We start from the raw sequence: 57,671 nt of genomic DNA, 5'->3' as shown, positions 1-57,671 counted from the left end.
CGGAGCCTTCGGGTTTGTCGGACTGACCGACGGTCACGACCGGAGTTTCAGGATGCGCGGCATCGATAGAGGCTTCACTGCCGGATAATGCCTTATTATCGATATCGACAATCAACAGGTCGGCTCGATCAGTCAGTTCTGCAATAGAGTAAGTGCGCTCCCGGTTTCCTGTCGCTTGAAAAATTTTCTCGATTTTTTCGGCATTTTTTTCAGAAAACCCCCGCAACCCCACTTTCAAGTTTTTTGTCATTATTTGTCTTGCCCCAGCATGGTTAGTCCTGAACAACCCCGCTCCATGGGAGCCGAAACTCTATCAGCGCTATATGACGATTTTGTTACAGAAGAGAATCAGCTACAGTTAAATCTGAAAAATGTGAGACAGTCGCGATTTTTCACAAGTTGGCTTTGAATCAGATAGGTTTTTTTATGGCTTAATCCTGTAAGCCTTTACAAAGCATGTTCAATAAAGGCCAAACCGGCCTTGCGATGTACGAGTTGGAGGTCAACTTGCCGCATGATGGTAAACTTACGCGTTCCTGTGCCTGCGCTTGCGGCACGTGCTTTTGAATACAGCTTTATTAAGGTCACCCTCATGTCAAAATCCCTGAACGGATTCGGCGCGCTGCGTCATCGTAACTTCGCTCTGTATCTGAGCGCAAAACTGCTCGCCACAATCGCCGTGCAAATGCAGCTCGTCGCCGTGGGCTGGCAGATTTATGCGCTCAGCGGCGATGTCATGGATCTGGGCCTGGTCGGTCTGTCGCAATTCGCGCCTTTCGCCGTGCTGATCCTGATTGCGGGACAGGCCGCGGATCACTGGAACCGGCACCGGATCATCACGTTGTGCTTTGTTGTGGAAATGCTCTGCGGCCTGCTGTTGCTGGGCTTTTCTCTGGCAGGGCTGAAAGAAGTCTGGCCGGTGTTTGCGGTCATGGCGCTGTACGGTTCGGCGCGCGCGTTCATGATGCCGGCCAGTCAGGCCATCGTGATCAATCTGGTGCCGCCCGAGCGTTTCGGCAACGCCGTGGCGCTGAACTCCTCGCTGTATCATGTCGCCGTTATCGTCGGCCCTTCACTGGGCGGATTGCTGTATCTGGCCGGGCCCGAAACGGTCTACGCTGTCGTTGCCGGCCTCCTGGCGCTGTCGGCGCTGCTGATGCTGTTTATCCGCACTGACAGGAATGCGGCTGCAAGCCGGCAGCCGGTTTCCTGGCATACACTGCTGGAAGGCATGCGTTTCGTGCGTGCCAAGCCGATCATACTGGGCGCGATTTCGCTGGATCTGTTTGCCGTGCTGTTCGGCGGCGCAGTCGCATTGCTGCCGGTCTATGCCCGCGACATCCTGCATATCGGCCCGCACGGCCTGGGCCTGCTGCGCACGGCGCCGGCCGTCGGCGCGGCGGCGACGGCCGTGCTGCTGGCCTGGCTGCCGATCACGCGCCGGGTCGGGCGCTGGATGTTCGGCGGCGTGGCGCTGTTCGGCTTGGCGACGGTGGTGTTCGGCCTGTCCAGAGACTTTTACCTATCGCTGCTGATGCTGTTCCTAATGGGCGCCGGCGACATGGTCAGCGTCTACATCCGTCATCTGCTCGTGCAGCTTGAAACGCCGGATGCGATCCGGGGCCGCGTCAGCGCCGTCAATTCGGTGTTTATCGGCGCCTCCAATGAGCTGGGCGAATTCGAATCCGGCATTACCGCCGCCTGGTTCGGGCTGGTGCCGGCCGTGGTCATCGGCGGCGGCGCCACGCTGCTCATCACGCTGTTGTGGATCGGCCTGTTTCCCTCGCTGCGCCGTATCGACCGCTTTCCTCAGCCGCAGCACTGATTAGCCTGGCCTGATCACGAACCATAACCGGCCCAGCTCCGATACGATCACCACGACCCAGATCAGAATGCTGATGCCGGCCGCGGCCGCCGCAATGTCTTTGATGACTTTGATTTTCTGGTTCTCCCGGTTTTCGACGAAATCGCACAGGGTCTCGATGGTCGTGTTGAACATTTCAGCGATGAGCATGAGGCCGGTCGCCGAAAATACCGACAGGAAATCGATCCACTGGCGAAAATAGAAGCATACGGCCAGAACAGCGATCGACAGCAGGACTTTGTAAGCGACGCTGAAATCATACAGGATGGCGTAGCGCAGCCCTGAAAGGATGATCTTGAATTTTTGCAGGGGATGATAACCGCTCTGCCCCGTGCCCAGGAATTTGTGGCGCATGCTCAAGTGACTCTGATGCCGATCGTATTCAGAAGATGTGCGACGCCCATAATCCACAGCAGCGCCAGCACCAGGCCTGCCAGGACATCCGAGGGGTAGTGCACCTGCAGATAAAGGCGCGACAATGCGACCATGACGGCGACCGGCGCCGCAATGACGAGAAACCAGAATGCCCTTTGGATATCGAGCCGCCTTAGGATCAGGTAAACCGTGATTACGAAAGCCATGACCTGTGCGGTATGGGCGCTCGGAAACGAGGCATTGAGAGGCATCGTGCCAATAAACGGAAACTCATCCGGCCGCACACGCTGAAACAGATATTTGGCCAAGTGCGCAATCAGGCTTGCTCCTCCCAGACTTAAGGCCAGGAACCATGCGTCGCCCGAATGACCGCTCCTGATCAGAAACCATATAATGAACGCCGTTACCGGCATCAGAAAATAAAGCGATCCGAAATGGGTGAAGAACAGGAACAGCCGATCCAGCCAGAGGCTGCGAAGCTGCGAAATATGGGTAAGAACGATCTTGTCCCATAGAAAAGGCGGCGAGCTGAAGTGTTCGATAATGAGCAGCAACACGACCATCATCAGCCACAGAACCAGGGTTGTCGTCAGTTTGGATAAAGTCATAGAGCCGCCTTGAAAGCCGGTCGCGCTGCGCGACAGCGTTGATTGTCAGGTGGAGCAGGACTCTCTGCATTGTTTTGATACCGGTGTGCGGCAATCGTTCCGATGCCTGCCGGTGTTCCCGACTGCTCGTAAAGCGGCTGTTTATGTACGCAATCGCACAGACTGCGTTTAGTCAGGCAGATATTTTTATTGGCAATATAGCGCGGTTTAAAAGCAGACAATCGCAGCCCAGGAGACATGAGTCAATGGATCAATTGAACTGCAGCCGGACGGGGCATGTTGCCCCGTCCGAAATGTTTAGCACCGGTTAAGCACATTTCCTTAACCCAGGCACCGCAGAGACGTCATGGGCGGGGTAACAAACCCCGCCCCACTTGCGAGGCAATTAAATGGACCAATTGAAGAAACTGGAGCAGCTGGCCAGGCTGCTGGACAACTCATTCCGTATTCCAGGCACATCGTTCGGGATGGGGCTCGACAGCCTGATCGGCCTGATCCCCGGCATAGGCGATTCAGCGGGCGGGATTTTATCCACTTACATTATCTGGCAGGCTGCCAGAATGGGCGTCCCCCGCGTTGTGCTTATGCGCATGGGCGTCAACGCCATCTTTGACGCGATTCTGGGAGCGATCCCTTTTTTCGGCGACATCTTCGACATCGCGTTTAAAGCCAACCAGAAAAACGTCCAGTTGTTGAACAAATACTATCAGTCCCCGCAAGCTACGGTTGAGAGAAATACCGTTTCAATCGCGCTTATAGCGCTGTCCATTATCGTCGTAGTCGGACTCGTCGCCTGGCTGACGATCAAGCTGCTTGCCTGGCTGATCCACGCTATCGGTTAAGCAGGCTGCCGACATGTCCTGAGCCTCCAGGCTAGAGCCAATAGAAGCGATTTAACGATTTGCCGGATTTCAGTTTTATTTGCTACGATCCGTCCTATACTTATCTTGATAATCCGTTAAGCGCCAGAAGCATCGGCTGCTTTATGAGCCTGTATTTTTAATCCAACCCGGCCGGCAACAGTCATGTCACACTCCAGTTCAACCACCGCCGTTTTGTATGCATTGGCTGCCAATCTCGGTATCACGATCGCCAAGGCGGGAGCCGCTTTCTGGACAGGCTCGGGCTCGCTGCTGGCCGAGGCGATCCATTCCCTGGCCGATTCCGGCAATCAGATATTGCTATTGATCGGCATGCGGCGCTCGAAAAAACAGGCAACTCCACTTCACCCCATGGGGTTCGGGCGCGAGGCCTATATCTGGTCCATGATGGTCGCGATTACCTTATTCTCGGTCGGCGGCGTGTTTTCGGTTTACGAAGGCTGGCTGCGCTATATGAATCCGCATGAGGTTGAAAATGCTGAGGTTGCGTTTCTTATCCTGGTGATAGCGGTCGCGCTGGAATCGTTCTCGCTGAATGGCGCGCTGGCGGCCCTAAAAGAAGAAAAAGGCGAGCGCACACTGTGGCAATGGTTTAAAGAGACGCATTCCAGCGAGCTGATGGTGATTACCGGCGAGGATGTAGCCGCCTTGGCAGGACTCCTCATCGCGATGGTCATGCTGGGCCTGACGATGCTTACCGGCAATACCGCGTTCGATGCCGCCGGCTCCATGCTGATCGGCCTGTTATTGATCTGTGTTGCAATAATCGTCGGCCGGGAAGTGCATTCATTGATTCTGGGCGAGAGCGCCGAGGGCATCCACGACAGCATCAAACAGTATCTGGAAAACCAGCCCTGCGTGCGGCAGGTCCTGAATCTGTGGGCGATCCACCACGGCAACAGCGTCATGGTTATGATCAAAGCTGAGCTGACTCCCGACCTGGTCGTCATCGATGCAGTCGATAAAATCAATGCCATGGAAAGACAAATCAAAGAGGCGCATCCAAGCGTGAAGTGGATATTCTTCGAGATCGATAACGAGGATTAAACGCTGGATCGCCCCGGCATGGATTTCAGAAAGACGTCAATGATATTGCATCAAACGTCTATCAGCGCCTTCGGTACGCACATCACGGCATGCCTGCAGCGTCACAACCGTCATTTCGGTGATGGCGTTGCTTAAAATGACAAACGCCACCTGACCTAATCCAATGAACAGGCGTTATTGAACCAGAGGCTGAGTTGCAACTTTTGCCGACGGCATTGCTCGAATTGGAATACAGAAAATTCGCGCATTCGTTGAAATGATGAAGGGGATGGCATGATTCCTCATAAAAAACGCATAGCCGTCATCATGGGCACCCGACCTGAAGCCATCAAAATGTCGCCGGTCGTCCATGCCTTGAAGAAGCGCTCCGGCGCACTGGAAACCCTGGTGATTTCCACGGGACAGCACCGGCAAATGCTGGATCAGGTCCTGTCGCTTTTTCATATCACGCCTGACGTGGACATGCATATCATGCAGCCCGACCAGACGCTGGCCGACCTGACCGCCCGCGTGCTGGTCGAGAGCCGCAAGGTGTTTGCCGAGATAAAACCGGAACTCCTGCTGGTGCAGGGCGATACGACCACGGTGTTCGCGGCGGCGTTGGCGGCCTTTTACTTCAGGATCCGCGTCGGCCATGTGGAAGCCGGCCTGCGCAGCCATGATCTCTACAATCCTTTTCCCGAGGAGCTGAACAGGCGGCTGACCAGCCTAGTGACCGACTTGTACTTTCCGCCGACGCTGCTGGCGCGCAACAATCTCCTGCAGGAAGGCGTGCGCCCGGAACAGGTCGTCGTCACCGGCAATACCGTCATCGATGCGCTCTACTCGCTGCTCAACCGCCCCTACTCATTGGCCGACTCGCCGCTGAAGGACATTCCCTTCGAAGGCCACCGCGTGCTGCTGGTTACTTCGCACCGGCGCGAGTCGCTGGGCGAGGACCTGGTCCATACCTGCGAGGCGATCAAGGATCTGGTGAATCGTTTTCCCGATCTGCTGGTGGTTTACCCGGTGCATCTGAATCCGAACGTGCGCGGCACGGTCTTTAAGCTGCTGGCGAGTGTGCCGCGCGTGCATCTGCTGGACCCGCTGGATTATCTGAATTTCATTAACCTGATGCAGCGGTCCTATGTCATTTTGACCGACTCCGGCGGCGTACAGGAAGAAGCGCCCAGCCTCCATAAACCGCTGCTGGTGATCCGCCGCGTCACCGAGCGACCCGAAGCCTTCGAAGCGGGGCTGTCCAGGGTCATCGGCAACGCCCGGGAAAACATTGTTTCCGAAGTCAGCCGGCTGCTGACGGATAAAGAGGCCTATCAGGCTATGAGCACCGGCGCCAATCCATACGGCGACGGCCATGCTTCCGAGCGCATTGCGAAAGCGGTCGTGAACTGGGCCCGGAAAAAACCGGCGCTGCTCTCCGAGGACACGCAATTCAAGCCCCGCTATATACCCAAGAGATTACATGCAGGCAGACCTTTGATCTGAAAAAACAGGGAGGAAGCCGAATATGACCCCGCTGGACTTGAACGAATGGGTTGCGTACCTGCTGGTGCTGATGAAGGGCTTGCTGGCTTTTGCCAGTACCGTCTTTTTAATCAGCGGCCTGGACGATCTGTTTATCGATCTCTGGTACGTGATCAGGGGCCTGTATCGCCGTTTTTTCATACCCTCGTATAATCCGTTGACCACGGAGCAGTTGCTGTCGATCCCCGAGCAGCCTATCGCGATCATGCTGCCGGCCTGGGACGAATCGGCGGTAATCAGGCCGATGCTGATGAATACCTTGCGGACGCTGAATTACCAAAACTACCATATCTTCGTCGGCGTTTACCCCAATGACCCCGCGACGCGCCGGGAAGTCGAGCGCGTCATGGAACAATACGCCAACGTGCACATTGCGACCTGCGGCAGCGACGGCCCCACCAACAAGGCCGACTGCCTGAACTGGATATGCCAGGAGATCCGCCGGCTCGAAAAAAAAGAGGACATTCGGTTTGTGGCGTTCATCATGCAGGATTCGGAGGATGTCATTCACCCGCTCTGCTACAAGCTGGTCAACTACATGTTTCCCCAATTCGACATGGTCCAGCTGCCCGTGCTTTCGCTGCCGAGAAAACCGTGGCAATTGACCGGCGGCCACTATCTGGATGAGTTTGCGCAGCTGCATCAAAAGGATCTTGTCGTCCGCGAATCGATCAGCCATTCGCTGCCTGCCGCGGGCGTGGGCTGCGCGTTCAGTCATCGGGCGCTGGAAACGGTTGCCCGATACAATAACAATGAAATCTTCAGCGTCAATTCATTAACGGAAGACTACGACTTCGGGCTGCGGCTGAGAAAATACGGGCTGAAACAAATATTCGTCAAATTTTTCACGACGCGCACGGAGGTGCGGCGCAGTTTCTGGACGCGCCGTCCCAAGGAAGTCCAGGTGCCGGAGCTGGTCTGCATCCGCGAATATTTCCCCGACCGTTTCTGGGCTTCCGCCCGGCAAAAATCCCGCTGGGTGCTGGGCATCTGCCTGCAGGGATGGAAGAATCTCGGCTGGGAAGGCGACCTGGCGACCAAGTACATGCTCTACCGGGATCGAAAAGCCCTGCTGACCAATCTGGTCAACATGCTTGGCTATGTGATCGTGCTGGTAGTCGTGCCTATCTGGATCAACAGCCTGATCGATCCGGAAGCCTATCGTTATCCGCCGCTGGTCGTTCCCGGCTCCTGGGTATGGTATGTGCTGCTGGTCAATGCCGTTCTGTTTGTGATACGGATCGTGGTACGGGCTTACTTTACGGGTCGACTTTATGGATTCGGTCAGGCGATGCTGTCCTTCCCTCGCATGATCTGGGGAAATTTCATTAATTTTCTCGCCACCATGCGGGCGATTTCTCAATATCTGAAGTATTTGCGTACCGGCAAAACCATAGCCTGGGATAAAACGGCGCACGTTTATCCTGAAATTGATGACATTTCTCACTGATTAAGGTTTCGGTTAAAAATAACTTTCCGGTTTGTCGATGAAATCATGTGGAGACGAATTCACTTGTGCCCTTTGGGTATTCCGCCCTGGGCGACTACCAACAGTAGGCGCTCCAGGCGAAGTCGCCCCCACAGGTGCTAAATACAGCCGATGGCATCGAAACCGGCATCTGCCGGGAAATTTGGAGCGCCATCTTTTGCAAACTTGCAAAAAACGGTTGATAGCATTACCGTACTAGCTTCGCAATATAACACTAACTCACTGGTCAACCCGTAAGACCTGATAGTCAAAAAACCTCAGAAACAAGGCGCACAACAATTGGCGGCTGATGATTTGTTGTAGAGTCTTTTGCCGCATTTCGCGAAGGAGCTAACCGGCAAAGCACTTCATCAGAAGGCGGCATGTCCCGTGCATTTTTATAACAATAAGAAGAGATAAACCGACCATGGCAGACAAGGATTCGAGCAGTTTATTTCATCTGTACCGGCGAGGGCTTTTAGGCCTGGGATATTGCCTTTTTTCCGGCATGACCTTTGCCGCAAAACCGCCTCCCGAAGCCGATGTCAACCGTTACCTCGACAAAATCCGGATAGAGCGGAATGAGAATTTTATCCAGAGGGAAATGCGGGAGTTCAGCGGGTTTCCGCATCTGGATAAAGCGGAAAGGCTGGCCGCGGCCGGCAAAACCGAAGAAGCCGTTGCCGAATTCGAACGCTATCTCAGCATCGACCCCCTCGATGTCAAGGCGCGCATGGCCTATGGCATGTTCTTGTACAAGAACCGAAAATTTCCGCAAGTCATCGAACAGATGGACATCATTATCAAGAGCCACCCGGAGCTCATTCCGGCCTGGTCATACCGGGGCCTTGCCAAACAGGCGCTGGGCGATTACCAGGGCGCCAACAGGGACTTCGACGCCGTACTGGCCAATCCCGATGCCCAGACAAGCGACTGGCGCTTCGCGCTCAATTCCAGAATCGATATCAGCATTCAGCACAAGCAATATCAACAGGCGCATGACCTGCTGGAAAAGCTGTCAGGGGTGGCCCCCAGCTTTGCCGCCTATTACCGGAAAGGCGTGGTGCTGGAAGAGCTTTCCCGCACGGCCGATGCCATCTCAGCCTATCAATCCGCCGTCAAGCTGGCGCGCCTCGATGCCGACCGGCTCAGAGGACTTCGTGCGCTGGCCGAAGCGCACGCCAAACTGAAAAACTGGGCGGAAGTCAAACGCACCAATGAGCAGATTCTGCAACTGGCCCCGGATGACCTGAAGGCGATGCGCAGTCTGGCTTATGCGGCCTACAATCTAAAAGACCGGAACAACGCCATCAACTGGATTAAAAGTGCACTGGCCAGAGAAGATAACAGCCGGGACAGGGAATTTCTGGCCAACCTGTTCAATGAAACCCGCCAATTTGACGAAGCCTGCGCCGAATATGCCAGGCTGTCCGAAACCTTCAAGGAACCCGATGACCGGCGCCGGACACTGATGTCGCTGGGTTATTGTTATCAGCAGTTGAACCGCCAAAAAGAGGCCGTAGATGCTTTCCGGCAGGCTGCCGCCATCGGTGAGGACCGGCGCAGCCTGGAGGCGCTGGCGGCGCTGCAGGAAGCGGAAAAGGACACGGCCGCCGCCATTGAAACTTACCGGCGCCTGCTGAAAATCAGCCCGACGGCGCAAGTTCACCTCAAACTGGCCAATCTTTATCGGGCCGGCCATGACAACCGGCAGGCGCTGGCGCACTACGAGAGCGCTTTAAAGCTCGGGCTGGATGAGCCGCAAAAAGCGTCGGTACTGGCGCAGATGGGCATGATCCATTATGAGCAGGGCCAATACCCAGAAGCCCGCTCGGCCCTGGAGCGCGCCGCCGCGATCACGCCGAATGATCCGGCCTTGCTGTACACATTAGGCGAAACGGCCATCAAGACCGGCGAACCCGAAAAGGCGCTGGACTGCTTTCAGAAAGCCGTCGCGATCAACCCCACGGCGCGCGGCTTGAAAACCCTGGCCAATCTGAATGTAAAGCTCGGCCGTTGGCAGGCGGCGGAACAAAACTACCGGCAACTGCTCGCCGGCCATAAACTCGCTGCGCGCGATAAGGCTAAAATTTATGAGAGCCTGTCCTTTGTTTACGCTCAGTTAGGGCAGAACGATGCCGCGGCCGACTATTTGGACAAAGCCATTGCGGCCGGCAGGGATTATGAAGATGCGCATGTGAATCTGGGCTATATATTATTCAGGCAGCAGCGCTGGCAGGAAGCGCTTGAACAATTTTCCGAAGCGCTGGAACACAACCGGGACCCTGCCACGCTGCTGATCATGGGCCAGATTTACCGCAAGCTAAACAAACACGAGGAAGCGATAGCGCACCTTGAGGAAGCCCGGCTGTTCCAACAGCAGCTCGACAAGGCTGAAAGAAAAGCGCTGCTGGATGAACTGGGCTATCTCTACGCCGACCGGAACAATTACGATAAGGCGGTCAAAGTCTGGCGGGAGTCGCTGTCGGTATCGCCCGACCCTTTGATTTCAGTCAGCTATGCGCACGGGCTCAGGCTGCTGAACCGCAATGCGGAAGCCAAAGCCGTGCTGCAGGGCATCGATGAAAAATCGTTGCCCGATGACGCGGTCAAAGCGCAGCGCTGGGACGATCTGGCCTTGCTGTATGAAGCGGACCAAGCCGTTAATGACGCTATCGAGGCGCAAAAGCGCGCCTTGGGCTTTGAAAAAACGCCGGGCCGTCATTATCAGCTGGGATTGCTTTACCAGAAAGCCAATCAGCCGGATGCGGCGCTGGCAGAACTCCGGCAAGCCGCAACGCTGGAGCCGTCGAATCCGGCCTTCAAGGAAACGCTGGCTTACGCGTATGCCAATGCCGACAAACCGGCCGAGGCGAGCCGGCTGCTTGAACAGGTCGCCGCCAGGGAGCCTACGCGGGTCGATCTGCTCAAGAATCTGGGCTACTTCAATTCACGCATACCCGACAATGAAAAAGCCGCGCAATGGTTCAGGCAGGCTATCGATACGGCGGAGCAATATCCGGACCCGGATACCCCCCCCTACCGAACAGAATATAGAAAATTACCGCTTGCGCCGCGAAGTGGAAAAGCTGACCCATTATTTCGATGTTTCGGCCTATCAGTCCCTGCGTATCCCGGACAGCAAAGGCGATTTCCGCAACACGACGCAGGGCGGCATTCTGGGCGGCGTCATTCCTTCGCAGGGCGGCGTGGAACTGGCCTTTCAGCCGCCGGTCATTGGTTTGAGGAATGAACGGATTTTCCAGGTGTTCACCCGCTTTTTGTGGAATGCGCCGCCCGGAGGCTTGAATGTGGATGCCGACTCGGTTCAGGGCGGCATCGGCCTGCGCTACAAACCGTTCCGCAAGCTGGACTTTTATGTCTCCGCCGAGCACCTGTTCAAAGTGGGAGGCGATGCGATCAATGACTGGCTGCTGCGCGCTTCCTACGGATGGAACGATGGCGATGAGATGAAGCCGGGGCAGTCGTCATGGAATTATTCAACGGTCTATGCCGATCTCGGTTATTTCATCAACGATCCCGGTATAGTGGCTTTTTACGGCGAAATGCGCCAGGGTTACAGCTTTAATTTTTACGATGCGTTCCTGGTCACGCCGCATCTGGTGCTGGACGGGAGAACTCAGGATCATGATGAATCCAATATTTCTTATCTTGAAGGCGGCGGCGGATTTTCTTTCCGTTATTTCTTCAACGAGTCGCGTTATACGTCGGCCCGCTCAAGCATTGAATTGCTGGCCCAGTATAAGGCGGGACTTTCAAACATCGATGGAGGGTTTATCTTAACCGGCGTCTTAAGATACTGATGACTGAGGACACGTACGATGCGCAGGTTTTACAGAATCACCGCAATTTTCATGATGCTTTTTCTCGCAAGTGCATGCGATTGGGCGAACGAACGGCAAAGCCGCCCGGACCCGCCCCCTACCAAACCCTTGCATTTTTCGGGCACTTTTTTGCAGCTTGTGGAATCCCGTTCTCAATGGACGCTGACCCAATGGGCAAGGCTGTTTTGCTATTTCAGAACACTGGGCGTTAAAAAACTGATCATTCAGTGGTCCGCCTTTAATGATCCAAATTCCACTTTTCCGTATGGGCCGGGCTTGCCCGCCATTCGGCCTGAATTGAAAACCATTCTCGAGCTGGCCGATCAATACAAAATAAAGCTTTATGTGGGCTTGAATCACGATGCCGGATACTGGAAAAGAATCGGCCTGGATGCGCATTCGGTTCAAACCTACCTGCAAAATCTGAATGAAAAAAATGCGCAACTTGCCAGGATATTGTCTCCCTTGCTGCAAAGCCATCGCTCTTTTTCCGGCTGGTACATAACCGATGAGATTGATGACGTTAACTGGAATACCAAGGAAAAGCGGGAACTGCTGGTCAATTATCTGCAGTCTCTGTCCGGCCAGTTGCACCAATTGACGCCGGACAAAAAGATCATTCTGTCGGGTTTTTCCAATGCGGCCCTTTCGCCTGAGCAGCTGACGGAATTCTGGTATGGCATACTGTCCAGAGCCCCCGTCGATGTCCTGCTTTTTCAGGACGGCGTAGGCGTTCACAAATTGACGCTGGAGCAGTTGCCGCCTTATGTGGATGCGGTTCATTGGGCCACGGAGTTCGCCCATAAAAAATTCGATGTCATTATTGAAGTGTTTCAGCAGATTGCCGGCGCGCCAATTAATAACCAGCCCTTCAAGGCGGTTCCGGCCCCGCTGGATCGAATCCTGAAACAGATGAAGATCGCTGCGCTGTATTCGCCTGAATTGTGGGCGTTCAGCATTCCTGACTATATGGCGCCCGATGCGGGGGACGATGCCCGGCATCTTTTCGGCTACTTTCATGCCCAGCGGATTTTAAATCAATCTGTTGGCCGCCGGTAACCGGAACAGGCGAAATCAGCACAGCTCTTTCTGCAGCAGGTCGGCTATTTCTTCGGCAAACTGATCAATTTGATGTTGATCATTGCCATCAACCAGAACACGGGCCAGCGGCTCGGTCCCGGAATACCGGACCAGGACGCGTCCCTGCCCGCTCAGCTCGCTTTCAATCCGCTGAATCAGCTCCGGATAACCCTTGATCTGATCGAAGCCGGTTTTATTTCTGACTCTGACATTGATCTGTTTCTGGGGAACGTCCTCCACCAACTGATTGAGTTCGCTCATCTTCTGGCCGGTCTCTATCATGAGTCCCAGCGTGCAAAGGGCGGCGATGCAGCCATCGCCGGTAGTCGTATGGTCCAGATGAATGATATGGCCGGACTGTTCGCCGCCCAGGTTGGCGTTCAGCCGACGCATTTCTTCGACCACGACCCTGTCGCCGACGTCCACCCTGACGACGTTGATATCGTTTTCCAGCATTTTCTTTTCAAGGCCGTAATTGCTCATGTGCGTGACGACCAGCGTATTATTGCGCAATCGGCCTTTCTTTTTCATATGAAAGGCCGATATGCCCAGGAGATGATCGCCATTTACCACATCGCCGTTTTCATCGACCATGAGGAGCCGGTCGGCGTCGCCGTCCAGGCTTATGCCCACGTCTGCGCGATAAGTCCGCACAGCCTCGGAGATAACATTCGGGAACAAAGCGCCGCACTCCGCGTTGATATTGGTTCCGTCAGGGGTATTGCCGATCGGGATAACTTCCGCCCCGAGTTCGGAAAATATGGCGGGCGCGACTTTATAGGCGGCGCCGTTGGCCGTGTCGAGTACGATGCGCACGCCATCGAGCTTATACTCCAGAGGAAAGGTCCTTTTCACATAGACTATATAGCGCCCGTTGGTATCCTCGATGCGACTGCTCCGGCCGATACGCTCACGCTGCACAAGAAAGGGCCGCAAATTATCTTCCTTGACCATCCGTTCTATTTCGGCTTCTGTCTCGTCGGAGATTTTAAAACCGTTGGGGCCAAAGATTTTAATGCCGTTATCGTAAAAAGGATTGTGGCTGGCTGAAATCACAACGCCGGCGGATGCGCGCATATTGCGGGTGATAAAGCTGATGCCCGGCGTCGGCAATACTCCGATCAATAGCACTTCAACTCCGGTGGCAAGCAGGCCTGCGGTCAGAGCCATTTCGATCATGGCGCCGGACAGGCGGGTGTCCCGGCCGATGACCACTTTAGGAACAGTATGAGGCGGCGCTTGCTGGCTCAACAGGGTCCCCATCGCCTTGCCGAGTTCCACGATGATATGGGGCTGCATGGGATATTGATTGGCCACGCCGCGAATGCCGTCAGTGCCGAATAACTTAAAACTGTTTGTCTGTTTGTACATAATCGACCTCACCCATGCCTAACGAACATGATTTTTGCCGGTGCATGCTGCAGAAATCGCCTGATCGGTTTTGATCGATCTGAACTTTCTTTCCGCAAAAAAACAATCACAGGACTTACGCAAGCCTGTGGGGGCGACTTCGCCTAGAGCGCCTACTGTTGGCAGTCGCCCATTCAGATAAAAGGCGACTAAAGTCGCCCCCACAAGTTTTAAAACTACTTGATTCGGTGGTTGAACAGGCAAACTGCGTAAGTCCTGAATCATTAACATATGAGTTAAGAGCTAATGAGACAGTCCATAGGTTCCGTAAACTATTGAGAAAAACGCGACGCTGTCAATAAGACGGAATTAGCCGCGCTTCATCTCCCGCGGATGAAGCAGTCATGTTCAGCGCATAATCCCGTAATGCCTAATATTGTCTCAAGACCATCTCATGAGACAGAGGCGAGACACTGATCTGTCTCACGCTCACAAGCGTTTCTCGAATCACTTCATGAGTAAATTCAGACAAGCCATTGATATAACAAAATATTTTCATAATTTCAAAGTTGGCACGGATATTGTTGAAAGTTAACAACCATCCCTCAGCATTTATTGACTTAGTACTTTTAGAAAACAACATGAAAGCTTTATTTTCCTTCAATCGCCGCCATAGCTCGCTCTATTTCCCATCCGCATCCTTCCGTATGCAACGAAGAATTTTTCTAAAGGCTTTTCTCAAACCGGCTCCATTGAAAGACGAGAACAATCACTGCCGTAGTGAGAAAAAGTAGAAAACTTTTTTCAAAAGCGCTGTCAAATTGATCACAAGCTATTTTTCCGGTGAGAGCCGCATCACCTTCAATCTCATTTCGTAATTGACAGCGTTTATGGGTATCGAAGGCCGTAGCGCTTCTCGCCGCTTCAAGTATTGGCAATAATCAAATTTGGCACGTCGTCAATCATCATGACAGCGATTAAACCCGAACTTTAATCCTATTATTCAGGTGGATAATTCATATGAGCACACGCGTATCCAAGAAAATGATTACCTCGTTCGAGAGCCTCAATGCCTCAGGGGCTATCCTCATGATCAATGCTTTCGATCCGCAGATCCCCACCACTAAAATTTTTCTTGAAGCCATTCATCAGAACGGTCTGCCTCATGTCGTCATAGGCAACAAAATCGACCTGGTCAATGCCGATGAACTGGCCGAACTGGAAAAGGAACTGACTTGCAGCGTATTGCCGATGTCATTGCTGACAAATCAGAACACGCAAGGTTTAAAAGAATTAGTCAAAGACCTCTTCCCGGAAAACTCGAGAATATCGGTTCTGGGTATCTTCAACACCGGAAAAACCAGCCTGATCGCTCATTTGACCGGCAAACAGCTTAAAATTTCCAATATGCCCGGGACGACTCTGGAGTTTGAGGAATATGAATGGGAAAACCGGGTTCTTATCGACTCGGTCGGCCAGCTTATCGATGTCAACCGGCCCTTCATGGTGGGTTACGATTTCACCGGACTGGATGAGCCGGACCAGATGTTCGAACATGCACTGCGCCAGGAGGCTGAAGGCATTCTTTCGTCTGTCCGCTCTGCAAAAGCCGGTTTTCTTGGCGCACTCGAACTGCTTGCCAACTGTATCGACAACGGCGGCAAGATTGTGGTGACGGGCGCCGGCGCATCCGCGCTGGTGGCTGAAGAAATCGCCGGCCAGTTTTATGAGACGGGCGTTACCTGCCTGCCGGTGACCAATAACCTGAGCCAGGCGAATCCGGTTTCGTTTGCCAAGGGGACCGCCGAAGAGGAAGGCGGGCTGTCGCGCTATGTCGTCAGCTTCATGAACCCCGGAGACGTGCTGATCGGTATTTCTGCGTCGGGCGGGACCGGTTTTGTCTATGAAGCCATGCGCCTTGCCCGTAAAAAAGGCGCGAAAACAATAGCCATCACCGAAAACAAGCATACGCCGCTTGGCGAGCATTCCGACGTTATCATCAAGAGCAGCGCCAAACCGGAAGGGCCTTCCAGCACCCGAGTGCAAACCGCTCATCTGTGCATAGGCCATGCTCTGGTCTGTACGCTGGCGGCCATGCGCGGCTTGAGCGGGGAAGACTCCATCAATTTCATGATGCCGGAGCGGATTGCAACCAAGAAAATGGGTATTAAATAAAACAAGCGTGCGGCTATCAGCTGAGGCTCAACGATAAAAACTCAGGCTTTTATTGGCATGCAGAGCTAAATCGGAATCCTGCGCTCATCCTTGAATCAGTAATTTTCAATATTTAGAGGGGGAGGAAATGAATATATTCGATGACGCCATTGAGATGCACGTTCACTGGAAAACGGCTTTGAAAAAATATATTGAAGAAGGTATTCCCCTGGACATTAAGAAGGCAGCAGACAGCCATGCCTGCGATTTAGGAAAATGGATTGACAGAGAAGGGTCCCGTTACAACCATCTGTCATCATTCGAAGCGATAGGTATGGCCCATGAGCAGTTTCACCGAATTGCGGCTGAAGTAATTGCCCAGGGCGACGCCAATGACAAGATGAATGCAAAATTGCTGATCGCAACTGATGGGGCTCTGTCTCAAAGTTCCAACAAGCTCATTAAGGCATTGATGGATTGCAGCAGAGAGCTGGCTAATTCAAAAGGTCTGGTGAATCCCTTAGTAATCAGCATCAAAAGCAGGCTTAAAGTAAAAGATATATTAAAAAACAAGGAAAATCCCAATATCCTCTCTACCGATGGCCAGACAACAGCCCGGGATGCGATAAAAAAGATGGTAGACAATAATATCGGATCAATCGCGGTTTATCAGGATAACAGGTTTTTGGGCATTTTTACCGAGCGAGGCTATATGCAGCAGCTTGTATTGAGGAACGAGAGTTGCCTGGAGACGCCTGTCTCTGAAATGATTGATGCCAATACAATATATATTGATCCTGATGATTCTATTGATCAGTGCATGATATTGATGACATCGATGCATGCACGTCATTTGCCCGTTATGGATCAAAATGAATTAATCGGAATGATCAGCATAGGCGATATAGTAAAGAAAATGATGTCCGACTATAGCAACAAGATCTCGCAATTGGAGGATTATATCCATAGCTATGGCGTTTAGCAGACGGGCCACGTAATGGCTTCTCTTGATCAACCGCGGCAACAGCGTCATGGTTACGATCAAAGCCGAGTTGCTCCCCGGCATAGCCGGAAGCGCCTCATGCAAAGTAAAAACGCGAAGACATAACTTCGTGTTTCTGGCTTGCGTTACTTTTCCGGTTTAGCGCCGGCCATCGATAAAAACAGCGGCCTTAGTCCTGCCAGAATCGCGTTTTTTGTGCCGTTAAATAATTGGCAGACTTCCGTCGCTGCTTTCTTCATCATTGCGGCCGGCCGCAGGTAGCTGGGCTGATTTTTTAAGTCATCATGCCTTTCAACAGCTACCCGCCGGGTTGGCCTCGCGGCCTAAAAAGCCTACTTCAATTCAAATTCGGCCGGGTCCAGCGACAGTTCTTTCGCTATCCTGACCGCCATTTTTTTCTCATAGTCATCAAACTCGCCGTCCGATCCGGCTATGCTGATCACCATTCGCAGAATCAGTCGTGCCGCCGCCGCGTTGCTTTCCATCTTCTTGAGGGCTTCGAAGGCCTTGGCTTCCCCGATATCCCTGTCAAACTGCAACTGGCTGACATAGGTCTGAAAGGCATTGACGACATCTATCGTGGTGAATATGGAAAGCGCATCATGCGCTTCGATGAATTTGATCATTTTTTGTTTTTCTTCCGGGGTGATCACGCCGTCGGCCATGGCCACCAACGCGGAGCCGGCCATGGTGGCATTCAGGAAGTCCTTGTTCTTGAATTTAAGCGCCTCGGTTTTCAGTTCCGAGGCCTTGTTTTTGAGTGAGGTTAAAAAACTTTCAAAGCTCATGACATTTTTCCTTCTGTTAAAAAACTAGTTATTTGGATCCGGCTGCGTAATTCAATCCCCAGCCGTAAGCGGCATCCAAAGACCGGTGGCCGTTGAAATAGTCAACCAGTTTGGTGATCACCACCCTGTTTTCGATATTCTCCAGCATGGCGATGGCGCACATCATCTGGTCATTCCGGTGGCTGTCCAGCCTGACTTCGATATCCGCCTGCCCGCTGTTTTTTATCGTAATCACGGCATCGGCATGTGACCAGTTCGGAATGCCTTCGTAAATGAAGGCGAAAATCAGAACCCGCCGGAATAAATGCCAGCAATCGCCGTTGACGGCCAGGTTTTCGCCGGTTACCGACGTGCCGCTGCGGTCATCCTGATCCAGCTCGATATAGGGAAACTGGTGAAAATTTCCGAAGCAGTTTCCCAAGGCCTGAATGCCGCCGATCGAGCCGTCCTGAAACTCGAACAGGCAGCCCAGGTCAAGGTCGATGCCGCTCTTGGACCGGGAGAAAAAGCCGGGGGATTTGGTCGGTGTGTTATTCCAGTTTAGATTGACATTGATTTTTCCCAGCTGGCCTTGGGGCTTTTTGTCGAGGGAAATGGATTGCCCTTTTTTCTCCAGCGTCACCTTGCTCAGATTGATCGGCTTTGGCGGAGATGCGGGTTGAATCGGCGACGGGGCGCTACCCTCTCCTTCCCCGACATCGACGCCGTAATGTTTGGCCAAGGGCTCCAGTCCGCCCACAAAGCCCGCGCCGATGGCCCGGAATTTCCAATTCCCCTGATGCCGGTACAGTTCCGCGAAAATCAGCGCCGTTTCTGAAAATGACGAGGTATCCAGCGCAAATGAAACCAGTTCGATTCCCGACAGAAAATCCTTGACCAGCACGGTGATTTTTTTCACATCCCTGAAAGCCAGCCCGTTGAGGTTGCCCTGAAAAATAGTCGAGGTGAAAACGATTTTATTGATCTGAGCCCCCACGCGGTCCAGATGCAGCGTCAGCTTATGGCTGTTGCAGTCCAGCTCGATGCCCTGGTCCAGCCTCGATGGCTGGTTGAAAAACACGAAATCCTTGTCTGAGCCCACTTTTTCCGTTTCATTCAACAGAAAGGCGCTGGTGTCCAATGCCAGGTCAGGCGGCATTTGAGCGGGAATGATCATGACATGCAGGTCATGATGCGCCAGGGTGATATTTTGTCCGGAGACGAGGTCTTTGCGCGCGTTCATGGCTAATCCATACGTGTTTTTAGAAATCAGGCATAGGAAGAAGTGGGCGACAGATAACCGATGTCCATGGCCGCCTGATCCAGGCCATAACAATGATAGCGCTGCAGAATTTGCCGCGCCCAGTTCGAATGGGTGGAGACCTCGCACATGGCGTCATGCATCCTGAACACGGCCGGCATATCGCGGTTCAGGATGGACAAGGCCATCTCATGATCTTGGCAGGAAACCGAATAATGCTTTTCTATCATCGGTATTTGCTCCGGATGAATCGCGGTTTTGCCTACCAACCCGTGCGCCATGTCCAGGCGAACCTCCCGGTCCAGCGTCTCTTTATCGCTCAGGTATTCATACACGGGCGCCGAGAGCGAAAAGCCGAGCGGCTTGTAAGTCGTGACGAGTTGGCTGATAACGCCGGACAACGGTGTTTCGTATAGGGTGATTCCCCGGGGGCGGCGCAGTCCCAATAAATTCAACAGATCGTTGCCGCCGATCCGGATCAGGAGGATCTGGGGTTTCATGGCGTCTTCGGCCAGCGACACGGCAAGCTCGCGCATGGCGCCGGGGTCGAAAACGTCAGCCGTTTCCAGGGTCGGCATGATCAGGAACCGGGAACCCCGCAGCGCGTCCAGGTACTGGTCGCGGTTGGTCCGGTCAAACTTGGGCAACACAAAGCCGTCGATCTTATGGATGCCCGGCAAGTCCAGAATGCGCTTCAGTACGTCCGGATTTCTGGGCCGGATAAACCGGCGTTTGTCGGCGATTGAACTGATAAGCGGCAAAAAATTGCGCAGATTCCGGATCGACAACTCGACATCTCTGTCGGCAACGGCATCCTCGGTGCAGATTATCATGGTTCGGATAAACGAAATCTTCTCCGCGTTGGCGATTTTCAGCAGGTCAGGATGCATCGCCGGCACGTATAAAGGCGCCCCCAGCGCCCAGCCCGAAAGCTTTTCCGTCAAATGCGGGTGCAAGGATCTTCTTGTTATTGTCATGTCAGTTCCTTAATTAAAGCGACAGCTCGATAAGGCAGATCCGGGCAGGCCTTTACCGGTCTGTTCTTTGTCTCGGCCAGATAAAGCAGATGTTGGACGGCCGGATCCCCGCGCTCCTTCACCAGCAGCAGATCCGCCTCCCGCCTTAGAAAAACCCGGGTCGATTCGCCGATGCCGGGTTTAATCAGATTCTGGTCGGCAACGCCGTAACTGTCGCGAATCCAGCCAAGAAACCGGCGGGATTGTTCCCTCAGGACCTGCTTGGGCACCGCCTCGCCGGACAGGCGCAGCTCGGGATCGAAACGGGGCGACGCCGGCTGCGCCATGATTTCATCGGCAGCGCTCATGATCGAGTCGACAAAATCCCTGGACAGGTCGGCATCGGCATAATCCCGGTAGAAATGACAGCCGTGATAGTCCGTCTCAAGCAATTGCACCTTGTCGATCACGGACCGGCTGACCAGGCCCGACACGGTCGCGTTAAGAATACTGGACGGAATCAGATAGTCTTCCGCCGATGCCGACACGAAAGCGGTGCCGGCAAGATCGGACAGCACGTAAAGCTCGGGCGGAACAGTAATCCCATGCTTGTCCGCGAAGCGTTTCAGGCTGATCTCCAGCTGTCTTGAAATAACGCCCTTGCCGGTCCAGCCGTCGACGAACGCAATGGAATCCGGCGCGTGACGCGCCAGAATATGACGCAACGCATTTTCATCAATCCCTACGTCGCGGATGATCGAAATCGAATAATGCTCGGCATCGATGCCAAAATACCGCCCGAGCATGCGCTTCAATAAAACGCCGACCGGCGTGCCCGCGCGCATCAGGGAAACCAGAACAATGCCGTTTCGGCGCGTCTCGCTGATTTTTTTAGCCAGGATCAGCGTGTGTCTGGCCACCAATGCCCGGTTATCGGACAGCGCGCGGCTGAAAAGGTCCAGATAATCCTGAGAAGGCCGTTTTTCATGGGTGAGCATCTGCGAATAATGCTTTTTACCGGCTTGAATCAGGGCTTCCTTCGCCTTGACCGGCGTGTGCTCGATGTGAATGGGCTTCAGTAAAAAGCGCACATCCTCCGCAAAATAACTGCCCGAGAAATAATCAGGCATCATGGAAGAGCCTCCCTAACTGCGTACCGTTGGGAATCATGGCGTAATCGCAGAGCGACATGAAGGGCAGGTCGGTTTTGCTATCGCCCATGCCGATGGTGACTATCGGCCCATGCAGGTCCGCATAGCGGGCCTTTAAAAAGCCGACCGCCCGGGCTTTTCCTACCACATCGGGAAGGACGGCCAGATTATTGCCGTTGAGATGATAGTAAAGCCGGCCCGACAACACGGATTCATGCGGCCGGATCACCGCATTCAGCAGTCTGTCCAGTGCCGCCTCGTCCGCCGTCGCGTGCTTGATGACACCATACCAGGTGACGCCGAAATCCTTGATTAATCGCGGATTCAGCGCCGGATCACGGCGCGCATGGCAATGAACCTGCTCCCAAAGATCAAAAAGATCGCGGTGATAGCCCGGCAAAACATCAGCCATATAGCCTTGCCATTCCGGATCGATCCGGCGCTGTTTGTCCAGGATGACGGCCCCGTGATTCAAAACCGCTTCTTCGGTAAAAGGCAGATCGACCCTGGAAAACGCGTCAAAATCTCTCGCCGTGACCGGAATCATGCGGCCGGCGCCTGAAAGCCACTGCCACAGCCATGCCTGTTTGGGCGTGGCGTACGATAGCGGCGAGCCATCCTTGAGATAGGCGCGCGGCTGCAGCCCGTCTCGATTCGCCAGCGGCCCGCACTTGCGCAACGTCTGAAACAGCGTATCGTCAAGGTCGATAAAAATGAAGCTCTGCATTGTTGTCCCGATAGGAAAATTGCGCGCCGACCGCGTTCAGTTGTTTTAACAGCCCAATGAAATCGGTGCCGCGGCTAGTATTGCCCGGTACCCGCGGGGTTTCATGGCAGGCCACGATCAGGCTGAAATCGTCCGCATCGACGTTGTAAAGAAAATTGTCGATGTCGTCCTGATAGTTGTCGGTGAATTGAATTCTTGACACGATCGCGCCTTCCGGAAAAATGGGCGAGCGCGTCGTGGCCTGGACAATCACGCGATAACCGAGACGCTCGAGCGAGCGCCCCAACAGAAAGGCCGGCGGATTGCATTCGCCGGTGCCGAGCACCAGGATCGGCCGGCTGTCCGGCCGCGCAGGCAAAAAGACTAACAAGCCCGCGACGTTCAGATCGGAGAAGCGCACCGGCCGGTCCATGCCCAGGCGACCGGGCCAGGCCAGGATGTCGCGCTTGCACAAGCCGTTGCCGGCGACATTGATGGTGTTATCGCGAAATTGTTCCTGATCCGTGTCAACCGGATCGAAACGCAATTGCCCGGCCAGCAGGCTGACCCACTGCACCGGGATGCCGGCCGAAGCTTCAACGCGGTGCCGGTGCTCGGGCGAGGCAAAGTTGACCAGGCTGACGATGAATACTTTTTCCAGCCGCGGATTAATGGCACGGTACGCCGCTATCAACCGGGCAAAAGTCGCGCCGGTGCTGATTTCGTCATCGATCAAGACCAATTGCCTGGCGTTTAAAAACGCGGCGCGGTCTTTTTCATGCTCAGGATAATAAAGGAAAAAATCGGTGGCGTGGCTGTGCTCTTCAATAAATGCGAGCCGGTCGCCGCCGGCCAGGTGATAGCGCGTGGTTTGCATGAACAGCGCGCCGCGCACGCCCAGATTGTAAGCCGACTCGAAAACGCCATAGCCTAGGCCGGTCGCCGTTTCAGCCATGCCCACCCAAAGCGAGGGCGCCGAAAAATCTGTTTGATCAAGCAGCTTTCTGGCCAGCGCGCGATAAGACCAGGCCATGGTTCTCGGTAAAACCGGATAATGCTTGCCCAGGACTTTGCTGACCAACAGGAATCCGCGCTTGCTGTTAATGCGCGATGCGAACCCCAAAAGCCGATGCAAAGGCACGCGGCCTGGCTCGGTCGTGACATGGAGACGGCCGGTTCTGAGATCGACGACCTGATGCCGGGATTTTCCCATCACAGCGCCGCCTCTTCCACAACGACCGGCGTGTTGATTTCCCGCACGCGCATGCCGTAAGCGATGGCCGTGGACGCAAGCTCCCGGGGCGGATTTTCATTGTTGACGGCCTGCAACGCTATTTTTGCCAGGTTGGCGCCGGACAGGCAAGCCATGCCAACACCGCCGGACGGTCTGGCATTGATCTCCAGAAGACGCGGTCCATCGACGCCTTCCTTAAACTGGATATTGAACAACCCGTTCAGGCCGTAATGCGCCGTCAGGCGCTCGACCATGCCGGCGATTTCCGGCTGGTTGTCGATGATTTGGGCATGGCCGGCGGTCAGCGGTTTTTTCCGCTGCACAGCGCACCAGAGCCTGCCATGAGAAGCCGCGCAATCGACGCTCCATTCATGCCCGGGCAAATATTCCATGACCAGCAACGTATCGAACCGCGGTGACTGCGCCATACCGAAACGCAGTTCGCTCGAGGGTATCTGGTAGCTCACGCCTTTAAGCAAATGGGCAATACTGGGCCGCGCATCATCAAGCACACGAAAACCCAGCCCGTACACGGATATGGCGGGTTTGACGCAAAGTTTGTCGTGTTTGCGGCGCAGCATGTCGACCGCCCTGTCGAATTCGTCAAACGTGTTCACCGGCACCGAATCGGGCGGCAGCGCGACTTCATGATCGAGATCGGCATAAAACGCCGCCTTGTCATTCAATAACGTCAGCACGGCGTGATCGGCTACCGAAACGACACGCGTCCCCTGAGACACAAACCGCGCCTGGTGTTCAGCGATCAATGCCGCTTCCTTGCCCGGCCAGAATAAATCGATGCGCTGCTGCCGGCAGAAATCAACGGCCCAATCAAGGTATTCCGTACCGCTTAGCCCGGCAGGCTCGATAAATATTTCATCAGCCACCGCCATGCCGGGCGCATAACGGTGTTCATGCGAGAAAACCAGCGTGATATCGCCTTCCGTATCGGTCTGGCGAAGGTTTCTTAAAACGGAGTGAATGGAGGAAAAGGTTTTATTAAACCAGATGCGCATGAACGGGCCGATTATAAATAGGGAATAATGGCCGGAACCAATTGCTCAAAAGTGCGGCCGCTGGAAGATTCTCCGATGGCGTGCATTTTCCACTCGTTATTGTGCCGGTAGACTTTAGCCATGATTTGCGCCGTGTGCGCGCCCTGGGCCGTTAACGTATAGCGGGCGATTTCATTTTGATTGGCGGCATTGACCATGCGGCAGTAGGCATTTGCAACCGAGTCAAAAGATTGGCCGGTAAAGGAGTTGACGGTGAAGACCAGGGACTTGATAGAGGCCGGCACTTTCGACAGATCGACGATGATTTGCTCGTCATCGCCGTCGCCCTCGCCGGTTCTGTTGTCGCCGGTATGCACGATGCTGCCGTCGCGGCTTTTCAACTGCCTGAACCAGACGGTATCGGCGACCTTGTTGTCTTCGCCGAACAGGATGCAGGAGGCATCAAGATCGATTGAGCCGCCGCCTGAAAAACCGCCGAACAAGCCGCCTTTTTTCACGGCATCCCAGCCCAGTCCCATGATCACTTTAGTGAGCGCCTGCCCGGATTCCTTGTCCAGGGATATTTTTTGACCTTTTTGTAACGAAATTGCCATAGGTAAGTCCTGTGTGATTAGAAAGTCTGAATAATATGTTATCGGCATCGGAAATGGCGCTATTGAAAACGCCTGCCGTGCGGCATTGTCAGCGAGGGAAATTTCAGCCGGCCATTGGAGATCGTCCCAGCCTCCGCCCTTTACGGGCCGGCATGAATTTCCCCGGCAAAATCAAACGTTAACGCCGAAAGATGAAGCCAATGGTCCCAGGCCGCCCGCGAAGCCCTGGCCTACGGCCTTGAATTTCCAATCCGAGCCGCTGCGATAGATTTCCCCGAAAATCATGGCCGTTTCGATGGAGGCATCCTCGCTCAAATCGAAGCGGGCGATTTCGGTGCCGTTTTCTTCATTAACGATACGGATATAAGCCTTGGAAACCTGGCCGAAGTTTTGATTGCGCGTGTCGGCTTCGTGAATCGTGACGGAAAAAACCACCTTGTCGATGTCCGCCGGCACTTTTGAAAGCTCGACCTTGACGGTTTCATCATCGCCTGCAGCGTCACCGGTCTGGTTGTCACCCAGATGAACCACGGAGCCATCGGCTACGTTTTTGTTGTTGTAGAAACAGAAGTCGCCATCGTTCCTGACTTTTCCGTCCGACTTTACCAGAAAGCAGCTGGCGTCGAGATCGAATGCCGCGCCATCGGTAACGCGCGCGTCCCAGCCCAGGCCGACTTGTATTTTATTGAGTCCGGGCGCTTCTTTGCTCAGATTGACGTTGCCGCCTTTGGATAATGATACAGCCATGATAGTCTCCTTATTTTTTAATGTTGTTATATGCTCTTTGGAACACTCTGAAATAGATTTAAAGCTGAATGCCGTGCTGGATAGCCAGCGCTTTCAAACCGCCGGCATAACCCTGGCCGACGGCTCTGAACTTCCATTCGTTGTTGTGCCGGTAAATTTCGCCGAAGATCATGGCGGTCTCGATGGAGGCGTCCTCGCTCAAATCGAAACGAGTCACTTCATTATTGGTATCCTGATTGACCAGACGAATCGCGGCATTATGCACTTGACCAAAATTTTGGCGCCTTGAATCGGCGTCATGGATGGTAACGGCCACGACGATTTTGGCAATGTCCTGCGGCACTTTATCCAGAATGACTTTGATCACCTCGTCATCGCCATCGCCCGCACCGGTACGGTTATCGCCGGTATGCTCGACAGAGCCGCAGGTCGATTTGAGCTGATTGTAAAAAATAAAGTCGTGATCGCCCCGGACCTTGTTATCGTCCTTAACCATGAAGACACTGGCGTCGAGATCGAAATCCGAACCATCGGTTGATCTGATATCCCAACTTAAGCCGACCAGCATGTTTTTCAATTGCGGATCGGTTTTGCTTAAGCTGATGTTGCCGCCTTTGCTCAGTGAAATAGCCATCGCATAATCTCCTGTAGTGCATTATGAAGAAGAATTCGCCGCTTCTTTTTTCTTGAAACGAATTGAAGACAAAACGGACAAGGCAATGAATGCCGCGCCGATCAACCCGGTAAATACTTCCGGAATCGGCGTATGGGTGCTGATCAGCATGATCAGCGCCAAAGCCCCTATCGCGTAATGGGCGCCATGCTCCAGAAACACATATTCATCAAGCGTGCCCTTGTTGACCAAAAACACGGTCAGCGACCGCACGAACATGGCACCGATGCCCAGGCCCAGCATGATGATCACGATATCGCGGGTAATCGCGAAGGCGCCGATCACACCGTCAAAGGAAAAAGAGGCGTCCAGGAGCTCGAGGTACAGAAACGCCATGACGCCGCCCTGCTTGATGGTATCCATGACCTCCGCATCTTCGTCTTCCGACTCGACCTGGAAAAACCGGTCCAGACTGCTGACCAGTCCGTACAGGAAAATACCCCAGACGCCGCCGAACAAGACATCGTGCTGATGCGATTCTTCAACGAACGTATACGTAATCAGCAACAGCATCAATGAAAGCGTGCTGGCGACCGCATCGATTTTTCCAAGCGCCTGCACTTTTTGCTCGAGCCTGCCTAGCCAGTAAGTATCGCGCGCTTCATCAAACAGAAAAGAGAAAGCCACCAACAGCAGAAAAGTGCCCCCGAAAGCGGCGATAAAGGTATGTGCCTCCTGTAAATGCTTTGCATACTGTTCGGGCGCATGAAGCGCCATATTGGTGACCGACGACAAGTCCAGGCCGGTCGCGAATGCGACGATCAGAATCGGGAACAGCAGCCGCATGCCGAACACGGCGACGATAATCCCCCAGGTTAGAAAACGCTGCTGCCAGGCAGGCGACATGCGTTTCAGAACCGAAGCGTTGACGACGGCATTGTCAAAAGACAAGCTGACTTCCAGCACTCCCAATATCAGCGCCAGAACAGCGCCTTCGAGACCGCCAAAAATAAAGGCAGCGATCAGGCAAACGATGGTGAAAAAAATGGAAATATAGAAATAACGCATAGGTGACAAATAATTAAGGCCAATAGGGAAAGATGTTAAATATAATATTAGACGAAATGCGGCATGGAAGTAGCCGGAGGATCGACAATCACGTTACCCAATCCATTTTTCCAAGCCTTGATCCCAATAATAGCCGATGGGCCGGCGCTTAAGGCTATCAAGGCATTGAAACGGCAAAAAAGCCATCAGGAATAATGTCAATGTAACCGGCATGAAGAAAAGGAGAAACAGCATGGCGACAATTTCATTTCGCGCCGGAACGGCACGGAAACCCAGCGTAAGCCCCAGATTTATTGCGCAAACAAACGCTCGAGAGGAAAAAATGGATGGGGGAAATCAAGCGAATAAGGGCCGGCGCCTGGAGCCCCCGGCGAACAGGGAATGCCAGCCGTGTATTGACGATGCCTGATGCGTTAAGAGCGAAACCCAAAGCGATAAAGCGACTCGGCGCGACGCCAACAGAAGCACAATTAATCTTCCTAGCATTCAATTTTGTGGCCTTCAACTAAAATTATCAGTGGGCTGTTAGACTTTCCCGGATAATATCCAGCGTGTTCCACATTGTCAATGAAAAACGGCCTCAAGCTGAGCCTGGCCCTTTGCCGCCCTGGCAACCGTTAATGCCGCGGCGCAGCCTGATCTCCATTCAAATCCAGGGATAAATACTGATCCATCAATCAGCGTTCTGCGCCTCCCCTACTGAGACAACAGCATGCCGCTAGCTTTAGTCGGCCAGAGCCGGATAGTCGGTATAACCTTGCGCCCCGCCCTGATAAAACGTATCGAAATCGGGCTCATTCAGCGGCGCATTTTTAGCGAAGCGTTCGGGCAGGTCCGGATTGGCGATGAACAGCTTGCCGAACGCGACCAGGTCGGCGCGGCCTTCGGCAATAGCGGCCGTCGCCGTCTCGGCCGTGTAGCCGGCGTTGAGCATGTAAGCGCCGTGATACAGCATCCTTAACTCCTCAAGATCGAACGCAGGACCCGCCGCGCCGGGCGCTTCCTTGCCCATTTCCGTGATATGCAAGTAAGCCAGGTTGAAGCGGTTGAGCTGCTCGACCACATAGCCGAACGTGGCTCTCGGGTCGCTGTCGCGAATGTCGTTGAACGGCTGCAGCGGCGACAGACGCAAGCCGACCTTGTCGCTGCCCCAGACCGATGTGACGGCCTCAATGACTTCAAACAGCAGGCGCGCCCGATTGGCGATGAAGCCGCCATAGGCATCGGTGCGCCGGTTTGTGCCGTCGCGCAGGAATTGGTCGAGCAGATAGCCGTTGGCGCCGTGAATTTCCACGCCGTCGAACCCGGCCTTCAAGGCGCAATCGGCACCGTGCCGGAACTGTTCGACAATGCCCGGGATTTCGGACAGCTCAAGCGCGCGCGGCGTGACGAAATCTTGCGGCCCCTGCTCGGTCGAGGCCTGTCCGGCCGGTTTCAGCGCCGATGGCGCTACCGGCAACGCGCCTTCCGGCTGCAATGAAGGATGAGAAATACGGCCTACATGCCACAGTTGCAGGAAAATGCGCCCGCCTTTCTCATGCACGGCCGAGGTAATGGCCTGCCAGCCCTGAATCTGGGCGTCATTATAGATGCCGGGCGTGAACGGATAGCCTTTGCCTTGCTGCGAAACCGGCGTGGCTTCGCTGATGATCAGGCCCGCGCTGGCGCGCTGACGGTAATATTCCGCCATCAACTCATTGGGAATGCCGTCTCTGCTGGCGCGGCAGCGCGTCAAGGGCGCCATCGCCAGACGGTTGGGCAATTCATAAGGGCCGAGTTTGACAGGGGATAAAATCGTTAAGGCTTCAGACATGGCAATAACCTCGTAAAATGGGCAGGAGAGGTTATTCTAACCGGAACGAGGGCTAGTGAAAGTACTTGATAAAATAAAATGCCCCTAAAACAGACCTAGCCCTTAGGTACTTGACTCCAGAGGCATTCTTATCTTTTTATAATAATGACTTATACAACTTCAATGCCTTATTTAATAAGTCGGCTGATTTTTGGACATTGCCGGATTTGGCTTGTATTTGCCCTTGAATGACGCTTCCATTGGCTTCTTTTACGATAGCTTCATCCCCGGTAATGTTCTCGGAAGATAGACGCGCTGCTTTTAAATGCAAATAGGCCGCGGAAAAATCACTTTTGTTTACCTCGGCTAACCCTTCTTCAACATGCGCAATAGTCTCATTGATGCTTGCCGCAGAACTATTAGTCGCTTCTTCGGCGAAAGCTATAACGCTATTTGCGCCTAGAAAAATCGTCATGATAAAAGTCAGCGCCATCTTTTTGATGATATTCATTATATTTTAAAACCTTTTATGTGATTGCCGGGCAGAGCCCGGAGATAAATAATTGAAAAGTAAAAACTTTCCAAACCCTATCATACAGGTTTAATTGATGTCTCACACAGGTTTTATGAATCTTTCGGATGAAGAAGGCGCCCGGATGTTTGTTATTCGGCTGTTATAGAGCGCTCTAGAAACCTACCCGCATGCTCACGAAGATTTCAGTGGTGAATAACTAAGGATGAAGTGTCAGTTGAGCCGTAAAAGGCCATATCTGTTGTCACAGCATGGAAAGATATCGGAAGCCAAAGAGCCGGCAAACTTTCCCTCGGTATCCTGTTACGTTTCGGTGACTATAACCGTTGAATTGAAAACAGCCATTCTTTCCGCAGCTCCATGCAGTACCCCAACGTGAAATACAAGGCATCAGCTTCGGTTTGAAAACTATCGGTTGGTAGCTCAAGTTTGACCCGGCAGATAATGTCAGATTCGAACTGTCGCTGACGGCCAGAAACCGGACAGTCAATCTACAGCGCAACCGTAAAGCCTGGGGCCGTCAGCTGTGGAATACGGGCTATCCGCCTGAGAAAACCATGTCCAGCATATGGGAACTGTTGTTATTGGGATTAACTGAGTATTTTGTGATCTACAGAATTAAATGGAGCCACCAGGCATCAACTGCTTTTACCTGTTTTACCGCCATGCCCCATTTCCGCCAGGGCTTGATCGCGGCTTATGGGAGTGATAACGACAGAGCCTAAACCTTGACTCTGAATGCCAAGCTTTTTGGCGGCTGCATAGGACAGGTCCATTTCTCTTTTGCCGGGGAAAGAGCCTCGGTCATTGATGCGCACGATGACAGTACGATTATTTCTGGGATTGGTGACTTTGGCGTAAGAAAGAAGAGGCAGCGTCTTGTGCGCGGCGGTCATGGCATACATGTCAAATCGCTGACCGCTGGCGGTTCTTTTACCGTGGAAATCGGCGCCATACCACGAAACCATGCTGCGCTTGGCTGTTCTTGAAGGCCCTAAAGTGTGCCTCGTCTTATGAGCTTTTGCCGTTCTGTGTTTGGAAGCGGCAGTAATCACATGGCGTTCGGAGGCCTCAGCGGTTGATAATGGCTGAGAAAAATAACTGCATAGAACAAAAATAGAAACAACTCGTATGATTTTATTCATAAAGTAGTGTTTTTTTATTTAGACAATTCGATTCTAACTTCACGAACCTTAAATTAACCTTAAAGATTGTTTTAAGGCAAGCTTAATATTTGATTTTTATATGCTTCCTTCCCGGCAATGAATGCCGCAAAGCCAGTTGTCATCAGTCATGAGGCCGCCTGGGACTGCCGCGGAGATTTTTTCCCGATTATTGAAATTACAGGTCATGCTGACCGCAAAAACTGCCTGCCGGACAGCAATTTTCCGGCAAAATGTTCCGGATTTTCCGGATAAAACAAGCGTTTGCGTGTCGATTATTTTTTATTCGGGCGAACGTCCGTTAGAATTTCGGTCTATTTAATGAGGGTATGAAACATGATTGAGTTATATCTTGATACGGCCGATGTCGAGCAGGTGGCGCGCTTTAACGCCTGCCTGCCCGTGAAAGGCATTACCACGAACCCGTCCATCCTGGCTAAAGCCGGCGTAGGCCTGAATCAATTGCTGCCCGCCGTGTCGGCGGTCATCGGTCCTTATGCCCGGTTTCATGTCCAGGTGGTCAGCCAGACGGTTGACGGCATGGTCGCGGAAGCCGCACAAATTCATGCGCTGCCCTATGATGTGGTCGTCAAAGTGCCGGCCACGGAAACAGGACTGGCCGCGATCAGGAAAATGAAAGCCGACGACATCCCCGTGCTGGCGACGGCCATTTACAGCGCGCAGCAAGGCTTTCTGGCGGCCTTGTGCGGGGCCGATTACCTCGCGCCGTACGTCAACCGCATCGATGCGATGGGCGCCGATGGCGCCGGCGCCGTGGCTGATCTGCAGCTGCTGCTCGATCGGCATTGCCTGGACAGCAAGATCCTGCCGGCCAGTTTCAAGAACACCCAGCAGGTCGTGGACGTATTGAAGGTGGGCGTTGCCGCGATTACGCTGCCGGTTGATGTCGCAGCGCAAATGCTTGCCCATCCGGCAGTTCAGCCGGCCGTGGACCAGTTTACGCAGGACTGGCAGACGGTGTTCGGCAGCAAGCTGTCGTTTGAAAGCTGAACCTGGAATTACATGAACCTGTGGGGGCGACTTCAGCCGCTTCATATGCCTACACCAGGCGGCTGAGGTCGCACCACACGCTGTAAGTTTTAAGGCGCTGGCCAGGAACTCCTGGCACGGCCTACGCTCTTTGTTACTATCAAATCCATGAATCAGTGCGCAGCGCATCAGGAGGCCGGCATGTCAGATACTTCCCATAAGATCAACCGTTATGTCACGCATAGAGGCGTCAGGGTCCCGACGCTTCTGTATGGCACGGCCTGGAAAGAAGCCCAGACCGAGACGTTGACGCAACAGGCCGTCACTGCGGGCTTTCGGGGCATCGACACCGCCAACCAGCGCATGCACTATTACGAAGCCGGCGTCGGCGAAGGCGTCCAGCAGGCTTTAACCGAAATGAGCCTGGAGCGCGGCGACCTGTTCCTGCAATCGAAATTCACCTACGTGAACAGCCAGGACCACCGCCTGCCCTATGATCCGAAAGCGGACTACAGCACGCAGGTGATGCAGTCGTTCGAAAGTTCGCTGGCGCATCTGAACACGACTTATCTGGACGCTTACCTGCTGCACGGCCCGTCAGTGAGCCAGGGCCTGAGCGCGGCCGACTGGGAAGTCTGGCGGACCCTGCAGACGCTGCAGAAATCCGGTTCCGTGAAGCTGATCGGCGTTTCCAACGTCGGCTTCGACCAATTGAAGCTGCTCATCGACAAGGCCGAGATCATGCCGGCCTTCGTGCAGAACCGGTGCTTTGCGCGCACCAAATGGGACGTCAGGATTCGCGAACTCTGCCATGCCCATGACATACGCTATCAGGGGTTCTCACTGCTGACGGCCAACGTGACTGAACTGAGCGGCCCCAAGGTGCACGAGATTGCGGAACGGCTAAGCTGCTCCGTGCCGCAGGTCGTGTTCCGGTTCGCGCTGCAGCTGGGCATGATCCCGCTGACCGGGACCACCAGCCAGCGTCATATGGAAGAGGATCTGGAAGTCTATGATTTCGAGCTCGACGAAACCGACATGGATACGATCGAGAATATCGCCTTTTGAACGGCGGGGCGCAGCGCGCTTCGCGCCCGGCAATGGCCGCTGATGCTCAAAGACGGCCTAGTGAGCCCTCACCTGGCCGTTTACCGGCATATCCACAAACGATACATCGTGAAATTTGGCATCGGGCGTCAACACATGCATGTACGCCAGTTGCGCCAAGTCCACCTGCTGCTTCTGCCCGTTATCGATAATCAGAAATTCGCGTCTGTCCCCCGATGTCGTCACATTGATCGCCTTGCCGATCAGGACCTGGTCATCCTTTAACTTCAGCTTGACTTCATAGCCGTACAGGCAGGCTACTTCAATATAATCAAACAGATCACAGGATATTATGTTTTCACTCATAATGAACTCCTTCAATAAAGCATCACAAATATGATCGACTCGCAGGCAAAAACCGCCTGTTTTTTAATGGCTGGTATGCCAAAGACTCGCGCCCGGTTCCGCAGTTCAACTCAAACCAAACAGCCGCCGCGCTTAAATCCGAGGTTCATGCAAGCAACGGAAATGGTAAAATAACGCCAACTTTCCGACAACACCCGCTATTGACCGAAGTCAGACGATTGCATCTTCTCAGATCCGCATTGTTTATTTCCCATCAGCCAGTTACGCTTTAAAAACTCAAGGACACCAATGTCGACAACCTATCAATTAAAAAGCATTGTCCTGATCGACAGCTTTTGGGCCGGGCAGACCGTGCTGCTGAACGTGGACGGGCACACCAGCCTGAGCGGCACGAACGGTGCCGGCAAGACGACCTTTCTGCGCCTGATGCAGTTGTTTTGGGGCGAGAGGCCCAGCAATATCGTCGGCAGCACCGGCAGCAAAAGAAGCTTCATCGACCATTATCTGCCGCGTACGAGCAGTTACCTGATTTATGAATACCAGCGCCCTTTCGACCAGATCTGCCATGTCATGGTGCAAAGCGACGGGCGCACCGCACGCTACAAGTTCATCGACGCGCCTTACGACCGGGACTGTTACATTGACGAAAACAATCTGCCGCGCGACAACGCCGCCGTGGAACGGCACTACAAACACAACCGGCCCGTCGAGACCTCCCGCGTCATGGGCGTCGACGACTATTGCAGCGTCATCCAGCATCACCATAACTCGGGCAAGAAATGGATTCGCGCGCTGCAACGGCGTTTTTCGATGGCCTCTTCGCCGGTCACGCACATGGAAAAAGTCATCGGCGCCGTGGTCGAGAAAATCGGCGATTTCGAAGTCATCAAACAAATGCTGGTCGACATCTCGCGCGACCGGCTCAGCCAGAGCCTGCTCGATCAGGAGCAGCGCCGCAACCCGTTCCAGCTCAGCAAAAGCCACATCGACGGCTGGCTGGCCGACATCAGCGCCGCGCGGGCGCTGGAAGCCAGGCGCGATTATTTCGACGAACTGCTGCAGGCCGCAGAAAAGCTGAAAGACACTCACAGCGAGCTGTCTCACATCCATTTTCTGACGCGCAGCAGCCACAAAACGGCCCAGGCCGAGCTGGAAAAAGGCATTGAGCTGATCAACGAGACTAAAAAGCAGCTGCAGCAACTGGGCCTGGATTTTACCCGGCAACTGGAGCCCAAAAACGAAACCTTACGGCAGCTGAACGGACAGATCATGGATCTTGATTTCCAGATCCATGCGCTGGAAGACAAAAAGCAGGAATATGAACAGCAGGATGCCGAAACCTTCGCGATCAAGGGCGCCCTGCTCGAGCAATACCGCGAACAACAAGCGCTCAAAACACAGGAAATCGAGGCGCTGGAAAGCAAAACCAAAGACATCAAGGCGCTTTACGAACATCAGCTGACAGAGCTGCAGCACCGACACACTCATCAGCTGCAGGCATTTGACACGCAACGCGCCACGGAAGAACTGGACAGGGAAAAAAAGCTGGCGGAAACCGAAACCCAGTACCAGCAGCGCAGGGAACAGTCAGTCAAGGACAGCGAGGCCCGCACACAGCCGCTCAAAGAGCAAAAGGCGCACTTGACGACCGAATGCGCCGTCAAGCAGAGCGAGCGCCAGCATGTGCCCATGCCCGAAGCGCTGGCGCAACAGCTCGACAAGACCCGGCAGGAACTGGCCGAGATACGCCAGGCCATCAGGCAGGCCGTGGACGGGCAGCAGGCCGCCGACAAGGCCTATTACGCCGCACGCGAAGCTTTCCACGACATCGAAACCCGGTTGAAGAACAAGAAGGCGCAGCTGCGGCAATACCAGCAGCAGCATGAAACCTGCCTGAAGCGGCTGCAGCCGGCCGAAGGCACGCTGCAACACTTTCTGGAGCAGGAAGTCGACGGCTGGCAGCAGACGATCGGCCGCGTCATCGCCCCCGACCTGCTGGAACACAAAAACCTGAACCCAACCGTCATGCCCGGCGTCGAACCCAGCTTCTACGGGCTCAGCCTGGATCTCGAAGCGCTGGCCGGCCGCGAGCTGGAAGCCACCAAGGCGGCCCTGCAGACCGAAGAACAGGCCTTGTTCAAAAAGATCGAGGAAACCCAGGCCGACATCACGCGCACGGAAGCCAGTCTCGGCGCCGCATCCACCACACTGGAGCAAAGCCGCCAGGACCGGCAAAAGGCAGAGCACCGCACGCAACGCGCGCGCCAGCAGGAAGAAACGCTAAACGAGCAGGAGCAAAGCCTGGCTCATCAGGCCAAGGCCGAAATCGAAAAAGCGCGCGCCCATATCCAGCACACCATCGACGTCCTGCAAGCCGAAATCAAGCGCTGCGACAAGGATCTGCAAACCGTCGCCGAAGAAAGCCGCGCCGGTCAAACCCGGCTGCATCAGGAGCATCTGGCCCGCCGGGCCATCATCGAATCCGATGCCCAGAACAGGCTTCAGGCCATACAGGGCCTGATCCAGCAGGAAAAAGACGGCTATCAGGCCGAGCAAAAGCGCATCAAAGCCCGCCTGCAGGCCGACTTAAAAGAGAGCGGCGCCGATGACACGATCATTGATCTGAGCCGCCAGCTGGAAGGGCTGAAAGCCAAAGAGAAACAGGCCAGAAAGTTTCAGGAACTGGCCGAACAATATCAGCGCTGGCTGGATGAACAATGGCAACAGCACGCCGGACTGTGCCGGCAACGCAGCGAGTGCCAGCAGCAACAGACGCTGCTGAAAGATGAAATCGCGCAAATGGAGCGCGACTTCAAAGCCGGCAAAGATAGGCTCAACAACCTGATCTACCAGCAGGAACAGACGCTGCAGAAAACACAGAGTCTGCTGGCGCAACTCGACAACACGATCAGCCAACTGGAAAACCATCCGCCGGTCATCAACGAAGCGCTGCCAGACTACGCGTCCGACACGCTGCAGAAGCTGGCCCAGAGCTTCGGTCAGACACGCCGCAGCCTGGAAAAGACGCTGCTGAGCGGCCGGCAGACCATCGTCCAGCTGTTCAACACGCATCAGCGCAGCCAGCTGGCCGAAGCCTGGAACCGGGCACTGGAAGCCGCGCCGGACTCTGCGCATGACGGACTGGAAATCGAGCAGCCGTTAAAGGACGTGCTGAAAATGGTCGCCAACGTCAAGCAGGCGACCAGCCAGCAGATCGAGCTGCATGCCATAGACGTCGATGCCTTCTACCGGCATCTGCGCAATTTTGAAAGCATCATCAAATCGACCGGTGCCCTGCTGTCGAAACACGTCAGCCAGGAAAAGCATTTTGCGGCGCTGGGCGAGATCACCGTGACCGTTCGCTCTAAAATGAGCGATCTGGAATACTGGCAGGCTTTGAAACAGTTCGGTGACAATTACGGCCGCTACCGCGAGCATGCTGACCTGACCGGCGACAGCGACATCCCGGTTTCCCTGATCGAAGCCATGACGGCGCTGACCGCGCTGCTGCCTGCCGACGGCATCAAGATCAGGCATCTGTCGCTGTTCGACATCGAGTTCACGATTTCCGAAAACGGCCACACCAAACAGGCCCGCAACGCCAAGGAACTGAAAGACGTCAGCTCCACGGGGCTGTCCTATCTGGCGCTAATCACGTTCTTTACCGGCGTGACGTCCATGCTGCGCAGGCAGAGCCAGACCGTGGTCTGCTGGCCGATCGACGAACTGGGCGATCTGGCGCCCGAGAATATCGAAGCCATGATGGCCATGCTGGCCCGGCAGAACATCCGCATCATCTCGGCCAGCCCGACGGCCGACCGCAACGTGCTGAGCCTGTTCGACCGGCGCTACCTGATCGACAGGCAGAAACTGCACGAAGTCGCGATACCGGCCAGCAAGCTCGATGCGCTACTGGTGCCCATGACCCACCGGGAGACCAGCCATGTTTAAACGCGTCGTTGAAGCGCTGTTGCGCGGCGAATTTATCTGCCCGACCGCGTATGCCGACGAATACGGCTACCTGCGCCATCAGGAAAATTTTCAGAAAGTGTCGGATTACCTCGCGCCGCTGGACCGGGCGCTGTGCACGCTGGACGGCGGCGAAGCGTTCTATGCCGGCTACGCCGTCATCGACGAGACCAACCGCAGCCAGATCCGCGAAGCCTTCTCGGAAATCCGCTCGCACCTGCGGCCGGTCGTCGAATGGATGGACCTGGTCATGACGGCCCTGGGTTCTGACCGGCCGGTCCGCGCCCGCGATGAGATCCGCCTGCATCAGATGCTCAGAGCTATCGAGCCCGAGCCGTCGCTGTGCGAGCAAATGGCGCGCCTGACCCAGATGCCGTTCTTCCGTACAGCCAAAACCAACGTCGCCGAACAGCTGCTGTGGGTGCTGCAAAAGCTGGAGCAAAGCGGCTATCTGATTAAGCCCAATCCGCAAAGCTCGACCTATCTCGTGACCGGCAAGATGGATTACCTGCATCAGGTCATCGCGTTTCTGAACGATGCCGAAGAACTGGAACTGGATCAGGCCGATGAAGACAGCGGCGAACAGGCGGAGCTGTTTGAATGAGTTTCGATCATGAACAGGTCGCGGCGCTGATCAGGAAACTCGGCAGCGCCGATGAGCTGCTGGCCGAGGCCTATATCCAGGGCGCCGTGTTCATCGATGACGAGAACGCCGGCGCCATCGAAAGCCTGAAAAAATCCGGCATCCTGCGTCTGTCCGAACAGGCCGACGAATACCGGCTCACGACCGACGTCAAGCGCCTGATCGACCGGCTGCTGCTGCGCAATGCGCGCTACCGGCAGAACACCGACATCGCGCGCATGATCCGTAACGTCGAGGAGGACATCGCCGCTTACCGTTCCGCGCTGGACAGCAACGAACAGGACGAGGCCCGGTATCATCTGGAACAGATCGACGACACGCTCTACGAATCGCTGGAACTGCTCGAAAACAGCATCAGCGTTATGTTCTCGGCCATCACCAGCCAGTTCGGCTTCGTCAGTTCGCTGACCAGCAAGATCCGTGAAAACGAGCGGGCGCTGGCCTATGCGCAGCAGTTGGTCGAGGAGCTCAGCCATATCAATCTGGAAGCCTGCTACGAATGGCTGAACTGGGCAGCCCCAAGCGAGCTGTCGCGCAAAATCATCCGTTTCGTCGACCAGTACAAAAGCATCGTCGAGCGCCTGGCCAGCATTGTCGGCCGCATGAAAACGCTGCTGTTCACCTTGAGACAGCAGGAACAGACCGCAAACCGGACCCGCGCCATGGCGCGCTTCCTGAAGCAGCACCCGGAATGGAGCCCACTGGACTGGGCCGATGAACCAGCCGTGCCGGCCATCCTGAACCGCAGCCCCGATTTGGGATTGAAAGCCGGCCTCGATACGACCCGCGCCGCCCTGCAGGCCGAATTCGTCGACATCATCCACGAATTGAAACGGCAGACCAGGCCCACGCCGCTGGTCGACATGAACCGCGCCTCGGCGCCGGTCGGCCAGACCGATACCGGCCATATCGATTATCTGCGCGATCTCTATGAAGAACACACCGAAACGCTGTTTGCGTCGGCCTTGCAGGAACAGGGGCGTCAGGTATCGGCCTTGCACTACTGGCAGCAGCGCGACCTGGCCATCGCGCCGGACTTGTGGCTGAACATCGTGTTCGCGCACTACTGCAGCCTGCCTCAGCGCGTGCGCGCGGCCATTGCCTTGGAGATGCAAGGCGATGCCCTGCCGGGCTTTACCGGCAATCAGCTGATCTCGGAAATCCGGCTGCGAAGGGTGCGCTAGCTTTTAACGGCAGTAGGCTGGGTTGCTAAACCCAGCATTTCGAAGCCGCCCATGCCGGGTTTCCGCTAAAGCTCCAACCCAGCCTACACGTGCTCAACTACCTCATTAACGCTTTATTTCCCTCGCCGCCTGCAACAACTCGGCAATAAAATGCTGTGTATAGATCGGCAGGTAATTCTGCTTCAGATAAGCGATCTTGGTGGTCGACTTCGGAATCAGGTGGGACAGATCGCGCGCCACCAAATCCTTGTCCATCAACCTGTCATAGGCCATGCCTGCAATAATGCCGATCCCCAGCCCCTGGCGCACATAGGTCTTGATCACATCCGTGTCGGCCGCAGCCAGGATGATGTCAAGCTCCAGGCCTTCGCTCCTGAAGGCCTGTTCGATATTCGACCGGCCCGTAAAGCCGAAGCTGTAAGTCAGGATCGGGAAGGACGCCAGCCGCTCCAGCGTGATCTCGCCCTCGCTTAGCGGATGATTCTGCGGCAGGACCACGGCATGATGCCACTCGTAGCATTTATTGAGCACCAGTCCGGCGTCTTCATCGACTTTTTCGGTACAGATGGCGATATCGGCTTTGTGCGCATGCAGTTGGTCGATCAGTTGTTCGGGCGAGGCCTGGATCATGTAGATCCTGACGCCGGGATATTTTTCGCGGAAGCGCCGGATCGGGTTGGGCAGAAAGTATTTTGCCTGCGTATGCGTGGTCGCTATATGCAGCGTACCGCTGTTGCTGTCCAGAAAATCGGCCGCGAGCGCGCGGATATTCTGCTTTGACTGGTGGATCGTCGTGACTTCCTCCATGACCCGGCGGCCGAGCGGCGTCAAACCGATCAGCTTTTTGCCCCGGCGTTCAAACAAAGGCGAGCCCAGCTCGCTTTCAAAAAGTTGCAGCTGCCGGCTGACGGCCGATTGTACAACATGCATCTTCTCGGCCGCTTTGGACAGGTTTAAATTGGTTTCCTGCAGGATTTGCAGCAATTCAATCTGACTTAAATTCATTGCTTTTTTGATTCGTGAGAACGATGTTGAATAGCTATTTTATCAATTTTTTAGATAAATACATCTAATCATATCGTTTTATTAAAAATAAATGGCGAATTAAGATAGGTCCCAACAGCAGACAAAATGGTTCGCTTATCCATTTGATGCCTGCCAGCGTCATTCAACAGTGCTTAAGATTCGATACACAGGAACGTACGGGTCGCTCCTCCTCTTGCCATGGATGTTTCCGGGCGGGCTTTAGCCCGCCTTTTTTTAGATTGGATCGATTTAGCGAAGAGATAAGTTTATGCCTTTACAACAGTTAGTGGAATACTTCAATGACAGGTTCGAACATGAGCATCACTCTCGTGTCCGGACTTTTATTCTGGAAGACGGCAAGATCAACGGCCTGTTCGGGCCGATCCGTATCGGCAGCATTTTCCTGCCGATACGTCATGCAGACCGTCCTGAAGAAATTGCCGGCCATGCGGCGCAGATTTCCGTTTCGACCTATGAAAGCCACCAGCAACAAACGTTTGAGATTGAAAATCTGCTGACCGACGCGGTAAAACAGCCCGTCGACTTCGAATCCATCATCAATCTCGACCGCCTATGCCGCACGGTGCACATGCTGAACTATCTGCCTCTCACGCATTTCGACGGCGTGCTGGTGCTGGAAGTCGACCCCCGGCATATCTTCGGCGTCAAACGCGATCATGGCGCGTATTTCGAGGAAGTCATCGTCAAGTGCGGACTGGCCACGCACAATGTCGTGATTTCAATGACCGTCAACAACTTCTACTCACTGCATCCTGCCCGGTTGCTTGAAGGCCTGAACAATTATCGCAATCGCGGTTACCGCATAGCGCTCAACCTCGTCTCGCTCTATGCCGCCCACAATGTGCGCGATCTGATCACCAAACTGGCGCCGGATTACCTGCGCATCAATGCTCCCAAGCCGGACCGTACCGCTACGGACGGCATCGCCGTACTCCAGGCCCTGGAAAACCTGAAAGCGTTGGCCGATTCGGTGGCAGGACAAGCCATTCTGCAGCAAATCGAGCGCAAGGAACAGGCCGCGCTGGCTAATCAGGCCGGATTCGATCTGGTCCAGGGCGGCTTTTACGAGGTGGCTCAGAACGGGCAGTTGTCCATCACGAATCCAACCCAAAGAACTTTGACATATGGTGGTCTTTATTGAATTTGTCCTCATAAGCTGCCGTCTAATGACAGCAGGAGTTATGACCGTTTAAGAAGTTGATATGTGCGAATTATTGGGAATGAGCGCGAATGTCCCGACCGACATTTGCTTCAGTTTCAGAGGCCTCATGCATCGCGGTGGACGCACCGGTCCGCATCGCGACGGTTGGGGGCATCACGTTTTATGAAGACAAGGGTTTCCGCACCTTTAAAGACCCCATGCCCTGCTATGAATCGCCAATCGCCCGACTGGTGCAGGATTACCCAATCAAAAGCCGTGCCGTTATCGGGCATATCCGGCAGACCAACCGCGGCCATGTGGCCCTTGAGAACACGCACCCGTTCACGCGCGAGCAATGGGGACGGTTCTGGACTTTCGCCCACAACGGCCAGTTGTCGGGCTATGAAAAACTGCTGAAGCCTGGCAAGCACCGGCCGGTCGGCGACACGGACAGCGAAACCGCCTTCTGCTGGCTGCTCAATGAACTGGACCGCAGATACCCGCGCAAGCCGGCCGACATGAAAGCCTTGTTTCTGTATGCCGGCGAACTCTGCGGGCGATTAAACGATTTCGGCATCTTCAACATGCTGCTGTCGGACGGACGTTATCTTCTGGCCTATTGCAGCACAAGCCTGCACTGGATCACGCGGCGTGCGCCATTCGGCAAAGCGCAGCTCATTGACGAAGATGTCGTGATCGATTTTCATCAGGAAACCACGCCGCATGACATCGTAAGCGTGATCGCGACACTGCCTCTGACCAGCGACGAACAATGGCACGCGCTGACCCCGCGTCATTACCGGCTGTTTCATTATGGCGAGTGTATTGCTGAAACTGGAGTTTAATTAGAACCTGTCATTTCCCGGCGGCGATGGCTGATTTCATTTTTTGATTTTTGGCACCAGCCTCAGACTTTTAACCGATAGCCCACGCCCGACTCGGTCAACAAAAATTTCGGCTGGGTAGGATCGGCTTCCAGTTTCTGGCGCAACTGGCTCATATAGATGCGCAGATAATGGGCGTTTTCCTGATAAGACGGCCCCCAGACTTCCTTGAGGATCTGTTGATGCGTCAGAACCTTGCCGGCATGTTTGACCAGTACCGCCAGCAGCCGGTATTGGATCGGGGTCAGATGGATTTCCCGGCCGTCGACGCTGACCACCCGATTGTTTAAATCCACTTTCAGGTTGGCGGTGGCAAACACGCCGTCTTGCGGCTGTTCCTGTGACCTGAGCGCATGCCGCAGAGCCACCCGTATCCGCGCCAGCAGCTCGCCGAAGCCGAACGGCTTGGTCAAATAATCGTCGGCGCCGGCATCCAGCGCATCGATCTTATGCTGCTCGTTGCTGCGCGCCGACAGGATGACAATCGGCAGGGTCGACCAGGCGCGAATGGCCTTGATCACCTCGACGCCGTCGATATCGGCAATCCCAGATCTAATATGACCAGATCCGGCTTGCGAACACCGGCTTCGACGATGCCCTGCTTGCCGGTATCGGCTTCAAACACCGAAAAGCCGTGCGTACTGAGTCCGGTACGCAGAAAACGGCGGATAGACGGATCGTCTTCAATGACAATAATCACGGGATTGGTTTTAGCCATGGTTCATTGTACGACAGGTTTGCATTATTCTTCCGGCTCCATGACCGGCGGCGGCTGATCAATTGGCAGCGCAAACGTAAACACCGCACCTCCGCCCGGCCTGTTCTGGGCACGAATACTGCCGCCATGGACTTCGACAATAGCCCGGCAAATCGCCAGCCCCAATCCGACTCCGCTTTGCGCGGCTTCGTGGCGGGTTTGGTAAAACTTCTCGAACAGGCGATCCTCCCGGCCTTTCGGGATGCCCGGTCCGCGATCGGCGACGGCAATTTCCACCGCATCAGGTCTGGTTTCGACACTGATCTCCAGATCGCTGCCCGCCGGCGTATAGCGGGCCGCATTTTCCAGCAGATTAATCAATACCTGCTCAATCAACACTGCGTCGGCAAAGATCATCGGCATACCCGGCGGCATTTTGACCTTGACTGGCCTGTCTGACAGATGTTTTTGCAAACGCGTCAGTACCGTACCGATAATTTCCTCGACAGGATGCCACTGTTTGTTCAGCTCGACCGCGCCGGCATCGAGCCGGGCCATGTCCAGAATGTTGTTGACCAGATTCGACATACGTTCGGCTTCCTCGATGATGGCACGACTCAACTCAGCTTTGTCTTCTGGCTGCAAGTGATGTTCGCCTTCGACCAAAGTACTGGCCGAGCCGATGATAGTAGCCAGCGGCGTGCGCAAATCGTGGGAGATGGCGCTGAGCAACGAATTGCGCAGGCGTTCCGCCTCGATCTGCAAATGCGTGGTTCTGGCCTGTTCAGTGAATCGGAGGCGTGCTACTGCCTGGCCGATCTGGCGCAGAAAGGTCTCCAGCAATTTCTGTTGTTCCGGCAGAAACACACGCCGCAGGTTGACCGGCAGCAGCGCCAATACCCCGAGGACTTTCTCTCCGTCATGGATAGGAAAATAAATAGCTTCAGCCCCCGGCAAAGTATTGGTACCTTGCCCCGCCATTTCGTTATGCTCGAAAACCCATTGCGCGACGCTCAAATCAACGCCACGCAACGATGCGGCAATGGCCTTTTGCTTGGGATAAACCATGCGGCCATTATGGTTCGGAAAAAGAATGACATTGCGGCTGCCGAATTCCGCATGCAGATGCTGCACTGCCGTACGGACGATTTCTTCTTCGGTCTGGCTGGTGGCCAACTCCTTGCTCATCGCGTACAGCACTGACGCCCGCCGTTCGCGATGCGCAGCGACTTTCGCCTGGGAGCGAACGTTCGCCATGAGATTGCTGGTCACCATCGCCACCACCAGCATTGCTCCTAGGGTAATGAGATATTGGGCATCGGACACCGAAAAGGTTAAGTAAGGCGTGACGAAGAAAAAATCCAGCGCTGCAACCCCAAGAATGGAGGCCATAATCGAAGGCCCTCGCCCGAAGTGAGTCGCCACAAATATGACCCCCAGGAGGTAAACCATCACCAGATTCGCCAGTTCAAACCGGCCGAACATGATCTTAGCCAACAACGTGCAAAGCACGATGACCACTGTTGCCCAAATATAACTCCGATACCGGTCTTTGCGTTTTTTCCCCCATCGGTTTATGAGGCCAGGCAGCGGAGCCCGGTTGAAATGTGGCGCTTCCCGTTCTTTTTCATCGTCGCGCGGGCTCCCCAACAGATAGACATTGATGTTGTGTGCCTCGCCGATAACCCTGTCGACCACAGATCCCAGCAGCCAACGCCTCCAGTTCCTGCGGGTCGGTTTGCCCATTACAATTTTGGTGACATTCCGCTCCCGGGAGAAATCGATGATCGCTTCGCTCATGTCGGGCGCGCTGAGGGTCGCCGTCTCGGCGCCAAGTTGTTCCGCCGAGCGCAGCACGCGCAGCACCGCATCGCGCTTTTCTGCCGGCAGCCTTTGCAATTGGGGCGTTTCCACATAGGCAACGATCCATTCGGCGCGCAAACTGGTGGCCAGCCGTTTGCCGGCCCGCACCAAGCGCTCGGCCAGGGCATTGGGACCAATGCAGACCAGAATGCGGTCACTGACCTGCCAGATATCGCGAATGGCATGGTCTTCGCGGTAATCCAGCATCTGTGCGTCGACGCGGCTGGCGGTTTGCCGCAAGGCCAGTTCCCGCAAGGCAATCAGGTTGCCTTTGCGAAAAAAGTTCTGAATAGCCTGCTGGGCCTGTTGCGGCAGGTAAACCTTGCCTTCCCTGAGACGAATCAACAGCTCATCAGGCGGCAAATCCACCAGTTCGACTTCGTCGGCACTTTCAAACACGGTGTCCGGCACGGTTTCCCAAACCCGTATCCCGGAAATCTGGCCGACTTCATCATTGAGGCTTTCCACATGCTGGACATTCAACGTGGTATAGACGTCGATGCCGGCGTCCAGCAACTCGCGCACATCCTGCCAGCGTTTGGGATGCCGGGAACCGGAAGCGTTGGTGTGCGCCAGTTCGTCGACCAGAATGACCGCGGGCCGACGCTTGAGCGCGGCATCGATGTCGAACTCACGAAGAATAGTGCCTTTATATCTGATTTGCCGGGTAGGCAGCACTTCCAGTCCTGCCAGCAAAACCTGAGTTTCCTGGCGGCCGTGGGTTTCCACCAGGCCGACCACCACATCGAGATTTTCGACGCGCCGCTCCCGGGCCGCCAATAACATCGCGTAGGTTTTGCCGACTCCGGCCGCCGCGCCGAAAAAGATCTTCAGGCGTCCCTGCCGGGCTCTGGCCTTTTCGCGCTCGACGCGGGCCAGGAGTTGGTCGGGGTCTGGACGTCTACTATTCATAGTGATGATCTCGCGTATCGTGACTGCACTTCATCTGCTAGCGGCCGGCTTGATCCAATGCCAGATTCAGCTTTAACACGTTCACTCTGGGCTCGCCGAACACAGACCACTGCCGGCCTTCCGTACTGGCATTGACCAACTCGCGCAGTCTGGCTTCGTCCATTTTTCGAACCTTGGCGATGCGTTTGAGCTGATATTCCGCTGCAGCCAAGCTGATGTGCGGATCGAGCCCGCTGCCGGACGCCGTCACCAAATCCACCGGCACTGGCGCTCTGTTGGCAGGATCAGCCTTTCTCAGAAACTGAATTCTGGCGGCAACCGCATCGGCCAGCGCCGGATTGGTCGGCCCCAGATTGGAACCGGACGACGCGGCGGCATTATAAGCATACGGTGCAGTCGCCGAAGGCCGTCCCCAGAAATACTTAGGATCGCTGAACGATTGACCGATCAAGGCCGAGCCTATCGGTTGCCCTTGCTCATCCTTGACTAAACTGCCATTAGCTTGCTCGGTAAAGAACAACTGGGCCAGTGCCGTAACCAGAGCGGGATAAATCACACCGGTGACCAAGGTCTGCAACAACAGCAGTATCGCGGCAGGTTTTAAGTAATTTGTCATGTCTAATCTCCTTACACTAGCTTCATGGCAACCAGCAGCCAATCGATCGCCTTGATGCCGATAAAAGGCACAATCAGGCCGCCGACACCGTAAACCAGCAAATTGTTTTGCAATAACTTCTCAGCGCCGACCGGCCGGTAACGGATGCCCTTCAAGGCCAAAGGAATCAGAGCAATGATGATCAGGGCGTTAAAAATAACCGCCGACAGAATCGCACTGTCCGGCGTGGCCAGCCCCATGACGTTCAGTACGTTCAACGCCGGATAGGTCGTGGCAAAAGCGGCCGGAATGATGGCGAAATACTTGGCGACATCATTGGCGATGCTGAAGGTGGTCAGCGCACCGCGCGTCATCAGCATCTGCTTGCCGGTCTCGACGATCTCGATCAGCTTGGTGGGGTTGGAATCCAGATCCACCATGTTGCCGGCTTCCTTGGCGGCCTGGGTGCCGCTGTTCATCGCTACCGCCACATCAGCCTGCGCCAGCGCCGGCGCATCGTTGGTGCCATCACCGGTCATGGCCACCAGACGGCCGTCGGCCTGGTGCTGGCGGATTAGTCTCAGTTTGGCTTCCGGCGTGGCTTCGGCCAGGAAATCATCGACGCCGGCCTCGGCGGCAATCGCGGCGGCGGTCAGGCGGTTGTCGCCGGTAATCATGACGGTTTTGATGCCCATCTGCCGCAGTTCGATAAAGCGCTCCTTGATGCCGCCTTTGACGATGTCTTTCAGCTCGATCACGCCCAGTACGAGCGGGCCTTCCGCCACCAACAGCGGCGTACTGCCGCGGCGGGCGACATCGACCACCATTTTCTGAATTTCTTCCGGAAACTGCCCGCCCTGTTCGATAACATAGCCGCGAATCGCGTCCTCGGCGCCCTTGCGGATCTGTCGCCCTTCCAGATTGACGCCGCTCATCCGGGTCTGGGCGCTGAAATGCACGAAAGTGGCGCCCAGGGAATGCACGTCGCGTTCGCGGATACCGAATTTCTGCTTGGCCAGCACGACGATACTGCGACCTTCCGGTGTTTCATCAGCCAGCGATGCCAGTTGCGCAGCATCAGCGATCTGCTTTTCGCTGACGCCGCTGACCGGTATAAACGCCGATGCCTGTCGGTTACCCAACGTGATGGTGCCGGTTTTGTCCAGCAGCAGCACATCGACGTCGCCGGCCGCCTCCACGGCCCGGCCGGAGGTGGCGACGACGTTTTTCTGCATCATGCGGCCGATGCCAGCCACGCCGATGGCCGACAGCAGACCGCCGATCGTGGTGGGAATCAGGCATACCAGCAGCGCCACCAGTACGGTAATGCTGATCGGCTGGCCGGTGCCGGCCGTTTCGACGCTGTACAGCGAGAACGGCAGCAGCGTCACGGTTGCCATCAGAAACACCAAGGTCAAGGCCACCAACAGGATGGTCAGCGCAATTTCGTTAGGCGTCTTCTGACGTTTGGCGCTTTCCACCATCGAAATCATGCGGTCCAGAAAGGTTTCGCCGGGGTTGACGGTAATGCGCACGACCAGCCAGTCGGACAATACGCGCGTGCCGCCGGTCACTGAGCTGAAATCGCCGCCGGATTCGCGGATCACCGGCGCGCTTTCGCCGGTAATGGCGCTTTCATCGACCGAAGCCACGCCTTCGATTACATCGCCATCGCCCGGTACGAAGTCGCCGGCTTCGATCAGCACCACATCGTCCTTGCGCAGCGTCGAGCCGGCGACTTTGGAATAGTTACTGCCGTAGCGCGGCTCATCGAGCTTTTTGGCGGCGATGTCACGCTTGGCGGTGCGCAGAAACGCCGCCTGCGCCTTGCTGCGGCCTTCCGCGACCGCTTCGGCGAAATTGGCGAACAGCACGGTAAACCACAGCCACAGCGTGATGGCCAGAATAAAACCGGCCGGCTCCTGGCTTTCGCCGCTCAGCGCTTGCAGCCACAGTACCGTGGTCAACAGACTACCGAGGTAGACCACGAACATGACCGGGTTTTTCCATTGTTGCCTGGGCGTCAGCTTTCGGAACGCTTCGATCAGGGCTTGTTGCAGAATTTGCGGCTCCATTAAGGAGGTAGAGGTTTTCTTGGTCATAAAGTTACCTGTAGCGAAATTAGTGATGACCGGTCATTTGCAGATGCTCAACAATTGGCCCCAGCGCCAACGCCGGCACAAAGGTCAGCGCCCCTACCATCACCACGGTAACAATCAAGAGCACCACAAACAGCGGCGTATGGGTTGGCAGGGTGCCAGCCCCTGCCGGCACGCTCTTTTTGGCGGCCAAGGAGCCTGCAATCGCCAAGACCGGCACTATCAGCCAATAGCGCGAAAACAGCATCGCCAGGCCTAACATAAGATTGTAGAACGGCACGTTGGCCGATAAGCCGCCGAAAGCGCTGCCGTTGTTATTGCCTGCCGATGAGAAGGCATACAGCACTTCGCTGAAGCCGTGGGCGCCAAGGTTAAAGATCGAGGTTTTGCCGGCATCCAGCATCAGCGCCATCGCCGTGCCGCCCAGCACCATCAACGGCGGAATCAGGATGATCACCGCGGCCATTTTCATCTCGTAGGCTTCGATTTTCTTGCCCAGGTATTCCGGCGTACGGCCTATCATCAGTCCGGCGATGAACACCGCCACGATAGCGAACACGATCATGCCGTACAGGCCAGAGCCGACGCCGCCGAAAATCACCTCGCCAAGCTGCATCAGCCACATGGGTACCATGCCGCCAATCGGCGTAAACGAATCATGCATGGAGTTGACTGAGCCATTGGAAGCCGCCGTGGTCGCCACCGCCCACAAGGCCGAGCTGACGATGCCGAAGCGGGTTTCCTTGCCTTCCATATTGCCGCCGGCTTGTTGACTGGACGCGGTTTGATCAGCACCCAACGTTGCCAGTGCCGGATTGCCGGCCTGCTCGGCCGGCACGGCGACGAACACCAGCGCCACGAACACCAGCATCATCGCCGCCAGGATCGCCCAGCCCTGTCGGGTATCGCCCACCATGACGCCAAACGTGTAGCACAGCGCCGCCGGGATCAACAGGATCGCCAGCATTTCCAGGAAGTTGGACAGCGGCGTCGGATTTTCAAAAGGATGGGCGGAATTGACGTTAAAGAAACCGCCGCCATTAGTACCCAGTTGTTTAATCGCAACCTGCGAGGCCGCAGGACCCAAGGCCAGGATTTGCTGCTGGGTTTGCACGGTTTCGGTTACCGGCTTGCCGTCCGCATCCAGCTTGGGGGCTTGATAGCTGACCGTTTCCGTCAAAGAGACCGTCTGATACGGTTTAAACGTCTGCACTACGCCTTGTCCGACCAATGTTAACGCCAGTACTAACGACAATGGCAGCAGGATATACAGGGTGCTGCGGGTCATATCGACCCAGAAATTGCCGATGCTCTCACTATTGCGGCGGCTAAAGCCGCGAATCAGCGCTACCAGCACCGCCATGCCGCTGGCCGCCGATAAAAAGTTTTGCACCGTCATGCCCAGCATCTGGGTCAGATAGCTCATCGTGGTCTCTCCGCCATAGCCCTGCCAGTTGGTGTTGGTAGCAAAACTGACGGCGGTATTAAACGACGAATCGGGACTGACTGCCGGCAAGGCTTGAGGGTTTAAAGGCAACACGTCCTGCCAGCGTTGCAAGGCATAAACCGCCAGCAAACCGAGCAGGTTAAACACCAGCAAGGCAATGGCGTACTGCGTCCAACGCATATCCTGCTGGGCATCGATGCCGCAGAGCCGGTAAAGCCGATCTTCAAGCCCTGCCGGCCGGTCCCGGTAAATCCGTGCCATATAAGCACCCAGCGGTTTAACCAGGGCCAGCAGTACGGTAACGTAAATGGCAATCTGCAGAAGACTTTGAGTCGTCATCAGAATTTCTCCGGATAAAACAAAGCCACGACCAAATAGACAATCACGACGAGCGCCAAACCGCCGCTCAACCAATAAATCCAGCTCATGATTGCCTCCTTAACGGCTCGCAGCCAACAATCAGTATTCCGGTCCCCGCAAAGAAAACTACCGTCAATATCAAATAGCCTATGTCCATCTTTAACACCTCTTGGTTTATGGTTAGGGCGCCCGTTACCACGCTGCGCCCGACCTTGATCGTCTGTTGGGCAATGTACAGGAACTACCAGTAAAAAAGTCGTAAAGAAATTCGACAAAAATGTAAAGAGCCCATAAAAATCAGCAGAAAGACATTATTGAACTGAAAGTGACGCAAACTAAGGTAATCGCTATCTCAACTCCCGTTGTCGTTGAGTCCGGATAATTTTCTGACTAGCCACTTCGCATACCACTTCCCAGACAATCTGGTCTTGAGCTTCAATCTCGAACCGATAATGAAGCCCTTCTGGAACATTGTGAATCTGGAATGATACGACCTTTCCGGGAACAGCTTCGAGGGCTGCCTGTCTGCACGACTCAAGCATCTCTTTGTCGCTGGGAAGCTTGTAGTTGCTTGATGGTGTACCGCCCGCCAGCAGTTCGACTGCCGGATTTGTATAGGCCAGAATGCCATAGAAGATCAAGAAGAGTCTGTTAAATGCCATAAGACTATCTCCTGAAGAATTTCAAAGGTTTGTTTAAATTCAATTGGCTCTTATTGACTTCTGAGTAGGTGCTCAACTGCCGTTTCTATCTTGAACTTAAACGCCGGAAAGTCAGGGCCGATTACAGTTTAAGAGAGCGCACAGTATCGATCACTTAAGTGAAGAACTGTTCTGTTGGAAGGGCAAATTTTTACAATATTTTTATACGCAGTTGCGTATAGTCCCGCCCTCATGCCTTTTCGACTTGGGTTTGCTCCAACCCTATCCGCAAACTATGACATTAATCCAAATTGGAAAGCGTCGGATTGGTCTTGTCCTGATTTCTCAAACATATTTGTAATGGCAGCTGATAACAAAAACCAACAATTAACCGGATTAACTTTGGGGGCAATAGGCATCGTGTTCGGCGATATTGGCACCAGCCCCTTATATGCTGTTAAGGAAGTTTTTCATGCCGGATTAACTACAGATGCTAATCATGTCCTTGGCGCTCTCTCGCTGATTTTTTGGTCGTTGACGCTGGTGGTCACGACCAAATATGCGATTTTCATCATGCGCGCCGACAACAAAGGCGAAGGCGGCATCATGGCGCTGATGGTGTTGGCCTTGCACGGTTCCCGGGATAAGCCGGGCAAAATGCGTTTCATCATCACCATCGGTTTGATTGGAGCGGTGCTGTTTTATGGCGACAGCATGATTACGCCGGCCATTTCCGTGCTCAGCGCGGTCGAAGGACTGAGCGTTGTTGCTCTGCCGCTAGCGCAGTATGTGGTGCCGATTACCGTTGCCGTGCTGGGTGGATTGTTCATCTTGCAGGCTAAAGGCACCGGTGAAGTCGGCAAGCTGTTTGCGCCGGTCATGTGCATCTGGTTTGCTGTGCTGGGCATCATGGGGATAATTAACATTTTCCAACAGCCGGAAGTCCTAATGGCTGTTAATCCTTATTATGCGATCAATCTGCTGGGTGAGCTGGGCTGGAAAGGCTTTTTAGTCATGGGATCAGTGGTGTTAGTCGTTACTGGCGTTGAAGCACTGTATGCCGATATGGAACATTTCGGCCTGAAACCGATACGTTATGCCTGGTTCAGCAATGAGGTACAAATTATTTTCCAATCAGTTTTGGTTGGGCGGGGGACTTCTGGAAGCTTGACCTGATGCAGTGGCCAGTTCCGCATGATCTCGTGATCATGATCGCGACACTGTCTCTGGCCAGCGAAAAACAACACGCAATGAAACCACGTTATTCCAGGCTGTTTCATTATGATGAGAACATTGCCGAAAATGGCCTTTAGCCAAATACCGACCGGCTTCCCTGCTACAAGACCCGTTTTTAAATCGCGCCAATCGGCATGACAATCCGAGCGATATTTTAGGCTTTGTCTTCGGCAAAAAATCCTTAACCTATCTATTTTCCATCGTCCCCTAAGGACAACAATTTCTCCAGCGCGTCCATCCGTTGATGCAGTCGCGCCAATTCGTCAAGAATCCGGTCTTTTCCATCGTGACTGACTACTGTCTTCTGGTCCAAGGCATCCATGTTTCTGCCGATCAAAGCTATCGAAACCAGAGCCATAAACAGCGAAAAAAACACCACGCCCAAAAAAATCAAACCGGCCTTCAACAGGCGGCCTAAAAAGGAAATCGGGACCACATCGCCGAACCCGACATGGGTCAGCGTCACCCAAGCCGACCAGATTCCGTCCTGGAGCGACTTGATATTCGGATCGACCAGAAACAGTATCAATCCGCCCGTCAAAGTAACCATGACCGCCAGCAACACCAGATAACTCAGATGTCGGAATTTGAACAAGTGAGTTTTAAGGCTGTTCGCCCAAGCCACCGCGCTATGGACATCGTCTAACCAGTGCATAGTGTGCTCTCTCTTGTTTGTTATTAGATATTGTCGGATCATGCGCTAGAAGCGGCCATAACCCAAACGCTTCGTAGCGCAGCATGGATTATCCATCTTTAGCTATGTCCGGCATTGATTGCTGTTAGGCAATTTACAAAGAAATACCGGTAAAAATCGCAAAGCGAATGCGTTGCCGAACATGGCATTTGGCTGAGTCCATTGCCAGGCCCTGCAAACTCAATCTTATTTATCAGGATATTAGATAATATCATCTAATAATATCGCTTTATTGAACATAAAGATTTCACTAAGATAGTTCCAACAGTAGATCAGCTACAAATGGTTTCTTCTAAAGGACTACGTATATTGACTCTCATTTCATGGATGCTCTCGGGCGGGTTTTTCAACCCGCCTTTTTTTTGCCCGGAGAAAATTGACGCCGAACATGCAAGCATGGCATGACAAAGACTTATTTGATGACTTTCATCAGTTTAAAACCTGATCAGATATTTACCGTTTTTTGGAAATACTGTCATTTGGATTCAAGTTAATACATTTTTCATGGATAAAGTTTATAATCCCGCAGGCTGTCCGGGAGCGCCGGCATTTCTAAATTCTGTTTCTTAATCAATATAATCACCGAGAGCACTGCGGGTAATAAACAATGAAGGACTTATTCAATCAATGGGGAAACACCCTCTTTCACACCAGAAATGTGCTGTTTCCTATTCTTATCGCCACGCTGCTGTTCTTTTTTCCGCCTGTGGCGATTGGCACGGCGCCCGGCGATTATTTTCTGGCGTTTGGCCTGTTGCTGGTAACGGCTGGCCAGGCTTTGCGGATATTGACTATCGGTCTGGCCTATATTGTCCGCGGCGGCAGGAACAGGCGGATTTATGCTGAAAATCTCGTGACGGATGGCGTCTTTGCGCATTGCAGAAACCCGCTTTATGTGGGCAATATTCTGATTGTCATCGGTTTTATGTTCATCGCCGGCAACACGGCGGGCATCATGCTCGGCTCGTTAGGCTTTATGGCGATTTACCGGCTTATCGTCTTCAGTGAAGAACGGTTTTTAACAGAAAAGTTCGGCCAGGCCTATCTCGACTTTTGCGCCAACGTGCCGCGCTGGCTGCCCCGGTTTAAAGGCTTGCGCGAAACGATCAGCCATTATGAATTTGACTGGCCTGCGGTTGCCGTTAAAGAATACGGCACCCTGTTTACGTCGCTGATGATTTCGCTGGGATTAGTCAGCTGGAAACTTAAACTTGCCGACAGTCTGGTTCAAAACGAAATGCCCATCATGACAGCGGCCATACTGATCGTTTCGGCATATGCCATTGTGCGTTTTCTGAAGAAAACCGAACGTCTCAGATCAATGAGATAACCGGATCAATTAACAACATATCATGACAAAGAGCAAATCAATGACACAGGAAGACCGGATCTTTCAACAAATCAATCGTGTGGAAGATTTTACCTTTGATGAACGCGTTGCGACCGTGTTTGACAACATGGTCTCCAGGAGCGTGCCTTTTTACAGCGAAATTCAGCGCCTGCAGTCAGATCTGATTGTGGAGTTTTTATCGACGCAGGACGACGGCGTAGTTTGTGATCTAGGCTGTTCAACGGGAACGACCATCGAGCACATCATCAATCACCCCAAATGCCCCAAAACAGCCCGATTTGTCGGCTTTGACAATTCCGAGCCCATGCTGGATAAGGCGCGCGCCAAATTGTCGGCGGCCGTTGCAGAACAAAGCGTATCGCTGCAGACTGCCGATTTAAGCGATTTGCCGGCATTGCCCGCTTGTGATGTGGTGATTCTCAACTGGACTTTGCAGTTCGTGAGACCGATTGGCCGGGAGCACCTGCTTAAAAATATCTATACCGCGCTTAAACCGGGCGGCGTGCTGTTTTTGTCGGAAAAGATTTTAAGCGGCGATGCCGCCTTGAATCGTCTTTATATTGATCATTATCTGGAATTTAAAAAGTCGCAAAGCGGCTATACCAACGAGGAAAACCAGCGCAAGCGCGAAGCGCTGGAAAATGTGCTGATTCCTTACCGGCTTGAAGAAAATTACCTTTTACTGGAGCGGGCCGGCTTTAAGCGCATCGACACTTATTTCCGCTGGCTTAACTTTGCCTGCCTGATTGCCATCAAATAATTCAGCAGGTTTAACGTTGCATGCCCGTCTTCAATTGTTATTCGGACAACCAATCAGCTGAGCGATAACTACTGATGGAATCCCCCTGCCCATTCTGATCGGTTTTCTGAAATTGTCCTGCATAACGGGTGATTGTCCGCAGTTTCAATCAGGAACTGCGGACAAAACCGGCCGGCGAATTCCTTTTCATAAAGTTCCGAATCACCAGACCAGACACTACAAGGCCATAGCCTCCAGAACGGTAAGGCATGTCGCCCCGCATGAATACACCAGTCAATTGATCTTTGATCACCATTCTCTGTCTATCAGGCTGAACGCGCAGCACAATGATTAGCCGCATTATGCCCTTGATATTCAGGATGAGGTAAACACACATGATTACAGGCAATATAGGAGTCCATCACACCAGTATCTTTATGGTCCTGTGTCTTTCGGCCATCGCCGCTTATCCGGGGCAGGCACAAGCTGGAACCGTCAATCATCCCAAAAACACATTCAGCGGACCCTGCGTGGGGTTCTATGCGCATATTCTGCAGAACGGGCCTGCTGATGCCCAAGGGGTATACCATGCTGAATGGGCCGGTTGGGCCGGCTATGCGACCTTTTATGTCAACTATAAATCGGAGTGGAAATATCAAACCGCCAAGCCGGAACCAGTCGGGAGCGGTTATAGGGTTTGTGTCAAACCCGTTGACCTCAAGGCCGGGTTCTACTCATCAACCACGAAGGACATTCTTCGATGGACTCCGGAAACGCAAGTTTCGTCGGCCTGCTTACAGGAAAATATCGCTTGGACCAAGGCTGCGCTGAACCATGAAGAAGACCACGAGAAAATCATCCACCAATTCATTGCAGAAAAAAACCGGACTTGGAACCCGGCCCGTTTTCAGGCCGAAGCATGTGAAGAGGGCGCGGACGAAAATGAAGCCATGAATAAAGCCAAAGCGTCACTGGAAAAAATAATCCATTCCCGCCTCCAAGCGGAAGCAGAACAGTTAGAGGAAAAGATCATGAAAAAGCAGGAGGAGCACGACAGCATGAATCCGGTCAGGCTGATCAATTGCAGCATCTGTGGAGCAGACTAATGCTTGCTCACGCCAGCCTTTTTTAGCATTCATATTTCCGTAGGATGTGCCGAGGCACGAGGCGCATCGTTCGCGATTGATGCGCTTCACTATGTTCAGCACATCCTATAGCTCTTACGTAGGGGCGAATTCATTCGCCCTGGGCGACTTAAGCCGTCCCCCACACAACAATATTGCTCCAAAATTCAGGGAAGTTATTTCTCATCTTATCCTAAATCGATTTTTAATCACCATTTTATGGCTATTAAAGGATTGAATATGGAAGATATAGGGCACGATAAAGTCCAAAGTTACCGCAACAGGAGATACGCTCATGCGCATTCGGGGCCTTGCTACGATCCTGGTTTTTCTGTGTTTGCTAGCCATAAAATCCATCGCTCATGCCGAAACTGTGCCGGCTGGAGCACCGAGGCAGGACCCACCTAATACCTGTTACCAGGATTTCACTGAACATCGGGTTCAGCATGGCACAAACGGCTTGTATGTCCGCGAGTACGCTGGCGCCGAACCGCCGGTTGTGCTGATGCACGGCTTCCCCGATAACCTTCATCTCTACGATCGCGTAGTGCCCTATCTGTGCGGCAGACATGTCGTCCTGTTTGACTTCCTTGGCTGGGGACAGTCGGACAAACCGGAAGGTTACAGCTATACGTTCGACGATCAAAAGGCGCAGCTCGATGCAGTTATTCAGCAGCTTGGGTTGCAACAACCACTCCTGGTGAGCCACGACGCCTCTGGACCAGCCGCGATCAACTGGGCGCTCGACCACAGCCAGGAAACCGGCGGGCTGGTTCTGCTCAATACCTTCTACCACCTGACGCCTTCCCTCTCGGCGCCTGAAGCGATCGCGATATTCGCCGATCTGCTCGAATTGCGGACGGCATCCGTCGTGCCGCCAACTAACCCTTGGAGCTTCAAGCGTCTGAGCCAGGCGATTGCCAGTGATCCGCAACTGTTTCGTGGATTATATTTCTGGCAGGTAGGCTCCTTTTTTCGCGACGATGGGCCGCGTGAAGAATTTCTGCCACAGCTCTATGCGCAGTTCGCCCAAAAACCGAGCGCCATTCCAGCGTTTGTCACGCTCAACCGTGACCTGGGAAATTCGATACAGGCCAACACGAAAAGAATCCCTGAGCTTCTTCTATTCGATGGCCCTGTGCGGATCATTTTCGGGGCGAACGATCCCTACCTGAATGCCGGACTCGCGAAAGACTTCCATAACATCTTTCCCGCATCAGACCTGTTCCTGCTACCGACTGCCCGTCATTACGTGCAGATGGATGAGCCCGCGCGAGTCGCGCATCTGATCCTGACGGCCAGGACGCGTTAAAAAATCATCGTCATGCGCGGTGCCAGGCAATCTGGTTCCAACGCAAACACTCGCTGTTCCAGGGACAGGTAATTTGAAGCTACATCGGTTATCCCAAACGCAGAACAATCAAGCCAATGATATGAGCCCGAAAGATGCTGACATCCTGGGCATTGACGATCCACGCCTGTTCGATGCGCTAAGGAAGCGTGCCGGAAATTCCGCGATCCGATCTATAATGTGATTGACCTGAACAGTTCCGTAGGATGTGCCGACGACCCCAGGGATGGGGGAGGTAGAGCACCAACAGTAGGCGCTTTATGCGACGCAGGAGCAGTTGCCGAGGCACGAGGCGCATCATTCGCGATTGATGCGCTTCACTACGTTCAGCACATCCTATAGCTCTATAGCTCTTACTTTCAATAGTATTCACTTTTTGGTAGTGGGTTAAATCTGTAATTTGGCATGAATATCCAAGCCAAATTCAACCTTGTTAATCAGTAATCCGATGACCGTATCATGCAGGGTTTCCAACTTTGAGAAGCAGATTGTT

General features: G+C 54.1%; 50 protein-coding genes and 1 pseudogene (1 of these 51 running past the window's edge). 23 read left to right on the top strand and 28 right to left on the bottom strand.

What is annotated here, in order from left to right; all coding sequences use genetic code 11:
- On the bottom strand, positions 1-250 hold the start of the coding sequence (locus tag V2P20_RS01970; RefSeq protein ID WP_331815550.1) for a response regulator. Its footprint begins 554 nt before the window's first position; the window shows 250 of its 804 coding nt (coding positions 1-250); the start codon lies at positions 248-250; its stop codon lies beyond the left edge, outside the window.
- Positions 251-592: 342 nt separating this feature from the next.
- Between V2P20_RS01970 and V2P20_RS01965 the strand changes: the two genes are divergently transcribed.
- Positions 593-1,825 carry an MFS transporter gene (locus tag V2P20_RS01965; RefSeq protein WP_331815548.1) on the top strand — a complete coding sequence of 411 codons (1,233 nt, stop codon included), beginning with the start codon at positions 593-595 and terminating at the stop codon, positions 1,823-1,825.
- On the opposite strand, the gene V2P20_RS01960 is transcribed toward V2P20_RS01965, so the two are convergent.
- Together V2P20_RS01960 and V2P20_RS01955 are read right to left on the bottom strand one after the other, a co-directional pair.
- Positions 1,826-2,218: a diacylglycerol kinase gene (locus V2P20_RS01960; protein ID WP_331815546.1), complete on the bottom strand. Its 393-nt coding sequence runs from the start codon at positions 2,216-2,218 to the stop codon at positions 1,826-1,828.
- Positions 2,219-2,220: 2 nt separating this feature from the next.
- On the bottom strand, positions 2,221-2,847 hold the full coding sequence (locus tag V2P20_RS01955; RefSeq protein WP_331815544.1) for a phosphatase PAP2 family protein: 627 nt from the start codon (positions 2,845-2,847) through the stop codon (positions 2,221-2,223).
- A 389-nt stretch (positions 2,848-3,236) separates the two neighbouring features.
- On the opposite strand from V2P20_RS01955, the gene V2P20_RS01950 reads away from it, so the two are divergent.
- From V2P20_RS01950 to V2P20_RS01920, 7 genes are all read left to right on the top strand, one after another.
- Positions 3,237-3,689, top strand: coding sequence for a DUF4112 domain-containing protein (locus V2P20_RS01950; protein WP_331815543.1), 453 nt, complete (start codon positions 3,237-3,239; stop codon positions 3,687-3,689).
- Between the two features lie 183 nt (positions 3,690-3,872).
- The gene (locus tag V2P20_RS01945; RefSeq protein ID WP_331815540.1) at positions 3,873-4,775 is read left to right on the top strand and encodes a cation diffusion facilitator family transporter; all 903 of its coding nucleotides are present in this window, start codon (positions 3,873-3,875) and stop codon (positions 4,773-4,775) included.
- A 273-nt stretch (positions 4,776-5,048) separates the two neighbouring features.
- A complete protein-coding gene (wecB, locus tag V2P20_RS01940; protein WP_331815537.1) occupies positions 5,049-6,260 on the top strand; it encodes a UDP-N-acetylglucosamine 2-epimerase (non-hydrolyzing) in 1,212 nt (403 codons plus the stop codon).
- Between the two features lie 22 nt (positions 6,261-6,282).
- Positions 6,283-7,749 carry a glycosyl transferase family protein gene (locus tag V2P20_RS01935; protein ID WP_331815534.1) on the top strand — a complete coding sequence of 489 codons (1,467 nt, stop codon included), beginning with the start codon at positions 6,283-6,285 and terminating at the stop codon, positions 7,747-7,749.
- Between the two features lie 445 nt (positions 7,750-8,194).
- Positions 8,195-11,020: a tetratricopeptide repeat protein gene (locus tag V2P20_RS01930; protein ID WP_331815532.1), complete on the top strand. Its 2,826-nt coding sequence runs from the start codon at positions 8,195-8,197 to the stop codon at positions 11,018-11,020.
- Complete coding sequence (locus tag V2P20_RS01925; RefSeq protein ID WP_331815579.1) at positions 10,977-11,591, top strand: hypothetical protein; 615 nt, start codon at positions 10,977-10,979, stop codon at positions 11,589-11,591. Before V2P20_RS01930 ends, V2P20_RS01925 begins: the two co-directional genes overlap by 44 nt.
- An 18-nt stretch (positions 11,592-11,609) precedes the next feature.
- Positions 11,610-12,671 carry a DUF4434 domain-containing protein gene (locus V2P20_RS01920; RefSeq protein ID WP_331815529.1) on the top strand — a complete coding sequence of 354 codons (1,062 nt, stop codon included), beginning with the start codon at positions 11,610-11,612 and terminating at the stop codon, positions 12,669-12,671.
- Between the two features lie 15 nt (positions 12,672-12,686).
- Here the strand turns inward: V2P20_RS01920 and glmM are convergent, their stop codons facing one another.
- Positions 12,687-14,063, bottom strand: a complete 1,377-nt coding sequence (gene glmM, locus V2P20_RS01915; protein ID WP_331815528.1) for a phosphoglucosamine mutase — start codon at positions 14,061-14,063, stop codon at positions 12,687-12,689.
- A 999-nt stretch (positions 14,064-15,062) separates the two neighbouring features.
- Here glmM and V2P20_RS01910 point away from each other — a divergent pair.
- Both V2P20_RS01910 and V2P20_RS01905 read left to right on the top strand, forming a co-directional pair.
- Positions 15,063-16,217 (top strand): SIS domain-containing protein, encoded by a 1,155-nt coding sequence (locus V2P20_RS01910; RefSeq protein WP_331815526.1) that lies wholly within the window; start codon positions 15,063-15,065, stop codon positions 16,215-16,217.
- A gap of 127 nt (positions 16,218-16,344) precedes the next feature.
- Entirely contained in the window at positions 16,345-17,178 is an 834-nt protein-coding gene (locus V2P20_RS01905; protein ID WP_331815524.1) for a CBS domain-containing protein, read from the top strand.
- Positions 17,179-17,531: 353 nt separating this feature from the next.
- Here the strand turns inward: V2P20_RS01905 and V2P20_RS01900 are convergent, their stop codons facing one another.
- From V2P20_RS01900 to V2P20_RS01835, 14 genes are all read right to left on the bottom strand, one after another.
- Positions 17,532-17,987 (bottom strand): TerB family tellurite resistance protein, encoded by a 456-nt coding sequence (locus V2P20_RS01900; RefSeq protein ID WP_331815522.1) that lies wholly within the window; start codon positions 17,985-17,987, stop codon positions 17,532-17,534.
- 28 nt (positions 17,988-18,015) lie between these two features.
- Entirely contained in the window at positions 18,016-19,209 is a 1,194-nt protein-coding gene (locus tag V2P20_RS01895; protein ID WP_331815520.1) for a TerD family protein, read from the bottom strand.
- A gap of 26 nt (positions 19,210-19,235) precedes the next feature.
- On the bottom strand, positions 19,236-20,204 hold the full coding sequence (locus tag V2P20_RS01890; RefSeq protein ID WP_331815518.1) for an HpcH/HpaI aldolase/citrate lyase family protein: 969 nt from the start codon (positions 20,202-20,204) through the stop codon (positions 19,236-19,238).
- Positions 20,201-21,316, bottom strand: coding sequence for a cysteine protease StiP family protein (locus V2P20_RS01885; protein WP_331815516.1), 1,116 nt, complete (start codon positions 21,314-21,316; stop codon positions 20,201-20,203). Before V2P20_RS01885 ends, V2P20_RS01890 begins: the two co-directional genes overlap by 4 nt.
- Positions 21,306-22,061, bottom strand: a complete 756-nt coding sequence (locus V2P20_RS01880; protein ID WP_331815513.1) for a hydrolase — start codon at positions 22,059-22,061, stop codon at positions 21,306-21,308. The genes V2P20_RS01885 and V2P20_RS01880 overlap by 11 nt, the downstream gene beginning before the upstream one ends.
- A complete protein-coding gene (locus V2P20_RS01875; protein ID WP_331815576.1) occupies positions 22,033-23,253 on the bottom strand; it encodes a phosphoribosyltransferase domain-containing protein in 1,221 nt (406 codons plus the stop codon). The genes V2P20_RS01880 and V2P20_RS01875 overlap by 29 nt, the downstream gene beginning before the upstream one ends.
- Positions 23,253-24,290: an ATP-grasp domain-containing protein gene (locus V2P20_RS01870; protein WP_331815510.1), complete on the bottom strand. Its 1,038-nt coding sequence runs from the start codon at positions 24,288-24,290 to the stop codon at positions 23,253-23,255. Before V2P20_RS01870 ends, V2P20_RS01875 begins: the two co-directional genes overlap by 1 nt.
- 11 nt (positions 24,291-24,301) lie before the next feature.
- Positions 24,302-24,883, bottom strand: coding sequence for a TerD family protein (locus tag V2P20_RS01865; RefSeq protein WP_331815507.1), 582 nt, complete (start codon positions 24,881-24,883; stop codon positions 24,302-24,304).
- A 171-nt stretch (positions 24,884-25,054) separates the two neighbouring features.
- Positions 25,055-25,630 (bottom strand): TerD family protein, encoded by a 576-nt coding sequence (locus tag V2P20_RS01860; protein ID WP_331815504.1) that lies wholly within the window; start codon positions 25,628-25,630, stop codon positions 25,055-25,057.
- A gap of 58 nt (positions 25,631-25,688) precedes the next feature.
- On the bottom strand, positions 25,689-26,264 hold the full coding sequence (locus tag V2P20_RS01855; RefSeq protein ID WP_194971135.1) for a TerD family protein: 576 nt from the start codon (positions 26,262-26,264) through the stop codon (positions 25,689-25,691).
- Between the two features lie 21 nt (positions 26,265-26,285).
- Positions 26,286-27,311, bottom strand: coding sequence for a DUF475 domain-containing protein (locus V2P20_RS01850; protein WP_194971134.1), 1,026 nt, complete (start codon positions 27,309-27,311; stop codon positions 26,286-26,288).
- 724 nt (positions 27,312-28,035) lie between these two features.
- A complete protein-coding gene (locus tag V2P20_RS01845) occupies positions 28,036-29,124 on the bottom strand; it encodes an alkene reductase (protein WP_331815497.1) in 1,089 nt (362 codons plus the stop codon).
- Positions 29,125-29,260: 136 nt separating this feature from the next.
- Positions 29,261-29,614 (bottom strand): hypothetical protein, encoded by a 354-nt coding sequence (locus V2P20_RS01840; RefSeq protein ID WP_331815495.1) that lies wholly within the window; start codon positions 29,612-29,614, stop codon positions 29,261-29,263.
- Positions 29,615-30,273: 659 nt separating this feature from the next.
- Positions 30,274-30,780 (bottom strand): septal ring lytic transglycosylase RlpA family protein, encoded by a 507-nt coding sequence (locus V2P20_RS01835; protein WP_331815493.1) that lies wholly within the window; start codon positions 30,778-30,780, stop codon positions 30,274-30,276.
- A gap of 354 nt (positions 30,781-31,134) precedes the next feature.
- Here V2P20_RS01835 and V2P20_RS01830 point away from each other — a divergent pair, with 354 nt between their 5' ends.
- Both V2P20_RS01830 and V2P20_RS01825 read left to right on the top strand, forming a co-directional pair.
- The gene (locus tag V2P20_RS01830; RefSeq protein ID WP_348532237.1) at positions 31,135-31,809 is read left to right on the top strand and encodes a fructose-6-phosphate aldolase; all 675 of its coding nucleotides are present in this window, start codon (positions 31,135-31,137) and stop codon (positions 31,807-31,809) included.
- A gap of 180 nt (positions 31,810-31,989) precedes the next feature.
- Complete coding sequence (locus V2P20_RS01825; RefSeq protein ID WP_331815491.1) at positions 31,990-32,856, top strand: aldo/keto reductase; 867 nt, start codon at positions 31,990-31,992, stop codon at positions 32,854-32,856.
- A 57-nt stretch (positions 32,857-32,913) separates the two neighbouring features.
- Here the strand turns inward: V2P20_RS01825 and V2P20_RS01820 are convergent, their stop codons facing one another.
- Positions 32,914-33,201 (bottom strand): Rho-binding antiterminator, encoded by a 288-nt coding sequence (locus tag V2P20_RS01820; protein WP_194971129.1) that lies wholly within the window; start codon positions 33,199-33,201, stop codon positions 32,914-32,916.
- Between the two features lie 288 nt (positions 33,202-33,489).
- On the opposite strand from V2P20_RS01820, the gene V2P20_RS01815 reads away from it, so the two are divergent.
- The 3 genes from V2P20_RS01815 to V2P20_RS01805 are packed head-to-tail and all read left to right on the top strand — an operon-like array spanning position 33,490 to position 38,997.
- A complete protein-coding gene (locus V2P20_RS01815) occupies positions 33,490-37,152 on the top strand; it encodes an ATP-binding protein (RefSeq protein WP_331815487.1) in 3,663 nt (1,220 codons plus the stop codon).
- A complete protein-coding gene (locus tag V2P20_RS01810) occupies positions 37,145-37,774 on the top strand; it encodes a hypothetical protein (RefSeq protein ID WP_331815485.1) in 630 nt (209 codons plus the stop codon). Before V2P20_RS01815 ends, V2P20_RS01810 begins: the two co-directional genes overlap by 8 nt.
- A complete protein-coding gene (locus V2P20_RS01805; protein ID WP_331815483.1) occupies positions 37,771-38,997 on the top strand; it encodes a hypothetical protein in 1,227 nt (408 codons plus the stop codon). Before V2P20_RS01810 ends, V2P20_RS01805 begins: the two co-directional genes overlap by 4 nt.
- Before the next feature lie 105 nt (positions 38,998-39,102).
- Here V2P20_RS01805 and V2P20_RS01800 read toward each other — a convergent pair whose 3' ends face one another.
- On the bottom strand, positions 39,103-40,002 hold the full coding sequence (locus tag V2P20_RS01800) for a LysR substrate-binding domain-containing protein (protein WP_331815481.1): 900 nt from the start codon (positions 40,000-40,002) through the stop codon (positions 39,103-39,105).
- Positions 40,003-40,291: 289 nt separating this feature from the next.
- Between V2P20_RS01800 and V2P20_RS01795 the strand changes: the two genes are divergently transcribed.
- The 3 genes from V2P20_RS01795 (at position 40,292) to V2P20_RS01790 (ending at position 42,030) form a co-directional block, all read left to right on the top strand.
- Positions 40,292-41,185 (top strand): hypothetical protein, encoded by an 894-nt coding sequence (locus tag V2P20_RS01795; RefSeq protein ID WP_331815479.1) that lies wholly within the window; start codon positions 40,292-40,294, stop codon positions 41,183-41,185.
- A 61-nt stretch (positions 41,186-41,246) separates the two neighbouring features.
- Positions 41,247-41,372 (top strand): class II glutamine amidotransferase, encoded by a 126-nt coding sequence (locus tag V2P20_RS20265; RefSeq protein ID WP_348532236.1) that lies wholly within the window; start codon positions 41,247-41,249, stop codon positions 41,370-41,372.
- 31 nt (positions 41,373-41,403) lie between these two features.
- A complete protein-coding gene (locus V2P20_RS01790; protein ID WP_348532238.1) occupies positions 41,404-42,030 on the top strand; it encodes a class II glutamine amidotransferase in 627 nt (208 codons plus the stop codon).
- 62 nt (positions 42,031-42,092) lie between these two features.
- Here V2P20_RS01790 and V2P20_RS01785 read toward each other — a convergent pair.
- The 7 genes and pseudogenes from V2P20_RS01785 to V2P20_RS01755 all read right to left on the bottom strand — a co-directional run bounded on the left by V2P20_RS01785 (position 42,093) and on the right by V2P20_RS01755 (position 50,704).
- Positions 42,093-42,787, bottom strand: a pseudogene (locus tag V2P20_RS01785) (response regulator).
- A 24-nt stretch (positions 42,788-42,811) separates the two neighbouring features.
- Positions 42,812-45,541 (bottom strand): sensor histidine kinase KdpD, encoded by a 2,730-nt coding sequence (locus V2P20_RS01780; protein ID WP_331815475.1) that lies wholly within the window; start codon positions 45,539-45,541, stop codon positions 42,812-42,814.
- Positions 45,542-45,578: 37 nt separating this feature from the next.
- Positions 45,579-46,157: a potassium-transporting ATPase subunit KdpC gene (kdpC, locus tag V2P20_RS01775; RefSeq protein ID WP_331815473.1), complete on the bottom strand. Its 579-nt coding sequence runs from the start codon at positions 46,155-46,157 to the stop codon at positions 45,579-45,581.
- Positions 46,158-46,168: 11 nt separating this feature from the next.
- A complete protein-coding gene (gene kdpB / locus V2P20_RS01770) occupies positions 46,169-48,238 on the bottom strand; it encodes a potassium-transporting ATPase subunit KdpB (RefSeq protein ID WP_331815471.1) in 2,070 nt (689 codons plus the stop codon).
- Positions 48,239-48,257: 19 nt separating this feature from the next.
- Complete coding sequence (gene kdpA, locus V2P20_RS01765) at positions 48,258-50,021, bottom strand: potassium-transporting ATPase subunit KdpA (RefSeq protein WP_331815469.1); 1,764 nt, start codon at positions 50,019-50,021, stop codon at positions 48,258-48,260.
- The gene (locus V2P20_RS01760; protein WP_331815467.1) at positions 50,021-50,110 is read right to left on the bottom strand and encodes a potassium-transporting ATPase subunit F; all 90 of its coding nucleotides are present in this window, start codon (positions 50,108-50,110) and stop codon (positions 50,021-50,023) included. Before V2P20_RS01760 ends, kdpA begins: the two co-directional genes overlap by 1 nt.
- A 279-nt stretch (positions 50,111-50,389) precedes the next feature.
- Positions 50,390-50,704, bottom strand: coding sequence for a hypothetical protein (locus V2P20_RS01755; protein WP_331815465.1), 315 nt, complete (start codon positions 50,702-50,704; stop codon positions 50,390-50,392).
- A gap of 174 nt (positions 50,705-50,878) precedes the next feature.
- Between V2P20_RS01755 and V2P20_RS01750 the strand changes: the two genes are divergently transcribed.
- Entirely contained in the window at positions 50,879-51,859 is a 981-nt protein-coding gene (locus tag V2P20_RS01750; RefSeq protein ID WP_331815463.1) for a KUP/HAK/KT family potassium transporter, read from the top strand.
- A 250-nt stretch (positions 51,860-52,109) separates the two neighbouring features.
- Here V2P20_RS01750 and V2P20_RS01745 read toward each other — a convergent pair whose 3' ends face one another.
- Complete coding sequence (locus tag V2P20_RS01745) at positions 52,110-52,574, bottom strand: potassium channel family protein (RefSeq protein WP_331815461.1); 465 nt, start codon at positions 52,572-52,574, stop codon at positions 52,110-52,112.
- A 646-nt stretch (positions 52,575-53,220) separates the two neighbouring features.
- Here V2P20_RS01745 and V2P20_RS01740 point away from each other — a divergent pair.
- The 4 genes from V2P20_RS01740 to V2P20_RS01725 all read left to right on the top strand — a co-directional run bounded on the left by V2P20_RS01740 (position 53,221) and on the right by V2P20_RS01725 (position 57,139).
- On the top strand, positions 53,221-53,943 hold the full coding sequence (locus tag V2P20_RS01740; protein WP_331815459.1) for an isoprenylcysteine carboxylmethyltransferase family protein: 723 nt from the start codon (positions 53,221-53,223) through the stop codon (positions 53,941-53,943).
- 40 nt (positions 53,944-53,983) lie between these two features.
- Positions 53,984-54,724, top strand: coding sequence for a carboxy-S-adenosyl-L-methionine synthase CmoA (gene cmoA / locus V2P20_RS01735; RefSeq protein WP_331815456.1), 741 nt, complete (start codon positions 53,984-53,986; stop codon positions 54,722-54,724).
- 374 nt (positions 54,725-55,098) lie between these two features.
- Positions 55,099-55,809 (top strand): hypothetical protein, encoded by a 711-nt coding sequence (locus tag V2P20_RS01730; protein ID WP_331815453.1) that lies wholly within the window; start codon positions 55,099-55,101, stop codon positions 55,807-55,809.
- A 313-nt stretch (positions 55,810-56,122) separates the two neighbouring features.
- Entirely contained in the window at positions 56,123-57,139 is a 1,017-nt protein-coding gene (locus tag V2P20_RS01725) for an alpha/beta hydrolase (RefSeq protein WP_331815450.1), read from the top strand.
- Positions 57,140-57,671: the final 532 nt, after the last annotated feature.

It is taken from the genome of Methylobacter sp. Wu1, assembly GCF_036553575.1.
Lineage (GTDB): Bacteria > Pseudomonadota > Gammaproteobacteria > Methylococcales > Methylomonadaceae > Methylobacter.
This window is presented reverse-complemented; position numbering and strand designations above follow the sequence as displayed.

Excerpts from the sequence above, each read along its gene's own strand:
- V2P20_RS01965 (WP_331815548.1), top strand. The coding sequence starts at position 593 with ATGTCAAAATCCCTGAACGGATTCGGCGCGCTGCGTCATCGTAACTTC.
- V2P20_RS01960 (WP_331815546.1), bottom strand. The coding sequence starts at position 2,218 with ATGCGCCACAAATTCCTGGGCACGGGGCAGAGCGGTTATCATCCCCTG.
- V2P20_RS01955 (WP_331815544.1), bottom strand. The coding sequence starts at position 2,847 with ATGACTTTATCCAAACTGACGACAACCCTGGTTCTGTGGCTGATGATG.
- V2P20_RS01950 (WP_331815543.1), top strand. The coding sequence starts at position 3,237 with ATGGACCAATTGAAGAAACTGGAGCAGCTGGCCAGGCTGCTGGACAAC.
- V2P20_RS01945 (WP_331815540.1), top strand. The coding sequence starts at position 3,873 with ATGTCACACTCCAGTTCAACCACCGCCGTTTTGTATGCATTGGCTGCC.
- wecB (WP_331815537.1), top strand. The coding sequence starts at position 5,049 with ATGATTCCTCATAAAAAACGCATAGCCGTCATCATGGGCACCCGACCT.
- V2P20_RS01935 (WP_331815534.1), top strand. The coding sequence starts at position 6,283 with ATGACCCCGCTGGACTTGAACGAATGGGTTGCGTACCTGCTGGTGCTG.
- V2P20_RS01930 (WP_331815532.1), top strand. The coding sequence starts at position 8,195 with ATGGCAGACAAGGATTCGAGCAGTTTATTTCATCTGTACCGGCGAGGG.
- V2P20_RS01920 (WP_331815529.1), top strand. The coding sequence starts at position 11,610 with ATGCGCAGGTTTTACAGAATCACCGCAATTTTCATGATGCTTTTTCTC.
- glmM (WP_331815528.1), bottom strand. The coding sequence starts at position 14,063 with ATGTACAAACAGACAAACAGTTTTAAGTTATTCGGCACTGACGGCATT.
- V2P20_RS01910 (WP_331815526.1), top strand. The coding sequence starts at position 15,063 with ATGAGCACACGCGTATCCAAGAAAATGATTACCTCGTTCGAGAGCCTC.
- V2P20_RS01905 (WP_331815524.1), top strand. The coding sequence starts at position 16,345 with ATGAATATATTCGATGACGCCATTGAGATGCACGTTCACTGGAAAACG.
- V2P20_RS01900 (WP_331815522.1), bottom strand. The coding sequence starts at position 17,987 with ATGAGCTTTGAAAGTTTTTTAACCTCACTCAAAAACAAGGCCTCGGAA.
- V2P20_RS01895 (WP_331815520.1), bottom strand. The coding sequence starts at position 19,209 with ATGAACGCGCGCAAAGACCTCGTCTCCGGACAAAATATCACCCTGGCG.
- V2P20_RS01890 (WP_331815518.1), bottom strand. The coding sequence starts at position 20,204 with ATGACAATAACAAGAAGATCCTTGCACCCGCATTTGACGGAAAAGCTT.
- V2P20_RS01885 (WP_331815516.1), bottom strand. The coding sequence starts at position 21,316 with ATGATGCCTGATTATTTCTCGGGCAGTTATTTTGCGGAGGATGTGCGC.
- V2P20_RS01880 (WP_331815513.1), bottom strand. The coding sequence starts at position 22,061 with ATGCAGAGCTTCATTTTTATCGACCTTGACGATACGCTGTTTCAGACG.
- V2P20_RS01875 (WP_331815576.1), bottom strand. The coding sequence starts at position 23,253 with ATGGGAAAATCCCGGCATCAGGTCGTCGATCTCAGAACCGGCCGTCTC.
- V2P20_RS01870 (WP_331815510.1), bottom strand. The coding sequence starts at position 24,290 with ATGCGCATCTGGTTTAATAAAACCTTTTCCTCCATTCACTCCGTTTTA.
- V2P20_RS01865 (WP_331815507.1), bottom strand. The coding sequence starts at position 24,883 with ATGGCAATTTCGTTACAAAAAGGTCAAAAAATATCCCTGGACAAGGAA.
- V2P20_RS01860 (WP_331815504.1), bottom strand. The coding sequence starts at position 25,630 with ATGGCTGTATCATTATCCAAAGGCGGCAACGTCAATCTGAGCAAAGAA.
- V2P20_RS01855 (WP_194971135.1), bottom strand. The coding sequence starts at position 26,264 with ATGGCTATTTCACTGAGCAAAGGCGGCAACATCAGCTTAAGCAAAACC.
- V2P20_RS01850 (WP_194971134.1), bottom strand. The coding sequence starts at position 27,311 with ATGCGTTATTTCTATATTTCCATTTTTTTCACCATCGTTTGCCTGATC.
- V2P20_RS01845 (WP_331815497.1), bottom strand. The coding sequence starts at position 29,124 with ATGTCTGAAGCCTTAACGATTTTATCCCCTGTCAAACTCGGCCCTTAT.
- V2P20_RS01840 (WP_331815495.1), bottom strand. The coding sequence starts at position 29,614 with ATGAATATCATCAAAAAGATGGCGCTGACTTTTATCATGACGATTTTT.
- V2P20_RS01835 (WP_331815493.1), bottom strand. The coding sequence starts at position 30,780 with ATGAATAAAATCATACGAGTTGTTTCTATTTTTGTTCTATGCAGTTAT.
- V2P20_RS01830 (WP_348532237.1), top strand. The coding sequence starts at position 31,135 with ATGATTGAGTTATATCTTGATACGGCCGATGTCGAGCAGGTGGCGCGC.
- V2P20_RS01825 (WP_331815491.1), top strand. The coding sequence starts at position 31,990 with ATGTCAGATACTTCCCATAAGATCAACCGTTATGTCACGCATAGAGGC.
- V2P20_RS01820 (WP_194971129.1), bottom strand. The coding sequence starts at position 33,201 with ATGAGTGAAAACATAATATCCTGTGATCTGTTTGATTATATTGAAGTA.
- V2P20_RS01815 (WP_331815487.1), top strand. The coding sequence starts at position 33,490 with ATGTCGACAACCTATCAATTAAAAAGCATTGTCCTGATCGACAGCTTT.
- V2P20_RS01810 (WP_331815485.1), top strand. The coding sequence starts at position 37,145 with ATGTTTAAACGCGTCGTTGAAGCGCTGTTGCGCGGCGAATTTATCTGC.
- V2P20_RS01805 (WP_331815483.1), top strand. The coding sequence starts at position 37,771 with ATGAGTTTCGATCATGAACAGGTCGCGGCGCTGATCAGGAAACTCGGC.
- V2P20_RS01800 (WP_331815481.1), bottom strand. The coding sequence starts at position 40,002 with ATGAATTTAAGTCAGATTGAATTGCTGCAAATCCTGCAGGAAACCAAT.
- V2P20_RS01795 (WP_331815479.1), top strand. The coding sequence starts at position 40,292 with ATGCCTTTACAACAGTTAGTGGAATACTTCAATGACAGGTTCGAACAT.
- V2P20_RS20265 (WP_348532236.1), top strand. The coding sequence starts at position 41,247 with ATGTGCGAATTATTGGGAATGAGCGCGAATGTCCCGACCGACATTTGC.
- V2P20_RS01790 (WP_348532238.1), top strand. The coding sequence starts at position 41,404 with ATGCCCTGCTATGAATCGCCAATCGCCCGACTGGTGCAGGATTACCCA.
- V2P20_RS01780 (WP_331815475.1), bottom strand. The coding sequence starts at position 45,541 with ATGAATAGTAGACGTCCAGACCCCGACCAACTCCTGGCCCGCGTCGAG.
- kdpC (WP_331815473.1), bottom strand. The coding sequence starts at position 46,157 with ATGACAAATTACTTAAAACCTGCCGCGATACTGCTGTTGTTGCAGACC.
- kdpB (WP_331815471.1), bottom strand. The coding sequence starts at position 48,238 with ATGACCAAGAAAACCTCTACCTCCTTAATGGAGCCGCAAATTCTGCAA.
- kdpA (WP_331815469.1), bottom strand. The coding sequence starts at position 50,021 with ATGACGACTCAAAGTCTTCTGCAGATTGCCATTTACGTTACCGTACTG.
- V2P20_RS01760 (WP_331815467.1), bottom strand. The coding sequence starts at position 50,110 with ATGAGCTGGATTTATTGGTTGAGCGGCGGTTTGGCGCTCGTCGTGATT.
- V2P20_RS01755 (WP_331815465.1), bottom strand. The coding sequence starts at position 50,704 with ATGGCATTTAACAGACTCTTCTTGATCTTCTATGGCATTCTGGCCTAT.
- V2P20_RS01745 (WP_331815461.1), bottom strand. The coding sequence starts at position 52,574 with ATGCACTGGTTAGACGATGTCCATAGCGCGGTGGCTTGGGCGAACAGC.
- V2P20_RS01740 (WP_331815459.1), top strand. The coding sequence starts at position 53,221 with ATGAAGGACTTATTCAATCAATGGGGAAACACCCTCTTTCACACCAGA.
- cmoA (WP_331815456.1), top strand. The coding sequence starts at position 53,984 with ATGACACAGGAAGACCGGATCTTTCAACAAATCAATCGTGTGGAAGAT.
- V2P20_RS01730 (WP_331815453.1), top strand. The coding sequence starts at position 55,099 with ATGATTACAGGCAATATAGGAGTCCATCACACCAGTATCTTTATGGTC.
- V2P20_RS01725 (WP_331815450.1), top strand. The coding sequence starts at position 56,123 with ATGCGCATTCGGGGCCTTGCTACGATCCTGGTTTTTCTGTGTTTGCTA.